General features: G+C 70.6%; 50 protein-coding genes and 3 pseudogenes (1 of these 53 cut by a window edge). 16 read left to right on the top strand and 37 right to left on the bottom strand.

What is annotated here, in order from left to right; genetic code table 11:
- The 12 genes from secG to uvrA form a co-directional block, all read right to left on the bottom strand.
- Window positions 1–91 carry the 5' end (the start) of a preprotein translocase subunit SecG gene (secG, locus tag ACGFSA_RS12385; RefSeq protein ID WP_078839980.1) on the bottom strand. Its footprint begins 146 nt before the window's first position, so only the first 91 of its 237 coding nucleotides appear in the window; it begins with the start codon at window positions 89–91; its stop codon lies beyond the left edge, outside the window.
- Between the two features lie 116 nt (window positions 92–207).
- Window positions 208–984 carry a triose-phosphate isomerase gene (gene tpiA / locus ACGFSA_RS12380; protein ID WP_393303277.1) on the bottom strand — a complete coding sequence of 259 codons (777 nt, stop codon included), beginning with the start codon at window positions 982–984 and terminating at the stop codon, window positions 208–210.
- Window positions 985–990: 6 nt separating this feature from the next.
- Window positions 991–2,202 carry a phosphoglycerate kinase gene (locus ACGFSA_RS12375; RefSeq protein ID WP_393303275.1) on the bottom strand — a complete coding sequence of 404 codons (1,212 nt, stop codon included), beginning with the start codon at window positions 2,200–2,202 and terminating at the stop codon, window positions 991–993.
- A gap of 108 nt (window positions 2,203–2,310) precedes the next feature.
- On the bottom strand, window positions 2,311–3,315 hold the full coding sequence (gene gap / locus ACGFSA_RS12370; RefSeq protein ID WP_393303273.1) for a type I glyceraldehyde-3-phosphate dehydrogenase: 1,005 nt from the start codon (window positions 3,313–3,315) through the stop codon (window positions 2,311–2,313).
- A 188-nt stretch (window positions 3,316–3,503) separates the two neighbouring features.
- The gene (locus ACGFSA_RS12365) at window positions 3,504–6,455 is read right to left on the bottom strand and encodes a M14 family zinc carboxypeptidase (RefSeq protein WP_393303271.1); all 2,952 of its coding nucleotides are present in this window, start codon (window positions 6,453–6,455) and stop codon (window positions 3,504–3,506) included.
- Window positions 6,456–6,610: 155 nt separating this feature from the next.
- Window positions 6,611–7,600, bottom strand: coding sequence for a DNA-binding protein WhiA (gene whiA / locus ACGFSA_RS12360; protein WP_030919772.1), 990 nt, complete (start codon window positions 7,598–7,600; stop codon window positions 6,611–6,613).
- The gene (gene yvcK / locus ACGFSA_RS12355; RefSeq protein WP_393303269.1) at window positions 7,591–8,628 is read right to left on the bottom strand and encodes a uridine diphosphate-N-acetylglucosamine-binding protein YvcK; all 1,038 of its coding nucleotides are present in this window, start codon (window positions 8,626–8,628) and stop codon (window positions 7,591–7,593) included. The genes whiA and yvcK overlap by 10 nt, the downstream gene beginning before the upstream one ends.
- On the bottom strand, window positions 8,625–9,638 hold the full coding sequence (gene rapZ, locus ACGFSA_RS12350; RefSeq protein ID WP_393303267.1) for an RNase adapter RapZ: 1,014 nt from the start codon (window positions 9,636–9,638) through the stop codon (window positions 8,625–8,627). Before rapZ ends, yvcK begins: the two co-directional genes overlap by 4 nt.
- A complete protein-coding gene (uvrC, locus tag ACGFSA_RS12345) occupies window positions 9,635–11,668 on the bottom strand; it encodes an excinuclease ABC subunit UvrC (protein ID WP_393303265.1) in 2,034 nt (677 codons plus the stop codon). The genes rapZ and uvrC overlap by 4 nt, the downstream gene beginning before the upstream one ends.
- A 10-nt stretch (window positions 11,669–11,678) precedes the next feature.
- A complete protein-coding gene (locus tag ACGFSA_RS12340; RefSeq protein ID WP_393303263.1) occupies window positions 11,679–11,927 on the bottom strand; it encodes a hypothetical protein in 249 nt (82 codons plus the stop codon).
- An 88-nt stretch (window positions 11,928–12,015) separates the two neighbouring features.
- A complete protein-coding gene (locus tag ACGFSA_RS12335; protein WP_393303261.1) occupies window positions 12,016–12,444 on the bottom strand; it encodes a Rieske (2Fe-2S) protein in 429 nt (142 codons plus the stop codon).
- A 380-nt stretch (window positions 12,445–12,824) separates the two neighbouring features.
- The gene (gene uvrA, locus ACGFSA_RS12330; protein ID WP_393303259.1) at window positions 12,825–15,860 is read right to left on the bottom strand and encodes an excinuclease ABC subunit UvrA; all 3,036 of its coding nucleotides are present in this window, start codon (window positions 15,858–15,860) and stop codon (window positions 12,825–12,827) included.
- Between the two features lie 177 nt (window positions 15,861–16,037).
- Here uvrA and ACGFSA_RS12325 point away from each other — a divergent pair, with 177 nt between their 5' ends.
- Together ACGFSA_RS12325 and ACGFSA_RS12320 are read left to right on the top strand one after the other, a co-directional pair.
- On the top strand, window positions 16,038–16,727 hold the full coding sequence (locus tag ACGFSA_RS12325; RefSeq protein ID WP_393303257.1) for a maleylpyruvate isomerase family mycothiol-dependent enzyme: 690 nt from the start codon (window positions 16,038–16,040) through the stop codon (window positions 16,725–16,727).
- Window positions 16,728–16,737: 10 nt separating this feature from the next.
- On the top strand, window positions 16,738–17,394 hold the full coding sequence (locus tag ACGFSA_RS12320) for an MBL fold metallo-hydrolase (RefSeq protein WP_393303255.1): 657 nt from the start codon (window positions 16,738–16,740) through the stop codon (window positions 17,392–17,394).
- A gap of 47 nt (window positions 17,395–17,441) precedes the next feature.
- Here ACGFSA_RS12320 and ACGFSA_RS12315 read toward each other — a convergent pair whose 3' ends face one another.
- The 5 genes from ACGFSA_RS12315 to ACGFSA_RS12295 all read right to left on the bottom strand — a co-directional run bounded on the left by ACGFSA_RS12315 (window position 17,442) and on the right by ACGFSA_RS12295 (window position 24,795).
- Window positions 17,442–18,434 (bottom strand): TerC family protein, encoded by a 993-nt coding sequence (locus tag ACGFSA_RS12315; protein WP_393303253.1) that lies wholly within the window; start codon window positions 18,432–18,434, stop codon window positions 17,442–17,444.
- Between the two features lie 245 nt (window positions 18,435–18,679).
- Window positions 18,680–20,749 (bottom strand): TerD family protein, encoded by a 2,070-nt coding sequence (locus ACGFSA_RS12310; RefSeq protein WP_393303251.1) that lies wholly within the window; start codon window positions 20,747–20,749, stop codon window positions 18,680–18,682.
- 157 nt (window positions 20,750–20,906) lie between these two features.
- Window positions 20,907–21,485 carry a TerD family protein gene (locus tag ACGFSA_RS12305; protein WP_030919738.1) on the bottom strand — a complete coding sequence of 193 codons (579 nt, stop codon included), beginning with the start codon at window positions 21,483–21,485 and terminating at the stop codon, window positions 20,907–20,909.
- A gap of 127 nt (window positions 21,486–21,612) precedes the next feature.
- On the bottom strand, window positions 21,613–23,742 hold the full coding sequence (gene uvrB, locus ACGFSA_RS12300) for an excinuclease ABC subunit UvrB (RefSeq protein WP_393303249.1): 2,130 nt from the start codon (window positions 23,740–23,742) through the stop codon (window positions 21,613–21,615).
- Between the two features lie 165 nt (window positions 23,743–23,907).
- Window positions 23,908–24,795: an MHYT domain-containing protein gene (locus ACGFSA_RS12295; protein ID WP_393303247.1), complete on the bottom strand. Its 888-nt coding sequence runs from the start codon at window positions 24,793–24,795 to the stop codon at window positions 23,908–23,910.
- A 214-nt stretch (window positions 24,796–25,009) separates the two neighbouring features.
- Here ACGFSA_RS12295 and ACGFSA_RS12290 point away from each other — a divergent pair, with 214 nt between their 5' ends.
- The 3 genes from ACGFSA_RS12290 to ACGFSA_RS12280 all read left to right on the top strand — a co-directional run bounded on the left by ACGFSA_RS12290 (window position 25,010) and on the right by ACGFSA_RS12280 (window position 27,964).
- Entirely contained in the window at window positions 25,010–25,954 is a 945-nt protein-coding gene (locus tag ACGFSA_RS12290) for a glycerophosphodiester phosphodiesterase (RefSeq protein ID WP_393303245.1), read from the top strand.
- Window positions 25,955–26,011: 57 nt separating this feature from the next.
- On the top strand, window positions 26,012–26,581 hold the full coding sequence (locus ACGFSA_RS12285) for a methylated-DNA--[protein]-cysteine S-methyltransferase (protein ID WP_393303243.1): 570 nt from the start codon (window positions 26,012–26,014) through the stop codon (window positions 26,579–26,581).
- Window positions 26,582–26,647: 66 nt separating this feature from the next.
- Window positions 26,648–27,964, top strand: coding sequence for an MFS transporter (locus tag ACGFSA_RS12280; RefSeq protein ID WP_393303241.1), 1,317 nt, complete (start codon window positions 26,648–26,650; stop codon window positions 27,962–27,964).
- Window positions 27,965–28,049: 85 nt separating this feature from the next.
- On the opposite strand, the gene ACGFSA_RS12275 is transcribed toward ACGFSA_RS12280, so the two are convergent.
- Window positions 28,050–28,412, bottom strand: a complete 363-nt coding sequence (locus ACGFSA_RS12275; RefSeq protein ID WP_358860822.1) for a cupin domain-containing protein — start codon at window positions 28,410–28,412, stop codon at window positions 28,050–28,052.
- Between the two features lie 238 nt (window positions 28,413–28,650).
- Here ACGFSA_RS12275 and ACGFSA_RS12270 point away from each other — a divergent pair, with 238 nt between their 5' ends.
- A complete protein-coding gene (locus ACGFSA_RS12270) occupies window positions 28,651–29,631 on the top strand; it encodes a pseudouridine-5'-phosphate glycosidase (RefSeq protein ID WP_393303239.1) in 981 nt (326 codons plus the stop codon).
- Window positions 29,628–30,524, top strand: a complete 897-nt coding sequence (locus tag ACGFSA_RS12265) for a carbohydrate kinase family protein (protein WP_393303237.1) — start codon at window positions 29,628–29,630, stop codon at window positions 30,522–30,524. The genes ACGFSA_RS12270 and ACGFSA_RS12265 overlap by 4 nt, the downstream gene beginning before the upstream one ends.
- A gap of 1 nt (window position 30,525) precedes the next feature.
- Here ACGFSA_RS12265 and ACGFSA_RS12260 read toward each other — a convergent pair.
- The 3 genes and pseudogenes from ACGFSA_RS12260 to ACGFSA_RS12250 form a co-directional block, all read right to left on the bottom strand.
- Window positions 30,526–30,732 (bottom strand): annotated as a pseudogene (locus tag ACGFSA_RS12260) (uridine kinase); the annotation flags it as partial.
- A gap of 37 nt (window positions 30,733–30,769) precedes the next feature.
- Window positions 30,770–31,084: pseudogene (locus ACGFSA_RS12255) on the bottom strand (cupin domain-containing protein); the annotation flags it as partial.
- A 185-nt stretch (window positions 31,085–31,269) separates the two neighbouring features.
- Window positions 31,270–31,947, bottom strand: a complete 678-nt coding sequence (locus ACGFSA_RS12250) for a winged helix-turn-helix transcriptional regulator (RefSeq protein ID WP_393303235.1) — start codon at window positions 31,945–31,947, stop codon at window positions 31,270–31,272.
- Between the two features lie 85 nt (window positions 31,948–32,032).
- On the opposite strand from ACGFSA_RS12250, the gene ACGFSA_RS12245 reads away from it, so the two are divergent.
- Complete coding sequence (locus ACGFSA_RS12245; protein WP_393303233.1) at window positions 32,033–33,244, top strand: pyridoxal phosphate-dependent aminotransferase; 1,212 nt, start codon at window positions 32,033–32,035, stop codon at window positions 33,242–33,244.
- 13 nt (window positions 33,245–33,257) lie between these two features.
- The gene (locus ACGFSA_RS12240; protein WP_393303472.1) at window positions 33,258–33,875 is read left to right on the top strand and encodes a peptidase; all 618 of its coding nucleotides are present in this window, start codon (window positions 33,258–33,260) and stop codon (window positions 33,873–33,875) included.
- Between the two features lie 87 nt (window positions 33,876–33,962).
- Here the strand turns inward: ACGFSA_RS12240 and ACGFSA_RS12235 are convergent, their stop codons facing one another.
- A complete protein-coding gene (locus ACGFSA_RS12235) occupies window positions 33,963–34,373 on the bottom strand; it encodes a Rid family hydrolase (RefSeq protein ID WP_393303231.1) in 411 nt (136 codons plus the stop codon).
- A gap of 63 nt (window positions 34,374–34,436) precedes the next feature.
- Window positions 34,437–34,769, bottom strand: coding sequence for an HXXEE domain-containing protein (locus tag ACGFSA_RS12230; protein WP_393303229.1), 333 nt, complete (start codon window positions 34,767–34,769; stop codon window positions 34,437–34,439).
- A 12-nt stretch (window positions 34,770–34,781) separates the two neighbouring features.
- On the opposite strand from ACGFSA_RS12230, the gene ACGFSA_RS12225 reads away from it, so the two are divergent.
- Both ACGFSA_RS12225 and ACGFSA_RS12220 read left to right on the top strand, forming a co-directional pair.
- On the top strand, window positions 34,782–35,363 hold the full coding sequence (locus tag ACGFSA_RS12225; protein WP_393303227.1) for a TetR/AcrR family transcriptional regulator: 582 nt from the start codon (window positions 34,782–34,784) through the stop codon (window positions 35,361–35,363).
- Window positions 35,364–35,432: 69 nt separating this feature from the next.
- Entirely contained in the window at window positions 35,433–35,609 is a 177-nt protein-coding gene (locus ACGFSA_RS12220) for a hypothetical protein (RefSeq protein WP_393303225.1), read from the top strand.
- 32 nt (window positions 35,610–35,641) lie between these two features.
- On the opposite strand, the gene ACGFSA_RS12215 is transcribed toward ACGFSA_RS12220, so the two are convergent.
- The 3 genes from ACGFSA_RS12215 to ACGFSA_RS12205 all read right to left on the bottom strand — a co-directional run bounded on the left by ACGFSA_RS12215 (window position 35,642) and on the right by ACGFSA_RS12205 (window position 40,899).
- Window positions 35,642–36,934 carry an SWIM zinc finger family protein gene (locus ACGFSA_RS12215; RefSeq protein WP_393303223.1) on the bottom strand — a complete coding sequence of 431 codons (1,293 nt, stop codon included), beginning with the start codon at window positions 36,932–36,934 and terminating at the stop codon, window positions 35,642–35,644.
- Window positions 36,931–39,852: a DEAD/DEAH box helicase gene (locus ACGFSA_RS12210; protein ID WP_393303221.1), complete on the bottom strand. Its 2,922-nt coding sequence runs from the start codon at window positions 39,850–39,852 to the stop codon at window positions 36,931–36,933. The genes ACGFSA_RS12215 and ACGFSA_RS12210 overlap by 4 nt, the downstream gene beginning before the upstream one ends.
- A gap of 99 nt (window positions 39,853–39,951) precedes the next feature.
- A complete protein-coding gene (locus ACGFSA_RS12205; protein ID WP_393303219.1) occupies window positions 39,952–40,899 on the bottom strand; it encodes a slipin family protein in 948 nt (315 codons plus the stop codon).
- A gap of 205 nt (window positions 40,900–41,104) precedes the next feature.
- On the opposite strand from ACGFSA_RS12205, the gene ACGFSA_RS12200 reads away from it, so the two are divergent.
- Window positions 41,105–41,449, top strand: coding sequence for a hypothetical protein (locus ACGFSA_RS12200; protein ID WP_393303217.1), 345 nt, complete (start codon window positions 41,105–41,107; stop codon window positions 41,447–41,449).
- A 101-nt stretch (window positions 41,450–41,550) separates the two neighbouring features.
- Here ACGFSA_RS12200 and ACGFSA_RS12195 read toward each other — a convergent pair whose 3' ends face one another.
- The 3 genes and pseudogenes from ACGFSA_RS12195 to ACGFSA_RS12185 all read right to left on the bottom strand — a co-directional run bounded on the left by ACGFSA_RS12195 (window position 41,551) and on the right by ACGFSA_RS12185 (window position 43,703).
- A complete protein-coding gene (locus tag ACGFSA_RS12195) occupies window positions 41,551–41,994 on the bottom strand; it encodes a DoxX family protein (RefSeq protein WP_393303215.1) in 444 nt (147 codons plus the stop codon).
- A 156-nt stretch (window positions 41,995–42,150) separates the two neighbouring features.
- A pseudogene (locus ACGFSA_RS12190) lies at window positions 42,151–42,489 on the bottom strand (SAM-dependent methyltransferase); the annotation flags it as partial.
- Between the two features lie 95 nt (window positions 42,490–42,584).
- A complete protein-coding gene (locus tag ACGFSA_RS12185; protein ID WP_393303213.1) occupies window positions 42,585–43,703 on the bottom strand; it encodes an ADP-ribosylglycohydrolase family protein in 1,119 nt (372 codons plus the stop codon).
- Between the two features lie 75 nt (window positions 43,704–43,778).
- Between ACGFSA_RS12185 and ACGFSA_RS12180 the strand changes: the two genes are divergently transcribed.
- The gene (locus ACGFSA_RS12180; RefSeq protein WP_393303211.1) at window positions 43,779–44,057 is read left to right on the top strand and encodes a DUF6343 family protein; all 279 of its coding nucleotides are present in this window, start codon (window positions 43,779–43,781) and stop codon (window positions 44,055–44,057) included.
- A gap of 202 nt (window positions 44,058–44,259) precedes the next feature.
- Here ACGFSA_RS12180 and ACGFSA_RS12175 read toward each other — a convergent pair whose 3' ends face one another.
- From ACGFSA_RS12175 to rpsA, 5 genes are all read right to left on the bottom strand, one after another.
- Window positions 44,260–44,628 carry a tetratricopeptide repeat protein gene (locus ACGFSA_RS12175; RefSeq protein ID WP_393303209.1) on the bottom strand — a complete coding sequence of 123 codons (369 nt, stop codon included), beginning with the start codon at window positions 44,626–44,628 and terminating at the stop codon, window positions 44,260–44,262.
- A gap of 91 nt (window positions 44,629–44,719) precedes the next feature.
- The gene (coaE, locus tag ACGFSA_RS12170; protein WP_393303207.1) at window positions 44,720–45,334 is read right to left on the bottom strand and encodes a dephospho-CoA kinase; all 615 of its coding nucleotides are present in this window, start codon (window positions 45,332–45,334) and stop codon (window positions 44,720–44,722) included.
- Between the two features lie 64 nt (window positions 45,335–45,398).
- Window positions 45,399–46,337 carry a PAC2 family protein gene (locus ACGFSA_RS12165; protein ID WP_393303205.1) on the bottom strand — a complete coding sequence of 313 codons (939 nt, stop codon included), beginning with the start codon at window positions 46,335–46,337 and terminating at the stop codon, window positions 45,399–45,401.
- Window positions 46,338–46,420: 83 nt separating this feature from the next.
- On the bottom strand, window positions 46,421–46,543 hold the full coding sequence (locus ACGFSA_RS12160; RefSeq protein ID WP_393303203.1) for a hypothetical protein: 123 nt from the start codon (window positions 46,541–46,543) through the stop codon (window positions 46,421–46,423).
- Window positions 46,544–46,621: 78 nt separating this feature from the next.
- On the bottom strand, window positions 46,622–48,130 hold the full coding sequence (gene rpsA, locus ACGFSA_RS12155) for a 30S ribosomal protein S1 (RefSeq protein ID WP_266986848.1): 1,509 nt from the start codon (window positions 48,128–48,130) through the stop codon (window positions 46,622–46,624).
- Between the two features lie 397 nt (window positions 48,131–48,527).
- Between rpsA and ACGFSA_RS12150 the strand changes: the two genes are divergently transcribed.
- Together ACGFSA_RS12150 and hrpB are read left to right on the top strand one after the other, a co-directional pair.
- Window positions 48,528–49,340 (top strand): class I SAM-dependent methyltransferase, encoded by an 813-nt coding sequence (locus ACGFSA_RS12150; RefSeq protein ID WP_393303200.1) that lies wholly within the window; start codon window positions 48,528–48,530, stop codon window positions 49,338–49,340.
- Window positions 49,341–49,798: 458 nt separating this feature from the next.
- Window positions 49,799–52,297 carry an ATP-dependent helicase HrpB gene (hrpB, locus tag ACGFSA_RS12145; protein ID WP_393303198.1) on the top strand — a complete coding sequence of 833 codons (2,499 nt, stop codon included), beginning with the start codon at window positions 49,799–49,801 and terminating at the stop codon, window positions 52,295–52,297.
- On the opposite strand, the gene ACGFSA_RS12140 is transcribed toward hrpB, so the two are convergent.
- From ACGFSA_RS12140 to ACGFSA_RS12130, 3 genes are all read right to left on the bottom strand, one after another.
- Window positions 52,284–53,294 (bottom strand): DUF3068 domain-containing protein, encoded by a 1,011-nt coding sequence (locus tag ACGFSA_RS12140; protein ID WP_393303196.1) that lies wholly within the window; start codon window positions 53,292–53,294, stop codon window positions 52,284–52,286. The two genes, hrpB and ACGFSA_RS12140, sit on opposite strands and share 14 nt — an antisense overlap.
- Window positions 53,295–53,306: 12 nt before the next feature.
- Window positions 53,307–53,444 carry an SPW_0924 family protein gene (locus tag ACGFSA_RS12135; RefSeq protein WP_266986840.1) on the bottom strand — a complete coding sequence of 46 codons (138 nt, stop codon included), beginning with the start codon at window positions 53,442–53,444 and terminating at the stop codon, window positions 53,307–53,309.
- A gap of 151 nt (window positions 53,445–53,595) precedes the next feature.
- Window positions 53,596–55,287, bottom strand: a complete 1,692-nt coding sequence (locus ACGFSA_RS12130; protein WP_393303194.1) for a lytic transglycosylase domain-containing protein — start codon at window positions 55,285–55,287, stop codon at window positions 53,596–53,598.
- A gap of 209 nt (window positions 55,288–55,496) precedes the next feature.
- Here ACGFSA_RS12130 and ACGFSA_RS12125 point away from each other — a divergent pair.
- The coding region (locus tag ACGFSA_RS12125; protein ID WP_393303192.1) for a DUF4184 family protein at window positions 55,497–56,440 on the top strand (944 nt) is incomplete at its 3' end.

Genomic DNA, 56,440 nt, shown 5'->3' with positions numbered 1-56,440 from the left:
AGAGGCCGCCGCCCTTTCCCTTGTGCATCAGCACCAGCAGCATCAGCAGCAGGCTGAAGACGATCAGGGCGATCGAGAACCCCATAACCACGGCTGGTCCCTACTTTCCGGAATTCCCTTGGACTGCTCTAACGGACAACGGGGGCCGGGAGGACAATGCCCCCCACGGCCCCCGCAAGGGTACGACGGATCGGCGCTACCGCATACTCACTGGTCGCGGAAGCGGACGATCTTGACGAACTCGTCGGCATCCAGTGCGGCGCCGCCGATCAGGGCGCCGTCCACGTCGGGCTGCGCCATGATCGCCGCGACGTTCCCGGACTTCACCGAGCCGCCGTACTGGATACGGACGGCGTCGGCCAGCTCCTGCGAGTACAGCTCGGCGAGCCGGCGGCGGATCGCACCGCAGACCTCCTGCGCGTCCTCGGGCGTGGCGACCTCACCGGTACCGATGGCCCAGACCGGCTCGTAGGCGATCACGATCGACTCGGCCTGCTCGGCCGGGATGTCCTTCAGGCCGCCGTCGAGCTGCGCGAGGGTGTACGCGACCTGGTCACCGGCCTTGCGGACGTCCAGGCCCTCACCGACGCAGAGGATCGGAGTCATGCCGTACCGGTACGCGGCCTTCACCTTGGCGTTGCAGATCTCGTCGTTCTCGCCGTGGTACTGGCGGCGCTCGCTGTGGCCGACCGCGACATAGGTGCACTTCAGCTTGGCGAGCATGGAGCCGGAGATCTCACCGGTGTACGCGCCGGAGTCGTGCGCCGAGACGTCCTGGGCGCCGTACTTGATCTTCAGTTTGTCGCCGTCGACCAGCGTCTGCACCGAGCGCAGGTCGGTGAAGGGTGGCAGGACGGCGACCTCGACGGCGTCGTAGTCCTTGTCGGCCAGGGCGAAGGCGAGCTTCTGGACGTGTGCGATGGCCTCCAGGTGGTTGAGGTTCATCTTCCAGTTGCCCGCCATCAGCGGGGTACGGGTGCTCATGAAAGGTCAGTCCTCCAGTGCGGCAAGGCCGGGAAGCGTCTTGCCCTCGAGGTATTCGAGGCTGGCGCCGCCACCGGTCGAGATGTGGCCGAATGCGTTCTCGTCGAAGCCCAGGATGCGGACGGCAGCGGCGGAGTCGCCACCGCCGACGACACTGAAGCCCGATGAGTCGACGAGGGCCTGGGCGACCGCCCGGGTGCCCTCGGCGTAGTCGGGGTGCTCGAAGACGCCCATCGGGCCGTTCCAGAAGACGGTGACGGCGTCGGCGAGCTTCGAGGCGTACAGCTTGTTGGTCTCGGGTCCGTTGTCCAGACCCATCACGCCGGCCGGGATGGCGTGCGCGGGCACGGTGCTGTGCTGGGTCGGCGCCTTGGTCCTGAGGTCCGGGAACTGCTCGGAGACCACGACGTCGACGGGGAGCACGAACTCCACGCCCTTCTCCTCGGCGCGCTTCAGATACTCCAGCACCGCCGGGATCTGGTCCTCCTGCAGGAGGGAGCTGCCGACCTCGTGGCCCTGGGCCTTGAGGAAGGTGTACGCCATGCCACCGCCGATGAGGATGCGGTCGGCCCGCTCCAGGAGGTGGTCGATGACGCCGAGCTTGTCGGAGACCTTGGAGCCGCCGAGCACGACGGCGTACGGACGCGCGACGTCCTCGGTGAGCTTCTTCAGGACACCGACCTCGGTGGCGATCAGGTCGCCCGCGGCGTGCGGCAGCCGGGCCGGGAGGTCGAAGACCGAGGCGTGCTTGCGGTGGACGGCTCCGAAGCCGTCGCCCACGTACACATCGGCGAGCTCGGCGAGCTGGTCGGCGAACGCTCCGCGCTCGGCGTCGTCCTTCGACGTCTCGCCGGGGTTGAAGCGGAGGTTCTCGATGACGGCGACCCGGCCGTCGGCGAGGGCTGCGACCGTGCCGCGGGCGGACTCGCCGACCGTGTCGGTCGCGAAGGCGACGTCGGCGCCGATCAGCTCGCCGAGCCGGGCGGCGGCGGGGGCCAGGGAGAAGGCCGGGTCCGGGGCGCCCTTGGGGCGGCCCAGGTGCGAGGCGACGACGACCTTCGCACCGGCCGCGGCGAGCTTCTCCACGGTCGGCGCGACGGCGCGGATGCGGCCGTCGTCGGTGATGGTGGTGCCGCTCAGCGGCACATTGAGGTCGGCGCGGACGAATACGCGCTTGCCGGTGACCCCTTCGGTGAGAAGTTGGTCGATCGTCTTCATCTTGCTGGACTCCTTGGAGGGCGGGAGAGCATGCAACGGGGCTCGAACGGCGCTGCGTTGCGCTGTCCGAGCCCCGTGCTCACATCGAGGTGCCTGCCGATTCGACGGTCAGAGCTGGCTGCCGACGAACACGGTCAGGTCGACGAGGCGGTTGGAGTAGCCCCACTCATTGTCGTACCAGCCGATGACCTTGACCTGCGTGCCCTCTGCCATGGTCAGCAGGGAGTCGAAGGTGCAGGACGCCGGGTCCGAGACGATGTCCGAGGACACGATCGGGTCCTGGGTGTAGACGAGCTTGCCCTTGAGCGGGCCTTCGGCGGCCTTCTGGAAGGCGGCGTTGACCTCGTCGCGGGTGACCTCGCGCTCCAGCGTGATGACCAGGTCGGTGACCGAGCCGGTCGGGACCGGAACGCGCATCGCGATGCCGTCGAGCTTGCCCTTGAGCTGAGGGAGCACCAGAGCGGTGGCCTTGGCGGCACCGGTCGTGGTCGGGATGATGTTCTCTGCGGCGGCGCGGGCGCGGCGCAGGTCGGAGTGCGGGAAGTCCAGGATGCGCTGGTCGTTCGTGTACGCGTGAACCGTCGTCATGAGGCCCTTGACAATGCCGAAGTTCTCGTCCAAAACCTTGGCCATCGGCGCAACACAGTTGGTGGTGCAGGAGGCGTTGGAGATGACGTGGTGGTTGGCCGCGTCGTACTTGTCCTCGTTGACACCCATCACGATGGTGATGTCCTCGCCCTTGGCCGGAGCCGAGATGAGGACCTTCTTGGCACCACCGGCGATGTGCTTCTCGGCGTCGGCCTTCTTGGTGAAGATGCCGGTCGACTCGACGACGATGTCGACGCCCAGCTCACCCCAGGGAATATCGGCCGGGTTGCGCTCGGAGAGCACCTTGATGGTGTGGCCGTCGACGGTGATGCTGTCGGCGGTGTGGCCGACCTCGGCCTTCAGACGACCCAGAATGGTGTCGTACTTCAGAAGGTGCGCCGTGGTCGCAGTGTCACCCAGGTCGTTGACAGCCACGATCTCGATGTCCGCACCCTGCTCCAGCAGCGCGCGGAAGTAGTTACGACCGATGCGGCCAAAGCCGTTGATGCCTACGCGGATCGTCACGAAACCGATCTCCTCGTTAGGTACGCCGGTTTTCGACGCCGGCGTGTTGTATAGGGATGTCCCCGACCGCCTACGACCCTACCTCCCCCAATGCCCAGGCATGACATCAAGCGGCCGTATACACGGCGCGGCGGCCCGTACCCCCCGGTTAGGGGCACGGACCGCCGCAATCCTGTGGCTGCTCGGCGTCAACGACGCAGGGCGGCGAGTGCCTTTCCGACGAGCCGCGTGCGCTCGTCCGGGTTCACGAGGTGCTCGAGCCCGAAGCCCAGCAGCACGGTGTCGCGGGTGGCGACCGACGCGTACGACTTGAAGAGCTCACCCGCGCGGGCCCAGTCTCCGTCGACGGCCGGGCTGCCGGCCGGCGCGCCCTGCACGGTCCAGGCGCCGAGGGAGGTCTCGAAGCCCTCGGACTCCTTCTCCGTCCCTCCGACGAACAGGGCGACGTTGTCCGCGAACACACCGCGGCCGCCGGAGCCGGGGTCGGTGATGTAGCTCAGGGACAGTTCGACCTTCTTACCCGCGTATCCGCTGAGGTCGAAGGCGACCTGCTTCCAGCCGGCGGAGGAGCCGGTGAAGCTGTTCCAGGCTCCGCTGGTGCCGTTGGCCACGCAGCCGGCCGCGGTGAGGGTCAGGTAGTGCCGAAGGAACGGGTGGCCGTTGATGAAGTACCCGGCGTCGCACTCCTCGGGCACCGCGGTCCTGGTGGCACCGCCGGCCTCGGGCAGCGTGGTCCAGTCCTCGGCCCCGGTGGTGTGCGCCTCCAGCACGGCGTGGTCGTAGCCGGGCTCGGTGTTCCAGTTGACCGCGAAGCGCAGCTCGGGCTTGTCGGCCGCGCTGACTCCCGTCAGATCGACGGTACGGGTCAGCCGCTTCCAGTCGTTGTCGGTGTGCGTGGCGGCGGCCATCCACTGGCCGGCGTAGGGGGCGTACGGATTGACGACTCCGGCGTACCGGCCTGCCTCGGCGCTCTTGAACTGCGGGAACTCCGTCGCGGGCAGGCTGTCCGAGGTGACCGTGTACGCGCCGGCCGCATTCAGCTGACCGCCGGCGCTGCCGCCGAGTCCGCCGGTGGCGCCGGCGAGGACTCCGCTGCCGTTGAACCCGGTGGCGCCGTTGGCGTTCGTACGGCCGTACGCCCCCAGGTAGTACTGGCTGAAGTCGTCCGTCACGGCCCGGCCGATCTGGACGTTGCCACCGGCCCGGGTGCCGGCCTCGATCAGCTTGCCGCCTCCGTTGAGGAAGTCACGGAGCGCCATCTGCGTGGGTCCGCCGGGCGTCCTGGTTCCGGCGTAGTGCACGACGGTGGAGAAGTGGCTGAGGGCTCCGAGCGGGTGCGGTACACCCTGGGTGGCGACGTCCCAGACGACCGCGCTGCGGCCGTTGGCCTTCAGGGCGTCGGCGTACAGCTGGGCGTTCTGGGCGGCGGCACCCTCCTCGGCGATCACCAGGGTGTTCGCCTTGGCGCGCTCGGCGACGGTGTAGGTGAAGGGCTCGCTGGAGGTGCGCTGGCCGCCCTTCGTGCGGCCGGTGAACCAGACCTCGACCCGGTCACCCGGTTCCGCGTCCTCGACCTCGGCCCGGTAGTCGTCGAAGTGGAGGTTGTCCTTGCCGCCGTAGAACTTGCCGCCCTTCCAGGCTTCGAGGTCCTCCTTGTGCGTGCGGCCTCCGTTGACGCGGTAGTTCAGCTCCTTGTCGCGCAGCGACTTGCGGGCCACGACGGAGATCTCCTGGTCGCCGCCGCGGGCGTAGGAGGTGGTAAAGGTGTCGGGGGTGAAGTCGGGGGCGGTCAGGCCGACCGAGGAGGAGGGCTGGTCGGGGTGGGCGGCGGTCTCGGCGACCGAGAGGGCGAACGGGATGTTCTTGGCGAACTCCTGCTGGATCAGCTTCTCGTCGTCCGGGAAGTTGAACCCGGACTGGCAGTCCTCGGCGCGCCAGGCGTCATCGGGGTCGATGGCGGAAGCCGTCTGGCAGGTGGTCATCTCCGGGGTGAACATCATCATCCCGTTGACATTCGCCGCGTGTCCGTCGGCCTCGCCGTTGGTGGTGTAGAGCTCGGAGGAGACCTGCGGGTAGTAGCCGGGGACGGCGGAGTTCTCGGGCGTACCGGCGAGGGCCTTGTACAGGACGTCGTCGGGGGTCGGGGTGGCGACCTGCCATCCCACGCCGTAGAGGAGCAGCTCGGCGGCGGAGTGGTAGTTGATGCCGTACTCGAAGCCGATCCGCTTCTCGAAGCGGTCCAGGGCGACGGTCTCCGGCTCGGAGTTCGGGCCCGCGCCGCGGAAGGTCTGACTCGCCGGGTTGGCGGACGAACCCTCGTTGTCGTAGCCCCACTTGTAGGCGAAGTTACGGTTGAGGTCGACGCCGTCGGTGGCGGTGTAGGCGCCGTCGCCGTTGTTGTCGCGCATGTTCTTGCGCCACAGCCGATCGCCGTCGGGGTTGTGGGTGAAGTCGTAGCCGTCCGGGTTGGCGGAGAGCACGAACCACAGCTCGGTGGAGTCCACGATCTTGGTGATCCGCGGGTCCTTGCCGTAGTTGTCGAGGTAGTAGTGCATCAGCCGCCGGGTCATCTCGGGCGTGATCCACTCGCGGGCGTGCTGGTTGGACATGTACAGCACCGCGGGCTTGGAGCCGTCCCCGGAGGTCTTGGCGCCCTTGGTGAGCTTGAGGGCGAGGATGTCCTGGCCCTGGAGCGTCTTGCCGATCGAGATGACCTTGGTGAGGCCCGGGTGGGCCTTTCCGGTCGCGATGATCTCTTCCTGGATGTTGCCCTTGCCGCTGTACGGGCGGAAGACGCCGTCCCCAGCGGCGGCCAGCCCTCGCTGCGTCCGAGCCGAGACCTTGCGCTCGGTGAGTTCGACGCCCTTCGCCTTCAGACCGGCCGCCTCGGCGTCGGTGAGGAAGAGCTCGACCTTCGCGGTGCCCTTGTCCGGCGCGCGCTCGCCCAGTTCGTGTGCGTCCTGGCCGGCCGCGAGGAGCAGCGGGATCTGCTCCTTGGTGACATCGGCGTTGTAGACCTTCACGGCGTCGGCGCCCGCGTTGGATGCCTGTCCGTCCTGCGCCTGGGCGACGGGTGCCGCCGCCAGACCCGCTATCAGCAGTGAAGCCGCTGCGAGCATCGATCTCGCCCTGCGTCTCATAAGCCCCCCTTGCTGTTGGCTGCCACATGAGTGAAACGACGCAAGACTCATGACAACCCCATGATCAAGTCAAGGGTCGTGACAGGGTCCGTAAAAACCGCTGCCGGTACCCCGTCGGGGCACCGGCAGCGGCCAGTTGTCCTGGAACGTCACATTCAGCCCACCAGGCCGTCCGCGAGCTCTTCACTGAGGGTGGATTCCGTCCCCGGGATACCGAGATCCTGGGCCCGCTTGTCGGCCATGGCCAGGAGCCGGCGGATCCGACCGGCGACCGCGTCCTTCGTCAGCGGCGGGTCGGCGAGCGCGCCCAGCTCCTCCAGGGACGCCTGCTTGTGCTCCATGCGCAGCCGTCCGGCCGCCGCGAGGTGCTCGGGCACCTCTTCGCCCAGGATCTCCAGGGCACGCCCCACGCGGGCACCCGCGGCCACCGCGGCCCGCGCGGAGCGGCGCAGATTGGCGTCGTCGAAGTTGGCCAGCCGGTTGGCGGTGGCGCGGACCTCGCGGCGCATCCGCCGCTCCTCCCAGGCCAGCACCGACTCATGGGCGCCGAGCCGGGTGAGCAGGGCACCGATCGCGTCGCCGTCGCGGACGACGACCCGGTCGACGCCGCGCACCTCGCGTGCCTTCGCCGCGATGGAGAGCCTGCGGGCCGCGCCGACCAGCGCGAGCGCCGCCTCCGGGCCCGGGCAGGTCACCTCCAGCGAGGAGGAGCGGCCCGGCTCGGTGAGCGAGCCGTGGGCCAGGAAGGCCCCGCGCCAGGCGGCCTCGGCATCGCAGGTGGCCCCCGAGACCACCTGCGGCGGCAGACCGCGGATCGGACGGCCGCGGCCGTCCACCAGGCCGGTCTGGCGGGCCAGCTGGTCGCCGCCCGCCACCACCCGTACGACATAGCGGGAGCCGCGCCGCAGACCGCCGGGGGCCATCACGATCAGCTCCGAGCTGTGCCCGAAGATCTCGAGAATGTCCCGCTTCAGCCGGCGTGCCGCCATAGCGGTGTCCAGCTCCGCCTCGATCACAATCCGGCCACTCACCAGGTGCAGCCCGCCCGCGAACCGAAGAATCGCCGAAACCTCTGCCTTCCTGCAGCAGGTCCGGGTCACGGGAAGCCGAGAGATTTCGTCCTTCACCGCTGGCGTCATCGCCATGGGCCGATCCTTCCATGCATCCGAAAAATACGGTCGTACGCGGCGGCCAACAGCTCCGGATCATGGATCGGAACGCCGTCGGGTGAGGCCACCGGCGCCAGCTCGACCGCGGCACCGAGCCGCTTGGCGGCTTCGGCGAGTGGCTCGCGATCGGGCACGGCGGCTTCGTCGGCCAGCACCACGTCCAGGGCGAGTTTAGGGGCGTGTCGTCCCAAAACCTCCAAATGACGCTGCGGAGAGAAGCCATCAGTTTCACCGGGTTGCGGTGCGAGGTTGAGCGAGAGGACCTTGCGGGCCTTCGTCACGACGAGCGCGTCGAGCAGTTCCGGTACGAGCAGATGCGGGATCACCGAGGAGAACCACGATCCCGGGCCGAGCACCACCCAGTCCGCGTCCAGGACCGCCTCGACCGCCTCCGGGACGGCCGGCGGGTCGTTCGGGACGAGGTGCACGGACTGCACCTCACCGGGGGTGAGCGCCACCGTCGCCTGGCCGCGCACCGTGTCCACGTCGTCCGGCCGGGCCGGGTCGTGGCCCCGTACGAGCGCCTGGAGCTCCAGCGGCACGGCGGACATGGGCAGCACCCGGCCGTGCGCGCCGAGGAGCTTGCCGACCAGGTCCAGGGCCTGCACATGATCGCCGAGCTGCTCCCACAGGGCGACGATCAGCAGATTGCCGACCGCGTGCTCGTGCAGATCGCCCTTGGACTGGAAGCGGTGCTGGATGACCTGGGCCCAGGTCTGGCCCCAGTCGTCGTCGCCGCAGAGCGCGGCGAGCGCCTTCCGGAGGTCGCCGGGCGGCAGGACGCCGAGCTCCTCGCGGAGCCGGCCGCTGGAGCCGCCGTCGTCGGCGACCGTGACCACGGCGGTGAGATCACCGGTGATCCGGCGCAGCGCCGCGAGCGACGCGGACAGGCCCATGCCGCCGCCGAGGGCGACGACCTTGGGTTGCTGGGCGCCGCGCTTGCGGGCGGAGAGCGCGGAGGTGGCTCTGCGCAGCCGCCGCAGGCGCAGATTACGACTGGTCACTCGCGCCCCATGTCCCGGTGGACGAGGACGGTCTCGATCCCTTCGGTGGCGAGCCGCGCGGCGAGCTTCTCCGACATCGCGACGGAGCGGTGCTTGCCGCCCGTGCAGCCGACGGCGATCGTCACATAGCGCTTGCCCTCGCGGCGGTAGCCCGCGGCGACGAGCTGCAGCAGCTCGGTGTACTGGTTGAGGAACTCCTTGGCGCCCGGTTGGTCGAAGACGTACGCCGACACCTCCTCGTTGAGCCCGGTGAACGGGCGCAGCTCCGGGACCCAGTGCGGGTTGGGCAGGAAGCGGCAGTCCACCACCAGGTCGGCGTCGACCGGCAGGCCGTACTTGAAGCCGAACGACATCACCGTGGCGCGCAGCTCCGGCTCCTCGTCGCCGGCGAACTGGGCGTCCATCTTGGCGCGCAGCTCGTGCACGTTGAGGCTGGAGGTGTCGATCACCAGGTCGGCGTCGCCGCGCAGCTCGCGCAGCAGGTCGCGCTCGGCCGCGATGCCGTCGACGATGCGGCCGTCACCCTGGAGGGGGTGCGGGCGGCGGACCGATTCGAAGCGGCGGACCAGCGCGTCGTCGGAGGACTCCAGGAAGACGATCCGCCGAGTGACGTGCTTGGCCTCGAGGTCGGCGAGGGATTCCCGGAGGTTGTCGAAGAAGCGGCGACCGCGCACGTCGACGACGACGGCGATCCGGGCCACATTGCCCTGCGACCGGGCGCCCAGCTCCACCATGGTGGGGATCAGCGCGGGCGGCAGGTTGTCGACGACGAACCAGCCGAGGTCCTCCAGACATTTGGCGGCGGTGGACCGCCCGGCGCCCGACATACCGGAGATGATCACCAGCTCGGGGATGGCCGCAGTGGCATCGCCCATCTCGATCGTGGTGCCCGTACTCACGTGTCCTGCTCCGTCTGCTCGGTCTGTGCGGTCGTGCGCGCGCTCTTGCTCGTACTGCTGCTCGTGCTGGTTCTGCTGATTGTGCTCTTGTTCCTGCTCGTGCTCAGTCATGTTGCGCTGCCCCCGTCGTCCTCTTCAATGATCTCTCCTGTCGCCGTGTTCACGGCGGGCGCGGCCGGGGCGGCCGAGGCGAGGGCGGCAGCCACTGATTCCGCCGTCCTGCGGCCTATTCCCGGAACCTCGCAGATCTCGTCGATTGTCGCGTGCTTCAGCTTCTTCACGGAGCCGAAATGCTTGATCAACGCCTGCTTCCTGGTCTCGCCGAGTCCGGCGACCGCATCGAGAGGGCTGGAGCGGATGCGCTTGGCCCGCTTGGCGCGCTGGTAGGTGATGGCGAAGCGGTGGGCCTCGTCGCGGACGCGCTGCAGGAGGTAGAGGCCCTCACTGGAGCGGGGCAGGACCACGGGGTCGTCGTCGTCGTCGGGCAGCCAGACCTCTTCGAGACGCTTGGCGAGGCCGCAGACGGCGATGTCGTCGATCCCCAGCTCGTCGAGGGCCCGTTTGGCCGCGGCGACCTGCGGCTGGCCGCCGTCGACCACCACGAGCTGCGGCGGGTAGGCGAACCGCTTGGGGCGGCCGTCGTCCTCACGGGACTCGTTCTCGAAGGGGCCGGCATCGGAGGCTTCCGGGGCCGGGACGGCTCCGGTGGGAGCGGGGATCTCCTCCCACTCCCCGGTCCGTTCCTTCTCCTGCAGGTACCGCTTGAAGCGGCGGCCGATCACCTCGTGCATCGAGCGGACGTCGTCCTGGCCCTCGAAGCCCTTGATCTGGAAGCGGCGGTACTCGCTCTTGCGAGCCAGACCGTCCTCGAAGACGACCATGGAGGCGACCACGTCGTCGCCCTGGAGATGGGAGATGTCGAAGCACTCGATGCGCAGCGGAGCCGTATCGAGGCCGAGCGCCTCGGTGATCTCCTCCAGGGCGCGGGAGCGGGTCGTCAGATCGGAGGCGCGCTTGGTCTTGTGCAGCCCCAGGGCCTGCTGGGCGTTGCGCTGGACCGTCACCATCAGGTCCTTCTTGTCGCCGCGCTGCGGGATGCGCAGGCTGACCTGGGAGCCCCGGCGGCCGGCGAGCCACTGGGAGACCGCTTCCGGGTCCTCCGGAAGGGCTGGGACGAGGACCTCCTTGGGGACGGAGTCGCCCGTCTCCTCCCCGTACAGCTGCTGCAGGGCGTGCTCGACGAGGCTCGAGGTGTCGACCGCCTCGACCTTGTCGGTGACCCAGCCGCGCTGTCCGCGCACCCGGCCGCCGCGGACGTGGAAGATCTGCACGGCGGCCTCCAGCTCGTCCTCTGCGAGAGCGATCAGGTCGGCGTCGGTGGCGTCGGCGAGGACGACGGCGCTCTTCTCCATGGCCCGCTTGAGGGCCTCCACGTCGTCGCGGAGCCGGGCCGCCCGCTCGTACTCCATCTCCTCGGCCGCCGCCATCATGTCCTTCTCCAGGCGGCGGATGTACGTGCCCGTGCGGCCGGCCATGAAGTCGCAGAAATCGTCCGCAAGTTCGCGGTGTTCCTCGGGGGTGACCCGGCCGACGCAGGGCGCCGAGCACTTGCCGATGTAGCCGAGGAGGCAGGGGCGGCCGGTCCGCGCGGCGTTCCTGAAGACACCTGCGGAGCACGTGCGTACGGGAAAGACCCGGAGCATCAGGTCGACGGTCTCGCGGATCGCCCAGGCGTGCCCGTACGGACCGAAGTAGCGCACGCCCTTCTTCTTGGCACCGCGCATGACCTGCACGCGCGGGAACTCCTCGTTGAGCGTGACCGCGAGGTACGGATAGCTCTTGTCGTCCCGGTACTTGACGTTGAACCGGGGGTCGTACTCCTTGATCCAGGAGTACTCCAGCTGGAGCGCCTCGACCTCGGTGGCGACGACGGTCCACTCGACGGAGGCGGCCGTGGTGACCATCGTGCGCGTACGGGGGTGGAGGTTGGCCAGGTCCTGGAAGTAGTTGGCCAGGCGCTGGCGCAGGCTCTTCGCTTTCCCGACGTAGATCACCCGGCGGTGCTCGTCGCGGAATCTGTAGACCCCCGGGGAGTCGGGGATCTGTCCCGGCTTGGGGCGGTAGCTGGAGGGGTCTGCCATGGCTCCCACCCTACTTGCGGGCAGTGACAGTGCGGTGACGTCCGGGGTGATGCGGTGCTCCGGGGCACGGGTTGAGGGAGCGCGCCGCGGGGCACGGGGGCAGCGGGTGCCCGTGGCGGTGGTGTTGCCGGTGGCGGCGGCTGTGCGGCGCGTCCTCGCCGCACAGGACCAGCACCGCGAGGTCGCCCGTGCCGTCGGGGAGCTTGCGGGCTCCCTCGGTGGCGTACCGCGTCCCGTCGTCGCCGGTGGCGATGTTCACCACCTGCCGGGCGCCGGACGTCCCCGCCTCGGGGACGGTCCGGAGGACGCCTTGGGGGCGACCCGGCCCGGGCGTCGGGCGTCAGGCGTCAGGCGTCAGGACCGGCGATCAGCTTTCCGCCCTCGACCCTGACCGGGACGGAGGGCAGCGGCACGGTCGCCGGACCCTGCACCGCCTTGCCGGTGGTCGTGTCGAAGCGGCTGCCGTGGCACGGGCAGTTCCCCTCGTTGTCCTCCACCTTGTCCAGCAGGCAGCCCGCGTGGGTGCACTGAGCGCTGAACGCCTTGAACTCACCCTTGGCCGGGCAGCTGACGACGACCCGCTGCTCGCGGTAGAGCTTGGACCCGCCGACCGGCACCTCGTCCGGGGAGCCGAGCTCGACAGGAGCGGTGGGGGTCGGCGTCTGAGCGTGCCCGAGCTTCGATTCGGTCGAACAGGCGGCCACTCCCAGCCCGGCGACACCGGCGAGAGCGGCACCCTTCAGCACGGTACGGCGGGCGGCGGGCTGGCCGGACATGCGGACTCCACGAGGTGAGAGGGGTGGGACGAAAAGGGGGCGTCGGACAGACGCCGGGTGCACCAGGGGTACCGAAAGGCACCCGGGGCACCACCGGCATCAGTGGCAGAACCGACGATACCGGCGGAGACGGGCGGCCCTGCGGCCGGGCCGGTCGTGGACGGTCATGCCTGGTTCAGGGCTGGTCGCGACCACGCCTGAGCAGGCATGACCGACCCACAGCGGCCGGCGCGGGCCGGGTCGGCGATAGTGGGCCGGGCCACCCGCGCCGAGCGGCAGCAGGCGGCCAAGCGGTAGCAAACCGTCGCCGGCTGTGGCCGCCCGCGAGGTGACGGCTGCCCGCCTGTCGGCCGGGAGCCGTCACCTCGACGCGCCGCGCGTCAGGCCTTGCGCGCCCGGGTCGTCTTCTTCGCCACCGTCGTCTTGGCCGACTTGGCCGCCGCGCTCCCGTCGGCATCCGTCTTGGCCGTCGCCGTCTTCCGCGCAGGGGACGACTTCGCGGCCACCGTCTTCTTCGCGGCCGTCCTCCGCACCGGCTTCCGCGCCGCGGGCACCGCCGCCTCGCTCACCCGGTCCGCGTCCAGGATGCCCTGGAGGAACTTGCCCGTGTGGCTCGCCGGAACCGTCGCGACCAGTTCCGGCGTGCCCTCGGCGATCACCAGGCCACCGCCGCTGCCGCCCTCGGGACCCATGTCGATGACCCAGTCCGCGGTCTTGATGACATCGAGGTTGTGCTCGATGACGATCACCGAGTTGCCCTTGTCGACCAGTCCGGACAACACCTTGATGAGCTTGCTGATGTCCTCGAAGTGCAGTCCGGTGGTCGGCTCGTCCAGGACGTAGACCGTGCGGCCGGTGGAGCGCTTCTGGAGTTCGCTCGCGAGCTTCACGCGCTGCGCCTCACCGCCGGAGAGCGTCGGCGCGGACTGGCCGAGCCTGACGTATCCGAGGCCCACCTCGTGGAGCGTACGGAGATGGCGGGCGATCGTCGGGACGGCCTCGAAGAACTCCAGGCCCTCCTCGATCGGCATGTCCAGCACCTCGGCGATCGACTTGCCCTTGTAGTGGACCTCCAGCGTCTCCCGGTTGTACCGCGCCCCGTGGCAGACCTCGCACGGGACGTACACGTCCGGCAGGAAGTTCATCTCGATCTTGATCGTGCCGTCGCCGGAGCAGTTCTCGCAGCGGCCGCCCTTGACATTGAAGGAGAAGCGGCCCGGCAGATAGCCGCGCACCTTCGCCTCCATCGTCTCGGCGAACAGCTTGCGGACGTGGTCGAAGACGCCGGTGTACGTCGCCGGGTTGGACCGGGGCGTACGGCCGATCGGCGACTGGTCGACGTGTACCACCTTGTCGACCAGGTCGTCGCCGTCGACCCGGGTGTGCCGCCCGGGGACCGACTTGGCGCCGTTCAGCTCGCGCGCCAGGTGGGTGTAGAGGATGTCGTTGACCAGGGTCGACTTCCCCGACCCCGAGACTCCGGTGACGGCCGTGAGCACCCCGAGCGGGAAGGAGACGTCGATGTCCTGGAGGTTGTTCTCCCGGGCTCCGTGCACCGTGAGCCTGCGCGTCGGGTCGACCGGGCGCCGGATGTCGGGCATCGCGATGGCCTTCTTGCCGACCAGATACTGGCCGGTGATCGACTCGTCGTTGCCGAGCAGCTCCTTGAGCGAGCCGGAGTGGACCACCTTGCCGCCGTGCTCACCGGCGCCGGGGCCGATGTCGACGACCCAGTCGGCGACCTTGATGGTGTCCTCGTCGTGCTCGACGACGATGAGCGTGTTGCCCATGTCACGGAGCCGGACCAGCGTCTCGATCAGCCGGTGGTTGTCGCGCTGATGCAGGCCGATGGACGGCTCGTCCAGCACGTACAGCACGCCGACGAGTCCGGAGCCGATCTGGGTGGCGAGCCGGATGCGCTGCGCCTCGCCTCCGGACAGAGTGCCTGCCGCGCGGTTCAGCGAGAGATAGTCGAGGCCGACGTCGACGAGGAACTTCAGCCGCTCGTTGACCTCCTTGAGCACCCGCTCGGCGATCTTCTTGTCGCGGGCGTTCAGCTTCATCCGGCCGAGGAATTCGGCGCACTCGCTGATGGACATCGCGGCGACCTGGGCGATGGACTTCTCCATCACCGTGACCGCGAGGACGATCGGCTTCAGCCTGGTGCCCTCACAGGTCGGGCAGGGCACCTCGCGCATATAGCCCTCGAAGCGCTCCCTGCTGGAGTCGCTCTCGGCGTCGGAGTGCCGCCGCTTGACGAACTGCACCGCGCCCTCGAAGGCCGGGGTGGTGTACGCGCGCTCACGCCCGTACCGGTTGCGGTAGCGGACCTCGGTCTGGATCTTGTGGCCGAAGAGCAGGGCCTTCCTGGCCCGCTGAGGCAGCCCGGCCCACGGGATGTCCGTACGGAATCCGAGGGCTGTGGCGAGCGCGTCGATCTGCCGCCCGAAGTACTCCTTGGTGTGGCCGTGCGACCAGGGGTGGATCGCGCCCTCGTCGAGGGACTTCTCCTCGTCGGGGACGATCAGCTCCGGGTCGACCTCCATCCGTGTACCGATGCCCGTGCAGTCGGGGCAGGCGCCGAAGGGGGAGTTGAAGGAGAAGGAGCGCGGCTCCAGCTCTTCGAAGGAGAGGTCGTCGTAAGGGCAGTAGAGGTGCTCGGAGTACATCCGCTCACGCTCGGGGTCGTCCTCGGGGAGGTCGACGAAGTCGAGCACGATCATGCCGCCGGAGAGCCCGAGCGCGGTCTCGACCGAGTCGGTCAGCCGGCGCTTGGCGCTGTCCTTCACCGTGAGACGGTCGATGACCACCTCGATGGTGTGCTTCTCCTGCTTCTTCAGCGCGGGCGGCTCGGAGAGGTGGATGGTCTCGCCGTCGACCCGGGCCCTGCTGTAGCCCTTGGTCTGCAGATCTGCGAAGAGGTCGACGAACTCGCCCTTGCGCTCGCGCACCAGCGGCGACAGAACCTGGAAGCGGCTGCCCTCGGGCAGGCCGAGCACCTTGTCGACGATGGCCTGCGGCGACTGGCGGGAGATGGGGCGGGAGCACTCGGGGCAGTGCGGCTTGCCGATCCGGGCGAAGAGCAGCCGGAGGTAGTCGTACACCTCGGTGATCGTGCCGACCGTCGAGCGCGGGTTGCGCGAGGTCGACTTCTGGTCGATGGAGACGGCGGGCGACAGACCCTCGATGAAATCGACGTCCGGCTTGTCCATCTGGCCGAGAAACTGCCGGGCGTACGAGGAGAGCGACTCCACGTACCGGCGCTGGCCCTCGGCGAAGATCGTGTCGAACGCGAGAGACGACTTGCCCGACCCGGAGAGCCCGGTGAAGACGATGAGGGAGTCGCGGGGAAGGTCGAGCGAGACGTTCTTGAGGTTGTGCTCGCGAGCGCCACGGACGATGAGACGGTCGGTCACGCCGGTCCGCACCTTTCTAGAGAGAAATGGGGGAACTGAGCCCCTGTCCCAGGGTATGGGGGGCGCCACAGCGGTGTACGAAGCTTTTTCGACTCCGAGCGTATAGCACGCGCATTCGATTTACGGACGGTCGACGACTCCTTCACCCGAACGAGTGCCGAGGCTAGGCTCGGCCGCATGATTGATCACGCACACGACCTGGCAGCCGTACGTGAAGCGACGGATCGGTTCCTCGGCGCGACGGTGAAACTGGACGACGTCACCGCCGCCGAACCGTCACGGCTGCCCGGCTGGAGCCGGGGCCATGTCCTTGCACACCTTTCCCGTAACGCCGACGCGCTCGTAAATGTTCTCCAGGGCCGTCCCATGTACGCAGACAGCGAAACCCGCGAGCGGGACATCGAGCGCGACGCAACGCGGCCGCTCACCGAACAGCTGGCCGACCTGCGCGAGAGCGCGGCCCGCTTGCTGGCCGCCGCCGAGGAGCCGGCCGACTGGTCCCGCACCATCACGATGCGCAACGGCGTCACCGACTCCGCCTCCCGGGTCCCCTTCCGCCGCTGGGTCGAGGTCGAGCTGCACCATGTCGACCTGGGAATCGGCTACGAGCTCGAGGACCTTCCGGACGAATTCGTGGCCCGTGAGATCGACTTCCTCGCGGAGCGGTTCGGCCGTCACCCGGAGGTCGTCTCCACGGGTCTGGCCACCGACGACGGCCGGATCTGGGCCACGGGTGGCGGCGCCGAGGGCCCGGCCGTCGCGGTCCGCGGCCCGGCGCCGGAGCTGCTCGGCTGGCTCGCCGGCCGCCGCGACGGCTCGGTGCTGAAGGTCGACGGCGGCCCCCTCCCCGTACTGCCGCCGCTATAGGCTGAGACGTATGACGTACAGCGGAGCGGTCAAGGTCGGCGGACGTGCGGATGTACACGAGTTGACGGACCTGATGATCTCCAAGGTCGCCGTCGGCCCGATGAACAACAACGCGTATCTGCTGCGCTGCCGGGCCACCGGCGAGCAGCTCCTGATCGACGCGGCCGCCGAGGCCCCCACCCTGCTGCGGCTGATCGGTGACGACTCCATCGCGTCCGTCGTCACCACCCATCGGCACGGCGACCACTGGCAGGCGCTGGGCGAGGTGGTGGCGGCCACCGGTGCGCTCACCTATGCGGGGCGGTACGACGCCGAGGGCATCCCGGTCCCGACCGATGTGCTGGTCGACGACGACGACACGATCCGGGTGGGGCAGGTCGCCCTGACCGCGCGCCATCTGGTCGGTCACACCCCGGGCTCCATCGCGCTGGTCTACGACGACCCGCACGGCGCCCCGCATCTGTTCACCGGGGACTGCCTCTTCCCCGGCGGGGTCGGCAATACCCACAAGGACCCTGAGGCGTTCGCGAGCCTGCTCCACGACGTGGAGACCAAGCTCTTCGACGTGCTGCCCGACGAGACCTGGGTCTATCCGGGCCACGGCCACGACACGACGCTCGGCGACGAACGTCCGCGGCTGCCCGAGTGGCGCGCCCGCGGCTGGTGACACGAGAGTGCGGGTGAGCGGTCGCACCGCCCACCCGCACCGCCGCATCAGGCCTCGGTGCGGGAACTCTTCTCCGTCTCACGGTCGGCCTCGGCCGCGGCCTGCTTCTTGTTGGCGAGGAGGCTGGTGATCGTGGCGATCACCAGCACGCCGCAGATGACGCCGAGCGAGACCGGGATCGAGATCTCGGGGACATGCACCCCGGACTCGTGCAGGGCGTGCAGCACCAGCTTGACGCCGATGAAGCCGAGGATGACCGAGAGCCCGTAGCTGAGGTGGACCAGCTTCTTCAGCAGACCGCCGATGAGGAAGTACAACTGCCGCAGCCCCATCAGGGCGAAGGCGTTGGCGGTGAAGACGATGTACGGGTCCTGGGTCAGCCCGAAGATCGCGGGGATGGAGTCCAGCGCGAACAGCACATCGGTGGTGCCGATGGCGAGCATGACGACCATCAGCGGGGTCAGGACGCGCTTGCCGTTGTTCCTGATGAAGAGCTTGGTGCCGTGGTACCTGTCGGCGACACCGAAGCGGCGTTCGATCGACTTGAGGAGACGGTTCTCCTCGAAGTCGTCCTCCTCCTCACCGGCCCGCGCCTCCTGGATGAGCTTCCAGGCGGTGTAGATCAGGAACGCGCCGAAGATGTAGAAGGCCCACGAGAAGTTGGCGATGACCGCGGCGCCCGCGGCGATGAAGATCGCTCGCAGAACCAGCGCGATCAGCACGCCGACCAGCAGCACGCGCTGCTGGAGATGGGACGGCACCGAGAACTTCGCCATGATCAGGACGAAGACGAAGAGGTTGTCCACGCTGAGCGACTTCTCGGTGATGAAGCCGGCGAAGAACTCGCCCGATGCCTGGCTCTCGCCGAACGCGAGCAGGCCGAGTCCGAAGAGCACGGCCAGCGCGATCCAGACGATCGTCCAGATTCCGGCTTCCTTCGTCGTCACGTCATGAGACTTGCGCCCGATGAAGAAGTCGACGGCGACAAGGGCTGACAGACCAAGAATGGTCAGCACCCAGAGGGTCCATGAAACGTCCACTGCGCCTCCGGCAGTTCGCTACGGCTACTGATCAGCGTCGTCGCTGCCGGAGGTCTCTTCCACCCGGGTGCACGGGGTGCGCACCACGGGCCGACGCCCCGGGACCGGTCACGGTCCGTACTGACGGGCACGTCACGTATGGGAGTACTCCCCTCCGTTCAAGGAACAGTACAGGGAACACCAAGAAAAGGTAAAGGTCAGGGAAAAGATCTTTCAAAAATGCAGGTCAGAAGTGGTTCGATGAGTCAAGGCCGCCCGCTACGGCGGGCGGCGGCCACCTGGGCGAGCACGTTCTGCAGCACCCGGCTGCCGGGTGGAGTCCTCAGCGGCTCGTATGTCCAGGCATGACCGACCCAGGGATCGGCCAGGTGGTCGTCGGCGACCGGGGTGATCCGCAGCAGGGAGCGCCACAGCGGGTCGAGCACCGGCCCGTACGCGCTCGCGTCCTCCCGGTCCGCGACCATCAGCAGGTGGACGCCGACCGAGGGGCCCTCGTCCGCGAGGTAGCGCAGCTGGGTGACGGCCCGGTCGTCGAAGCCGTGCGGGAAGTCGTTGACGATCAACAACTGCTCGGCGGTGTCCAGGTCCGGCGGGAGCGCATCGGCGGCGCCGGCCCGGATCGCCATCTGTACGAGGTCGACGCGCCGGGTGAGGTGGGCGAGGACCGAGGCCACTCCCCCGGCGCCGGTGGCAACCGGGTACGGGGCGGACGCAGCCGGGGGGCGTGGGTGGTTGACGTCCGTGGGTGGTTTCCACGAGGCGCCGGCGGCGGGGGGCGCGGCGAGCACTCCGGAGTCGACCAGGGGCGCGAGCGCCGCTGTGGCCGAGCCCGCGGGGTCGATGACATGGACGGAGAACTCGTCCGCCGGGTAGACGGCGAGCAGCCGGGCCGCGTGCGCGACGGCGTTCTCCATGGCGAGGCGGCGGAGCTGGTCCGGACCGGTCAGGGCCGCCGCCTCGGAGGCCGTACGCCCGCTGTCGACCCAGATTCCGCGCTCCAGCGGCAGCCGTACGAGCAGCGGGATGCGCAGGTCGGCGCTCTCGGGCAGATGGAGGTCGCCGATCCGCAGGGCCATGGGGATCTCCATGGGGACGCGGTAGGCGTGCCAGACGGGGTTGTCCCAGCCCGCGTACGCGGCGGGGAGCGCGGGTTCGACGACGGCGGACTCGGCGGCGAGCTGGGCGAGATCGCGGTCGAGCGCCTCGCGGGCCCGGTCGGTGAGCTGGTCGCGCTTGGTGCGGGCCTCCTCGCGGGCCCGGTCGCCCGCTCCACCGATCCGGTTGCGCGGGTCGGACAGGGCCCGGTCGAGCTCCTGGTCCATGCGGGACTCGGCGAAGTCGACGGCGCTGCGGTACGCGGCGGTGGTGCGGGCCAGGTCCTCGAACATGCCCCAGACCTGGTTGTAGAGACGCTCCTCCATGGACCAGCCGGTCGCGTCCCCGGCGACGGGCCGGGCGGGCCGGCCCGGTTCGGCGGGCGGTGCGGTGGGCGGGGGCGGCGGGGGCGCCGCGGACCGGCGGCGCGGGTGTGCGTAGTTGATGGGGCCACTCGTGGCGGGACCCTGGGCGGGCCCCGCGGTGGGGACCGCGCCGCCTGCCGGCCGGGGCTGTGCGGGGCCGGGCAGCGGGGTGGCTGCCGGGGCCGGGTCGCCGATCGGTGCGGCGGAAGGTGGCGCGGGCGCCTGCTGGCCGGAGGCCGCGCCGGCGCGGCGGACCCGGTCGCCTTCCGGGGTGCGGGGCGGGGGCGGCGCCACCGAGCGGTCCATGCCCCGGGCGACCGCCTCATGGACCGACCGGGCCAGCTCCTGCGCACCAGGCACCCCCTGGTCGGCGAGCATCGCGGCGAGACCGTCCGCATAGCCCTGGCCGACCGCGCGGACCTTCCAGGCGCCCTGGCGGCGGTAGAGCTCCAGAGCGGCGACCGCGGACTCGCTGTCGAGACCGGTGAGGGTGAAGGTGGCGATCTCGGTGCCTTCGAGGCCCGTGACAGCGACGAAGGGTGCGGCGGCCGCACCGAACCTGACCGGGCCGCCGACGCCCATGGGCAGCGCCAGCAGCACGGTGACGCGGTGCACCGAGGCGGGCAGGGCGTCGAGGTCGACGGCGAGCCGGTGCTCGGCGGCGGCCTGCTTGGACACTTCGAGTCCGGGCAGCTGGGGCGAGCCCGGGTGGGCGATCCACTCGACGCCGTGCACCGTGCCCTGCTCGTCGCCGAGCGTGGCACCGGCCACGACGGGCGTACCGGCCGATACCCGGATCTCCAGACGGGTCTGGGGCAAGGTGTGGTTCTGCCCCCGGACCAGCTCGGCCGTCATTGCCCTGTCCCCTCGACGAGTTGATGCTGCGCGGTGCGGCGCGGTGCGCTGTCTGTCGGCGTGATGCCGTGGTGCGGTGCCATGCGGGGCAGCTCCCGGCGGCCGTTGCCTCCGGGAGCTGCCCCTACCGATACGGACCCGAGCGGTCCGGCTGTGCCTACAGGTGCGGCAGGATCGCCGGCATCAGGTCCTGGAAGGTGCGGCCGTTGGCCGGGTTGCCGAGGGCGGTCATCTGCCACCCGGCGCCCACGCGGTGCACCTTGGCCATGATCTGGGCGGTGTACTGGCCGCCGCCGTCCAGCGTGTACCGGGCGAGCTCCTGGCCGTTGGTCTCGTCGACGATGCGGCAGAAGGCGTTCTGCACCTCCTGGAACGTCTGGCCGGTGAAGGAGTTCACCGTGAAGACGATCTGGTCGATGTGGACCGGCACCCGCTGCAGGTCGACGAGGATCGCCTCGTCGTCGCCACCGGAACCGGCGCCGCCCACCAGGTTGTCGCCGGTGTGCTTCACCGAGCCGTCGTCGCTGACGAGGTGACGGAAGAAGACCACGTCGACCGGCTGCTTGTCAGCGAACAGCACCGCCGAGGCGTCCAGGTCGATCTCCCGTGTGCGCGACCCGAACAGACCGCGGCGCGGCGCCGCCTGCCAGCCGAGCCCCATCCGTACCGCGGTCAGGGTCCCCCCGTCGCTCTTCTGCAGGCTGATGGCCTGACCCTTGGTCATGTTGACCGTCACGCGCTGTCCCCTCTCCGCTGCCCCGCACCCGTCCGTGCGGCTGTCCAGCACCCTACGCAGTCACGCCGAAGGCGCAGCAGCTTCGGGCGTTTTTGTGTCGGTCTTGCAACACACCGGCCGCGATGGGTCAGGCGAGGCCCGCCTCCCGCATCTGGCGCAGCTCCTTCTTCAACTCGCCCACCTCGTCGCGCAGTCGGGCGGCCACCTCGAACTGCAGGTCCGCGGCTGCTGCCCGCATCCGGTCGGTCATCTCCTCGATGATCCCGGCGAGCTCGGTGGCGGGCCGGTCCGTGACCACCGCGCCGGCCTTCTTGGCTCCGGCCGCCTTTCCCGCCTTGCCCGCCTTGCCGCTGAGCGCGGGAACGGGCGCCTTGACGGCCTTCCCCTGCCGGTAGCCGCTGCCGAGCAGCTCCTCGGTGTCGATCTCCTCGCGGGCGATCGTCGCGACGATGTCGTTGATCTTCTTGCGCAGCGGCTGCGGATCGATCCCGCGCTCGGTGTTGTACGCGATCTGCTTCTCCCGGCGCCGGTTGGTCTCGTCGATGGCCTTCTCCATCGCCGGGGTGATCTTGTCCGCGTACATATGGACCTGGCCGGACACATTGCGGGCCGCGCGGCCGATCGTCTGGATGAGGGATGTTCCGGAGCGCAGGAAGCCCTCCTTGTCGGCGTCGAGGATGGCCACCAGGGACACCTCGGGCAGGTCGAGACCCTCGCGGAGGAGGTTGATGCCGACCAGGACGTCGTACTCCCCGGCCCGCAGTTCGCGGAGCAGCTCGACGCGGCGGAGCGTGTCGACGTCGCTGTGGAGATAACGGACCTGGATGCCCAGCTCCAGGAAGTAGTCCGTGAGGTCCTCGGACATCTTCTTGGTGAGGGTGGTGACCAGGACCCGCTCGTCCTTCTCGGTGCGCTTGCGGATCTCGTGCACCAGGTCGTCGATCTGGCCCTCGGTGGGCTTGACGACGACCTCCGGGTCGACGAGCCCGGTGGGGCGGATGATCTGCTCCACGAACCCGTCGCCGCGGGACAGCTCGTACTTGCCCGGGGTGGCGGAGAGATAGACGGTCTGACCGATCCGCTCCGTGAACTCCTCCCACCTCAGGGGGCGGTTGTCGAGGGCGGACGGCAGCCGGAAGCCGTGGTCGACGAGGCTGCGCTTGCGGGAGGCGTCGCCCTCGTACATCGCGCCGATCTGCGGCACGGTGACATGCGACTCGTCGATGACGAGCAGGAAGTCCTCGGGGAAGTAGTCGAGGAGGGTGTTGGGGGCGGTGCCGGGCTCGCGCCCGTCCATGTGCATCGAGTAGTTCTCGATGCCGGAGCAGGTGCCGATCTGGCGCATCATCTCGATGTCGTACGTGGTGCGCATCCGCAGCCGCTGGGCCTCCAGCAGCTTGCCCTGCTTCTCCAGCTCGTCGAGGCGCTCCTGCAGCTCCTGCTCGATGCCGTTGACCGCCTTCTCCATGCGCTCCGGGCCCGCCACGTAGTGGCTGGCGGGGAAGACGTAGAGCTCGCGGTCCTCGCTGATCACCTCGCCGGTGAGCGGATGGAGGGTGGAGAGCGCCTCGATCTCGTCGCCGAACATCTCGATGCGGACGGCGAGCTCCTCGTAGACCGGGAAGATCTCGATGGTGTCGCCGCGCACCCGGAAGGTGCCACGGGTGAACGCGACGTCGTTGCGCGTGTACTGGATCTCGACGAAGCGGCGCAGCAGCTGGTCGCGGTCGATCTCCTCCCCCACCGTGAGCGGAACCATGCGGTCCACGTACTCCTGCGGCGTACCGAGGCCGTAGATGCAGGAGACCGAGGCGACCACGACGACGTCGCGGCGGGTGAGCAGCGAGTTCGTCGCGGAGTGGCGCAGCCGCTCGACCTCGTCGTTGATCGACGAGTCCTTCTCGATGTAGGTGTCCGACTGCGGGATGTACGCCTCGGGCTGGTAGTAGTCGTAGTACGAGACGAAGTACTCGACGGCGTTGTTGGGGAGCAGCTCGCGGAACTCGTTCGCCAGCTGGGCGGCGAGCGTCTTGTTCGGCGCCATCACCAGGGTGGGGCGCTGCAGCTTCTCGATCATCCAGGCGGTGGTCGCCGACTTACCGGTGCCGGTCGCGCCGAGCAGCACGACATCCTTCTCACCTGCCCGGATACGCCGCTCCAGCTCGGCGATGGCAGCGGGCTGGTCGCCGCTGGGCTGGTAGGGACTGACGACCTCGAAAGGCGCCACCGAACGTTCGATCTTCGAAACGGGCCGCATGGAACCACGGTACGACCCCCCACTGACATTGATACTCGTAGCCGGGTTCCGGTGGTCGTGGCTCCACCACTGACTGACGCCCTGCTGGGCTGTCCTCCGGTTGTTCTGTCCGGCTGCCGGGACCCGTTCTTCATGGCTCCGGCCAGGTGGAACAACCGGGCCCGGTCACCGGTCCCGGGGCGGTGAGGAGGCCCGGTGCTGCGAGTGGAACGACGCCGGGTCGGCGTGGGTACCGAAGCGCGGGACCTGGCGCTGGACGGGGATGCCGGGAGGCCGACCGGCGCCGACTCCGTTCCGGGGGTCGTCCCAGTCCGGGGAACCCATCACCACCAGGGGATCGAACATGACGACCACCGCGGCGAGCAGGAGGAAGCAGGCCGGACCGATCATCAGCGGGATCAGGGCCGAGACCGGCCCGCTGTCGGTCACGGAATCCGCGACGGCCGCGGGGTGCAGATGGACGCTGAGCGCGGCCATGCCCGTGTAGTGCATCCCACTCACGGCCACGCCCATCACCACGCCGGCGCCGAGGCTGGGCAGGAAGCCGTGGATGGAGACGGCCGACCACAGTGCGGTCGTGGAGGCGACCACGGCGATGACGACGGAGAGCGAAACGGTGAGCGTGTCGTAGTCGAGCGTTCCCTGGAGGCGCATGCCGGCCATACCGAGATAGTGCATGGTGGCCACGCCGAGTCCGGTGATGGTGCCGCCGGTGACCAGGGCCATGGAGGTGGCGCCGCGGTAGCCGACGATGAAGATGCCGATACCGACCATGACGATCGCGATGGCCAGGCTGGCGAACGTGATCGGGGTGTCGTAGCCGATCGGGATGCCGTCGACGCTGAAGCCCATCATCGCGATAAAGTGCATCGTCCATATGCCGGAGCCGATGGAGGTGGCCCCGAGGGCGAGCCAGCCGGCCTTGAAGGAACGCTCGGTGCGCAGCGACCGCGTCGTGCAGCGCAGTCCGAGGGTCGCGCCGAGGAACGCCATGAGGAACGCCGCAACGGGCGTCACCACTCCATAGCTGAAACCGTCGATTGTGCCCTGCATGCTCGTACGCCCTTCGAGGAGGCCCGGGTTCGGGGTGACCCTAAGGCGCAAGTCCCGGCAAACAAACAGAAGAGCTGCACTTTATCGACCGGGAAACCGGCTTGTGACTCCGTCAGGCCTGCCGCGTTCACATGATGGCCACCCTTCACCCGCCCCTCGTCGGGTGGCGGCTGTCACGCTCGGCCCGTTCGCCGCTCTGCCGCGAGGAGTACACGTGCACGCACGCACCGCAGCCGTCTCCCTCACTGCCGCCGCCCTGCTGGGCGTCGGCGCGCTGCTGCTTCCCACCCTCCGTTCATCGGCCACGGACACCGGCTCGGCCACGGTAACGGAGACAGTGACCGGCAGCCGGACGGTCGGCGCGCGGGCCACCGGGGCGCCCGCCGCGGCCCCGGTCGTCTTCGCCCACCGGGGCGCCTCGGCGTACGCGCCGGAGAACACCCTGGCCGCCGTCGACAGGGCCGACCGCCTCGGCTTCGACTGGGTGGAGAACGATGTCCAGCTCACCAGGGACGGTGTGCCGGTCGTCATCCATGACACCGGTCTGAAGCGGACCACCGACGTCGCGAACGTCTTCCCGGACCGTGCGCCGTGGGCGGTCAAGGACTTCACGGCCGCGGAGATCGCCCGGCTGGACGCGGGCAGCTGGTTCGGTGCGCGGTACACCGGGACCCGGATCCCCACGCTCACGCAGTACCTGGACCGGATCGGGCGCAACCGGCAGAAGCTGCTGCTGGAGATCAAGAGCCCCGAGCTCTATCCGGGCATCGAGAAGGACACCCTGCGGGTGCTGCGCCGGGCGGGGTGGCTCGACCGCGATCACGTCAGGAGCCGACTCGTGATCCAGAGCTTCTCCGCGGGCAGTCTGAAGAAGGTCCATCAGCAGCGTCCGGACGTCACCACCGGCCTCCTCGGCACCCCTGCGATCGCCGATCTGCCGTCGTACGCGGCGTTCACCGACCAGATCAACCCGTCGTACAGGTCGATCGGCGCCGACTACGTAGCCGCTGTGCACGCGCTGAAGGGCGCGCACGGCAAGAAGCTCAGGGTCAACACCTGGACGGTCAACGATGCGGCGACCGCCGCGAAGGTGGACCTCCTCGGCGTGGACGGGATCATCACCAGCACCCCTGATGTGGTGCGCGAGGCGACCGGCTGACGACCGGAGGGAGCATTCCGCCCCCCGTTGTCAGTGGCCGGCCGTACGGTGGATTCCATGAACAGCAACGGGGGTGCCGGCGGAGGCGATGTCGGCGGCAGGGTCGAGTGGGCCGTCGTCGGGAGCGACATCGGGCCGCTGCTGCTTGCCGCGACCGACGCGGGGCTGGTGAGCGTGGTCTTCCACGCCGGGCCCGCCGTGCGGGACAGGGCGGTCGGGCAGTTGCGCACCCGTCTCGGGACGGAGCCGGTGGAGGCGCCCGGTTCGGGGCGCCTGGCCGAGCCGATACGCCAGCTCGCGGAGTACTTCGCCGGCTCGTTGCGGGAGTTCTCGCTCGACCTGGACTGGTCGCTGACCACAGGCTTCAACCGCCAGGTGCTCCGCGAGCTGGCGACGGGTGTGCCGTACGGAACGGTCGTCGGGTACGGGGACCTCGCCGAGCGGGCTGGGCAGCCGGGCGCGGCGCAGGCGGTCGGAGCGGCCATGGGGTCCAACCCACTGCCCGTGGTGGTGCCCTGCCACCGGGTGGTGGAGAGCGACGGCGGACTCGGCGGGTTCGGCGGCGGCCTGGAGACCAAGCGGCAGCTGCTGGCGCTGGAAGGGGTTCTTCCGCAACCGCTGTTCTGAGCCCGCGTGCCCCGACCGGCCCGGAACCCGTTTTCGTACCCCCGTGCAAGCTGGCACACTCCGTCAGTGACCAACACCCTCGATGCACCTGACTCCCCCACCGGACCCGGCGGACCAGGCGGACCCACCGCGGCCACACCCGTCACCGCGGCGGAGCTGCCCGCTCTTCGGCGCAGGACGTCCGCGGTGCTGATCGCCTCTCAGATCCTCGGCGGCCTCGGTGTGCCCATCGGTATCGCCCTGGCCCCCGTGCTGGCAACACAAGTGAGCGGCTCCGAGGCGCTGTCCGGTCTCGCGCCGACCGCGTCGGTGACCGGCACGGCGCTGCTGTCGTTGCCGCTGGCCGCCCTGATGACCTCGCGGGGCCGACGCCCCGGCCTCGTTCTCGCGTATCTGATCGGTGCGCTGGGCGCGGGGCTGGTGGTCGTGGCCTCCGTCGTGGGCAGTTTCCCGTTGCTGCTGCTCGGCATGGCCGGGTTCGGTGCCGGTTCGTCGGCCAATCTGCAGGCGCGGTTCGCCGCCGCCGACCTGGCCGAGCCGGACCGTCGCGGCCGGGCGATCTCCACCGTCATCTGGGCCACCACGATCGGTTCGGTCCTCGGCCCCAACATTGCGGCTCCGGCGGGCCGGGTCTTCCGGTCCACGTCCATACCCGAGACGGCCGGACCGTTCCTCTGGGCCGCCGGGATCTTCCTGCTCGCCGCGGTGGTGGTCGCGGTGCTGCTGCGGCCCGATCCGCTGCTCACCGCGCGTGCGCTGGCCCCGCAGGACAGCCGGTCCGCGGGCGGCCGTTCGCTGCGGGCGGGCATCGCGGCGGTGCGGGCCTCGCCGATGGCCCGGCTGGCGCTGGTGACGGTGGCCGGATCGCACACCGCGATGGTGTCGATCATGGTGATGACCCCGGTCGATCTGGGCCACCACGGCGCGGACCTGCAGCTGATCGGCCTGGTCATCAGCGGCCACATCGCGGGCATGTACGCGTTCTCACCCGTGATGGGCTGGCTCTCCGACCGCTTCGGACGGCTCGCCGTGATCGGTCTGGCCGTCGGGCTGCTGTCCTGCGCCGCGCTGCTGGCCGGCACCGCCGGTCCCAGTCATGGCCAGACGGCCGCCGGTCTGTTCGTGCTCGGGCTCGGCTGGTCGGCGGGCCTGGTGGCCGGTTCGGCGCTCCTCACCGACTCCGTGCCGCAGCCCGCCCGCGCCGCCGTGCAGGGTCTGTCGGACCTGACCATGAACACGGCGGCGGGCATCGGCGGCGCGGTCGCCGGGGTGATCGTCTCCCAGGCGGGTTACGGCTGGCTGAACGCGGCCGGCGCCTGCCTGTTGCTGCCGATGGCGGCACTGGCGCTGCGCCGGGCGCTGTCCCGGCCCGCCACCACCTGACCGGGGCGGGACCGGAACGTGACCGGATCGGGCGAACGGGGAGCGGCACCGGACCGCAGGCGCCCGCCGGACAGGCGCCGGGTGCTCAGAGGCTGATGTGGTACGCCTTGCGCAGCGTCTCGTGCACGGTCCACGTCGTACGGTCGCCCTCGCGCAGGACGCAGGCGTCACCCGGGCCGATCTCCAGCGTCTCGCCGTCCTCGACCACGACGGTCGCGCGCCCGCTGACGACCACGAACAGCTCGTTGGCCTCGGTGTCGGTGACCACGCCGGGCGTGATCTGCCAGATGCCCCGCAGCTGCTTGCCGTCCGGCGACTCCCAGAGCACCTTGCCGGTCACCACGGGCTCGCCCGAGACGATCTGAGCGGGGTCGAGCGGTTCCGGTTCGAGGTCGGCGTCCGGGATGTGCACAACGAAGGAAGCGGGAACTTGATCAATTGTCGTCATGGTCGGTCACCCTAGCGATCGCGTCGGGACGTCGTGCCACCAGGACCGGCTGAAAATGCCGGGTCCGTCGTTCTCGTGCGGGTGCGCCGTCCGGTTGCCGCGGTGGTGTCGACGTGGTGCTCATGGCGCGGACGACGGCGTCGAGCGACGCGTCGCGGAGGGGAAGGGCCCACACTCGGCGACTGTTCGGCTCCCGGGACACGTTTGAGGCCGGACCGCCCGCGACAGGGATGTGGACATGTCACCGAACGCGCCGCAGCGCGCCCACCCGTACGCACCGGCCCTCTCCACCGAGGTACAGGAAGCCCTCGCCGCGCACCGCCCCGTCGTGGCACTGGAGTCGACGATCATCGCGCACGGCCTGCCGCGACCCCGGAATCTACAGGTCGCGGAAGAGCTGGAAGAGCTCGTACGGTCGGCGGGGGCCGTCCCCGCGACCATCGCCGTACTGGACGGAAGGGCCCATGTCGGCCTGGACAAGTCCGAGTTGGAGCGGGTCGCCGGAGATCCGACGATGCGGAAGCTCGGGCACCGGGACCTCGCTCCGGCACTGGCGGCGGGAGCGAGCGGAGCGACGACCGTGTCCGCGACGGCGTTCCTCGCGGCCCGCGCCGGGCTGCGCGTCTTCGCGACGGGCGGCCTCGGCGGTGTACACCGGGGGTGGACCGAGACCCAGGACGAGTCCGCGGATCTCCGGCTGCTCGCACGGACCGACATCACCGTGGTGTGCGCGGGCGTGAAGTCGATCCTGGACGTCCCCGCGACGCTGCAGCGCCTGGAGACACTCGGGGTCGGAGTACTCGGCTACCGCACGGAGCACTTCCCCGGCTTCTATCTCAGCAGTTCGGGGGAACCGGTGGACTGGACCGTGCGCACGCCCGAGGAGGTCGCGGAAGTGATGCGGGCCGGGGACACGCTCGGCGGTCCCGCCGCGGCGCTGATCGTCGCCAACCCCGTACCGCAGAAGGACCAGCTGGATCCCGCGCTGCACGACCGCGTACTGGCGGAGGCACTGGACTCGTGCCGGGAGCGCGGCATCGTGGGCCAGGCCGTCACACCCTTCCTGCTCAACCATCTGATGCGGCAGACCGAAGGGGCGTCGCTGGAGGCCAACGTGGCGGCGGTGCGCGGAAACGTATCGCTTGCGGCGCGGATCGCCGTCGCCTGGGCCACGATCCACGAGGGACCGCTGGAGCGGGACCCGGCAGGATCCCAGTGACCGGCGGCGGCCTTCTCGTCGTCGGGGACGTGGTCACGGACGTGGTGGCCCGGCATGTCTCGCCACTCGTCCACGGCACGGACACGGCGGCCCGGATCAGCACGCTGCCGGGCGGGGCCGGCGCCAATGCCGCCTGCTGGGCGGCGCGTTCGGGCTGCCAGGACGTGCGACTGGTGGCGCGGGTGGGCGCGGACTCCGCGGCCTGGCACGAGGATGTGCTGCGGCGGGCGGGAGTGCGTCCTCTGCTGGTGGTGGACGACGGGGCGCCGACCGCCACCGTCGTCGCGCTCGTCGACTCCGCGGCCGAACGCACCTTCCTCACCGACAGCGGCGCCGTACTGCGCCTCTCCCCCGCCGACTGGTCACCGTCCCTGCTCGACGGCATCGCACATCTGCATCTCTCCGGCTATCTCCTCTTCGCCGCGACGAGCCGCGCGACGGCCCTGCTCGCCCTGCGGGAGGCCCGGCGGCGGAACATCCCGGCGAGCGTGGATCCAGCCTCCGCGGGCTTCCTCGCCGAACTCGGCGCCGACACGTTCCTGACGGCCGTGGAGGGAGCGGAGCTGCTGCTGCCGAACGCGGACGAGGCCCGGCTGCTCACCGGACTCCCCGAACCGGCCGACGCCGCCGCCAAGCTGAGCCTGATGTTCCCTCAGGTCGTCGTCACCCTGGGCGAGGAGGGCGCCCTGCTCGCCGCCGGAGGAACGGTAACCGGACGCGTTCCGGCCGTTGCGGGGCGCGCAGCGGTGGACTCCACCGGGGCGGGCGACGCGTTCACCGGAGGGTTCCTCGCGGCGCGGCTGGCGGGGGCGAACGAGGCCACGGCCGCAGCGGCGGGCTGCCGGTCGGGGGCCGAGGCGGTCGCAACGGTCGGCGGCCGGCCCGGCGGGTGACCTACCCGCCCCCGGGCAACCCGGTCCAGGCGGGGTGGAGCGGATCGTCGGCCCGGACGACCGCGTCCGCATGCCCGGCGGGCTCCACCTCCTCCTCGTACCGCGCGAAAGCTGGCAGCGTCCACCGCTCGCTCTCCTCGGTGCGCGGCCGCAGCGCACCCGGCGAGAGCCGCAGATGGAGACTCAGGTCGAACGGGAACCAGTGCCCTTCTATCCGCCGCAGTCCACCGCTTCGGCGTCGTCGGAGAGCAGTCGTCCAGTGTGCGCGTCAGCGTCCCCGACTTGACGACGGCGATCAGCTGGCCGCTGTGGGTGTGCCAGCCGGTGGAGCCTCCCGGCTCCAGGGTGATCGTCCGGAAGGTCACGTCCGTACGGCCCTTCGGCGTCTTCACCTTCAGTTTGCCGACCGATGTGCCCTTCGCGACAACCGTGCCGCTCACCCCGCTCCCGGGGGTGGCGAGTGCCGCCGACGGCACGAAGCCGAGCGCCGCCACACAGCCGCCGATGACCAGGGCCTTACCCACTCGCCCCTGCGGCCCTTGCTGTTCCTCCCATTCCAGCTGTTCCGGCTGCCCCTGCCGTCTGGCGATCCTCACGCGAATTCCCTCCGCCTCGGCGCCCCGGACATCCCAAATAACCCGACGCTACCCGGGAGTTGATCCTCGGAATCACCGGGACGCAGCGGTCTTCGAGAAGGCCGCCACGAAGGTCCTCACCAAGGTCGCCGCGACGGCCCTCGCAATAGTCACGCGCCGCGCAGCTCAGCGGCCAGCGCCCCCTCGCCCGCGACCTCGATGCGTCCGTCCTTCACGGCCTCGGCGAGCGTGAATTCACCTCGCCCGAGCGCGAGACAGACCTCGTCGTCGAGCACGATCCGGGCGTCCGCGTGAGCGGCCGGCCCGTCCCCGTACACCCCCGTACCGTCGGCCGGTCCACTCGATCCGTCCACGCGCACGTGGAACTCCCCCTCGTCGAGGCGGACTTCGACGACTCCCGCGTGGGTCAGCCCGTCCAGCGCGCGCAGCAGCGGCAGCGCGAACCAGTGCGCCCGCACCGCATCCGTCGGCCGCCGCTCGCCGATCGCCGGCGCGCCCCACTCGGCAAGCGCGGCGAGGACCGGCAGCAACCCGTGGCCGCGCTCGGTCAGTTCGTACACCGACGCGGCGCCGGGCGGCGGCAGCCTCCGGCGGGTGGCCAGGCCGCCCAGCTCCATGTCCTTGAGCCGGGACGCGAGGACGTCCGTACTGACGCCGGGAAGGTCGGCGTGCAGATCGGTGTAGCGGCGTGGCCCCGCCAGCAGTTCACGGACGATCAGCAGGGTCCAGCGGTCCCCCACGGAGTCGAGGGCCCGGGCGGTGGCGCAGAACTGGTCGTAACTTCGGCGGCGCGCGGCGCGTGCGGGTGGCTGCTGCTGACGTGGCATGCGACGCAGTCTAGACATGTTGTTGGACTTTCCAAGCTCATACTTGGTAAAACCAAGTATCGCAATCGGGTCGGGGAGGCACCGCATGGAATTCCGGCAGTCCAGCAAGCTCAACGAGGTCTGTTACGAGATCCGGGGCCCGGTCATCGAGCACGCCAACGCCCTGGAGGAGGCGGGCCACAGCGTGCTCCGCCTCAACACGGGCAACCCCGCGCTCTTCGGATTCGAGGCGCCGGAGGAGATCGTCCAGGACATGATCCGGATGCTCCCGCAGGCCCACGGCTACAGCGATTCGCGCGGCGTCCTCTCCGCCCGCCGCGCGGTGGCGCAGCGCTACCAGGCGATGGGACTGACCGATGTCGGGGTGGACGACATCTTCCTCGGCAACGGGGTGTCCGAACTGATCTCCATGTCCGTACAGGCGCTGCTGGAGGACGGCGACGAGGTGCTCATCCCGTCGCCCGACTATCCGCTGTGGACCGCGGTGGTCACCCTCGCGGGCGGCAGGGCCGTGCACTACACCTGCGACGAGGCTTCGGACTGGAATCCGGACCTCGCCGACATGGCATCGAAGATCACCGACCGCACCAGGGCCGTCGTGATCATCAACCCGAACAACCCGACCGGCGCCGTCTATCCGCGCGAGATCCTGGACGGCATCCTCGACCTGGCGCGCAGGCACGGTCTGCTGGTCCTCGCCGATGAGATCTACGACCAGATCCTCTACGACGACGCCGAGCACCACAGCGTGGCAGTCCTCGCCCCCGACCTGGTCTGTCTCACCTTCAGCGGTCTGTCGAAGACGTACCGGGTGGCGGGGTTCCGCTCCGGCTGGATGGTGGTGTCCGGCCCGCAGCAGCACGCCCGCAACTATCTGGAGGGCCTGACGATGCTCGCCTCCATGCGGCTGTGCCCGAACGCCCCGGCGCAGTACGCCATCCAGGCCGCGCTCGGCGGCCGGCAGTCCATCCGGGAACTGGTGGCTCCGGGCGGCAGGCTGTACGAGCAGCGCAACCGGGCCTGGGAGAAGCTCAACGAGATCCCCGGAGTGTCGTGCGTGAAGCCGAAGGGCGCGCTGTACGCGTTCCCGCGCATCGACCCGAAGGTGCATCGAATCGTCGACGACGAGAAGTTCGTCCTGGATCTGCTGCTGCGGGAGAAGATCCAGGTGGTTCAGGGCACGGGCTTCAACTGGCCGCGTCCCGACCACTTCCGGATCCTGACACTCCCGTACGCTGACGATCTCGACGCGGCGATCAGCCGCATCGGCCGCTTCCTGACCGGATACCGCCAGTGATCGGATGCCCCTGGTGACCTGCCCCGCCTGCCGCGCTCCCGTCCTCACTCAGTTCGCCTCGTCCGAGCTTGTCGGTCCGATCGTGGAGGGCGGACTCGATCCGGCCACCGACCCCGCCTGGGCGGAGTCGGGCGCGGCATCACCGGCCGAGTATGCGCGCTGGGCAGGTCATCTGTGCGGTATGACCTGCCTGCGCATGGCGCTCGGCGCCGGGGCCCCGTCCCTGTTCGTGCTGCGCGACGGTGCGCTCAAGTACGGCGCGTACACGGAGGATGCGGACGGGGTGATCCGGGGCCTGATCTACGCCCCCTTCGCGGAGTACGTACAGGACGCGCACGGCCTCGACGCCACGGTCCACCGCCATCTCTCGACGCAGGAGATCCTCGGTCTGCTCGACGGCGGCCGGACGGTCATGGCCTCGGTGCACCACGGCATCCGCCATCCACAGCGGCCCGCTCCGGGGCGGGGCGGCCATCTGGTGCTGCTGACGTCCCAAACGGCCGACGGCACCGGCGTCCACTTCCACAACCCGTCCGGTACGACGGCCACAACGCGTGCCGCGGAGCTTCCGCTGCCCGCCTTCGAGCGCTTCTTCGCGGGGCGCGGGGTGTCACTGCCCGCGGGCGTGTGACGGGACGTCCCGGGAAGCGGGAGCGGGCCCGCGGGCGCAGTCGGCCCACGGCTCATCCGTGACCACGGGGGCTCGCGGGGTCAGCGTTCAGCCGGGCAGTGCCGCGGTGAGGTCGACCTCGATCAGCTGTCCTGGGAAACCGAGCCGCGCGACGCCGAGCAGCGTGCTCGCGGTGGTGAACGCGGGCCCGATGGCCGAGCCGGTGAGCCGGCGCCAGGCGGCTCCAAGGTCCGTGACGTCGTCGCTGACCACGTAGACGACCGACCGGACGACCCGGGAGGGCTCGGCGCCCACGGCCGCCAGGGCGACGGGCGCATTGGCCGCCACCTGATCGATCTGGGCGTCGAGGTCGCCCGGTCCCACCAGCGCGCCGGAACGGTCGAGCGGACACTGCCCGGCCAGGTACGCGGTCCGGCCCGCCTCCACCACAGTGATGTGGTGATAGGCGGGTGTGGGGTGCGGCTGGTCCGGATCGATCCGGCTGTTCTCCGCAGTCATGCGGATGAGTCTGACGGCCCGGGCCACGGGGCGCACCGGGATTTCGGCGGGCCCGCAGGCCGCTCATGCAGCCGTACGGGCCCCGCGCCCGTGCGGCCGGTTGAGCCGGCGCGCCAGCCCGTGCGCTCCCGCGACGGCCACCGGGAGGAACGCCAGCGTCGCAGCCGCCGCGCCGACGCCGCCGCTCTCGATACCGGCCGCCTTCAACCGCCGCACGGCCCACAGCGAGTACGGGATGACAACGGTCGGCGCCGTGGCGACCCCCGGTGTGTAGCCGCGGTACGCCAGTGCCTGCGCCATGTGCACGATGCCGTGCAGCCCGAATCCGACCAGTACGGTCCGGAAGAACGGGCTGCGACCGCCGGAGCGCGCCCCGTCCGCCGACGCCGCCGCCATGACTCCGCGCCCATGGCCGCCGATCAGACCGTGAACCGCCGCCCGGGCAAGGGCCCTCGTGCCGCCGAGGCGATCTTCGACACCACGCTGCGCCATCTCGCGGAACGCGGGTACGCCCGTCTCACCATTGAGGCCGTCGCTCAGGACTCCGGGGTCAACAAGACGACGATCTACCGTTGGTGGCCCTCGAAACCGGCGCTGCTGCGGGCGGCCATGCTCCATGCCCGGGTCCTCGACATCGACATCCCCGATACGGGCAGTCTCCGCGGCGACCTGATCGCCCTCACCGAACAGATCGTCGGCCTGCTCACCGACGAGCGTACGGAACCGGTCGCCCGCGCCATGACCGCGGGCACCGGCCTGCCGGACGACGAACTCGCCGCGCTCACCCGCGACTTCTTCGCCGACCGGTTCTCCCGCGAGCAGCCGGTCTTCGCCCGCGCCATCGCCCGTGGTGAACTCCCGAAGGACGCCGACCCGATGCTGCTGCTGGACCTGATCGCGGGGGCGGTCTGGATGCGTGTGCTGCTCCGCCGCGAACCGGTACCGCCGGACTTCGCCCGCGATGTCGTCGATGCCGTGCTGCCTCGCTGAGTGCGGCCCCGGCACGGTCCGGCGGGTCTTCCGGTACGACCCGTACCGCGACTTCCTGGTCTGTGCGCATTGCGGCTGGTCGCCTTCGCTCCTGACGATGGAGAAGATCGTCGACGGGCGTCGGCACACGGCGCCGGCCGGGGGCTGTCCCAGCAGCAGAACGAGTCGTTCCGGAAGGCGGGACTGATCGTGCTGCCGGTCGTCGTCGTGCTGCTGATCGCTGTCTTCGCCTGCCTGCGGAGCTGACAAGCAGCCAGGGAGTCCGGGCGGAGCCGGTGTCAGCGGCCGAGCAGAGCCATGAGTGCGCCCACCGGGTCGGTGTCCGGCATCGCGCGGGGCCACCAGTCGTCCTTGTCCCGGTCCGATTCGTAGCCGTACCAACGGCCGTCGCGCCCGAAGCGGAGCTGAAGGGTGCCGGTGGGGTGGGTGAGGTGGTTGCGCCAGGGGTGGAAGCGGGGGAAGTCGGTGGCTGCGAGCGCGGGGCGGGCCCGGTCGAAGGGACCGGCCGGGGGGTCCCAGGGAGTTTCCAGGACGTCCAGCCCTTCGGCGCCGCCCTGGCGCCAGGCGGCGACGGCGCGAGCCAGGTCGGTGGTGGTGCGGCCGGTGGCGTAGGCGAGCTCGCGGTAGAGGGCGCGGGTGGTGGCGGTGAGCCCGGCGGTGGGGCGGGCGGCGGCCAGCCGGACGGCGTCCTGCCAGGGGGTGAGTCCGGCGAGCGGATCGTGTCCGGTGGTGAGGAGCGTGAGCGCGCGGACCGCCGCGTCGGTGGCGAGGTGGTCGAGGGCGAGCGGGTCGCGGGCGCCGGGCAGTTCGGGGTACGAGGGCGGCTGGCCGGGATGCGCGGGTTCCGGGAGCGGGGAGGGCAGCGGCGGCAGGAATCGGTCGGCGAACGCTTCACGCGCCGGCACGGAGGGGGTGGCGACGGCCGTGGGCCGTTCCCGGGCAGAGTGCGCGGCGTTGCGCCGGCCCAGTTCCTCGACGAGTTCGCGCTCGCCCCGGCCGCGCAGCAGCAGGAGGACGAACGGGTCGGTGTCGAGCAGGCGGGCCATCTGGTAGCAGAGGGCGGCGACGTGCTTGCAGGGCCAGCCGTGGTCGGGGCAGGAACAGCTCGGGTCGAGGTCGTCCGCGGCGGGCAGCAGTCCGATGCCGGTCTCGGCCGCCGTGTCGACCAGTCCGTGCGGCATCTCCTTGGCGAGCAGCGCGGAGAGATGGCCGGGCCGCTCGGCGACGGCGTCGAGGAAGGTGTCCCAGCCGGTGTCGGTGAGGGTCCGCAGCCGCAGTTCGGTCCGGTACGGGCGGGGGCGACTGCCCTGGACGTAGGCGACGACGCGGCCGGGAGTCACGGTGATCGCGGCGACATGGCCGCTGTCGGCGTACGTACGGCCGCGGGCGAGGCGCCCCTCGTCCATCGACAGGGACTCCAGCGCCGCCACCCAGGACCGGCCCCACCAGCTGTCCGCGAACGGTGCGCCGCCCTCGGACGTGCGGGGCGGCACGGCGTCGAAGGTGCGCCGCAGGTCGTCGGGGCCCGGGCGGGCGCGGACATACGACGCGGACCGGGAGCGGGGGCTCATGACGGCCTCCGGAGCGAGACGAGATCGGCGAGGTCACGGTCGCTGAGTTCGGTCAGCGCGGTCTCTCCGGCGCCGAGCACCGCGTCGGCCAGGGCCTGTTTGGCCGCCAGCATGTCGCCGATCCGGTCCTCGACGGTGCCTTCCGCGATCAGCCGGTGCACCTGGACGGGCTGGGTCTGGCCGATGCGGTACGCGCGGTCGGTGGCCTGCTCCTCGACCGCAGGGTTCCACCAGCGGTCGTAGTGGATGACATGGGCGGCGCGGGTGAGGTTCAGTCCGGTGCCCGCCGCCTTGAGGGAGAGCAGGAAGACGGGTACCTCGCCGGACTGGAAGCGGTCCACCATCCGTTCCCGTTCGGCCACCGGTGTACCGCCGTGCAGGAGCTGGGACGGGACGGCGCGCGACGCGAGGTGGGCGGAGAGGATCCGGGCCATCGTCACGTACTGGGTGAAGATCAGCACGGAGCCGTCCTCGGCGAGGATCGTGTCGAGGAGTTCGTCGAGCAGGGCGAGCTTGCCGGACCGGCCGATGAGGCGGGTCGGCTCCTCCTTCAGGTACTGCGCGGGATGGTTGCAGATCTGCTTGAGCGAGGCCAGCAGCTTCATGATCAGTCCGCGGCGGGCGATGCCTTCGGAGGCCTCGATGAACGCCATGGTCTCGCGTACCGCCGCCTCGTACAGCGTGGCCTGTTCGCGGGTGAGGAAGACGGGGTGGTCGGTCTCCGTCTTGGGCGGCAGCTCCGGGGCGATGCCCGGATCTGACTTCTTGCGGCGCAGCAGGAACGGCCTGACCAGCCGGGAGAGACGCTCGATCGCTTCCTCGTTCCCGAGTCCTGCCGCGGTGCCGGTGTTCTCGACGATCCGGGCGTGCCGGGCGCGGAACGCCTTGAGGGGGCCGAGCAGCCCGGGGGTGGTCCAGTCGAGCAGGGCCCAGAGCTCGGAGAGGTTGTTCTCCACGGGGGTGCCGGTGAGCGCGATCCTGGCCGGGGCCGGGATGGTGCGCAGCGCCTTCGCGGTGGACGAGTGCGGATTCTTCACGTGCTGCGCCTCGTCGGCGACGACAAGTCCCCAGCTGTGCCGGGCGAGTTCGGCGGCGCTGGACCGCATCGTTCCGTACGTGGTGAGGACGAAGCCGTCGTCGGGGTCGTCGAGCGTGCGGTCGGTGCCGTGGAAGCGGCGGACGGGAACACCCGGCGCGAAGCGGTTGATCTCCCGGTGCCAGTTGCCCAGGAGGGAGGCGGGGCAGATCACCAGGGTGGGTGCGGGGTGCGCGCGGCGCAGATGCAGGGCGATGACGGTGATGGTCTTGCCGAGTCCCATGTCGTCGGCGAGGCAGCCGCCGAGGCCGAGCGATGTCATCCGGTCGAGCCAGGCCAGGCCGCGCAGTTGGTAGTCGCGGAGCGTGGCGTCCAGCCCGGGCGGCGACTCGATGGTGGCGTCGTCGGCGAGGATCCGGGTGCGGAGTTCGGCGAGGGCACCGGCGGGCACCGCCTCGACCTGTTCACCGTCCACCTCCGCGCTGCCGGTCAGCGCGACGGCGAGGGCGTCCACCGGGTCGAGCAGGCCGAGCTCACGCTTGCGTGCCTTGCGTACGAGCGCGGGGTCGACGACGACCCACTGGTCCCGCAGGCGCACCACCGGGCGGTGGGCCTCCGCGAGGATGTCCATCTCCCGCTCGGTGAGCTGCTCGGCGCCCAGCGACAGCTGCCAGTTGAAGGAGAAGAGCTGCTCGGCGTCGAAGAACGAGGTGCCGTCGGTGGCTGAGCCGGGCGCGGGCCGTACGACGGCGGCGGCCGTGAGGGAGCGGACGAGTTCGCGCGGCCAGTGGACGCTCACGCCGGCCGCCGCCAGCCGCGCCCCGGCGTCGCTCAGCAGCTCGTACAGCTCGTCCTCGGTGAGGGCGAGCACGTCGGGGACCGGCTGGTCAAGCAGCCGTTCCAGCGGCGTCCAGACGCGGGCGGCGCGGCGCAGTGCGAGCACGGCGTCGATCCTGGCCCGCGGCCCGAACGGTTCTCCGCCACCGCCGTTCCACAGTGCGGCGGCGTCGATGACGTACGTCGGGTCGGCCAGGCTGTGCACCTGCGTGATCGCTGCGGCGGCATGCCGCGCGGCGCCGCGGTGGATGTCCGCGGTGTCTTCGGTGGAATCGCCGGCGTCGGGGCCGCCGTAGGTGTCGGCGGTGTCGAAGAGTTCGTACGCCGACAGGTCGAGCCGGAGCGACACCCGCACCCCCGCGTCCAGACCGGCAGCGACCTCGGCGGCCCAGTCGCGGGCGCGGGGCAGATGCTGGGCCTCGCGGGCCGCGAAGGGGGCCCCCATCGCGTACGCCGCCGCGGGTGTCCGGGGCAGGGTGTCGGCGACCGCGTCGAGGAACGCACCGACCAGCGACTCGGGGTCCGGGAGCTGAAGCGGTGTGCGGTCCGGGAGCGGGACGGCATGTGCCTCGGGCGGCATGGCTGCGGCGATCGCGCGCAGATGGGCGATGTCCTCGGCGTCGCGCGGACCGGCCCGCCAGGCGTCGTGGTCCTCGGCCGTCAGACCGGGGACCAGCCGGCCGCGCGCCACCAGGTTGAGCCCATGGAGTGCGGCCGCTCCCCAGCAGCGGGCGGCCGGATGAGCGGACTGCCGGTACCGGGCGCGGACCAGCAGGGGCAGGGCGTCGGCGACGGGCAGCAGGACGGCGGGCACGGCGCGGACACGGACCTCACCCTGCTGCCCGTGACGTCGCACGATGGTGATCTCGGCGCCCTCGGCCGACCCGGCCGGCCCGGCCTCCGGAAGCGGACCGTCGTCCGGGGCCCAGAAGGCGACTCGCCCGTCCCGCGGCAGCGAGGCCGGCAGGAAGACGGCAGCGCACCGCAGGAAGCGAGCCGTGGCCGCGTCCTGCGTGTCCTGTTGCACACGCCCTGCCGAGGCCATCGCACCCCTCCCGTCCCGCGCTCGATCGTCTGATCTCACTGACTCCGCGAGTCTAGGCGGGGGGTCTGACAACCGGTCCTCGGCCGGCATTCACTCAGGTCAGTGCCTGGCGAGTGGCTTCGGGCGGGCGACCCGCGTGGGCCCGGAGGCCACCGGCGCGGCGGCAGGCGCAGGCGGAGGCGGAGGCGCTGCCTCAGGCACCACGGGCGGCACCTGTTGCGGCTCCGGCTGCGGTTGTTGCTGCGGCGGCTGCGGTTGTTGTTGCGGTTGCTGCTGCACCTGTCCGGGTTGCTGCGCCCGCTCCAGGAACCGGAGCAGTTCCACCGGGAACGGCAGCACCAGTGTGGAGTTCTTCTCCGCCGCGACCGCGACCACGGTCTGCAGCAGCCGCAGCTGCAGCGCGGCCGGCTGGCGGGACATCTCGCCGGCCGCTTCGGCGAGTTTCTTCGATGCCTGCAGTTCCGCGTCCGCGTTGATGACCCGCGCGCGCCGCTCGCGGTCGGCCTCGGCCTGGCGCGCCATGGAGCGCTTCATCGTCTCCGGCAGCGATACGTCCTTGATCTCCACCCGGTCGATCTGGACGCCCCAGCCCACCGCAGGGCTGTCGATCATGAGCTCCAGTCCCTGGTTCAGCTTCTCCCGGTTGGACAGCAGGTCGTCGAGGTCGCTCTTGCCGATGATCGACCGCAGGGATGTCTGCGCCATCTGCGACACCGCGAAACGGTAGTCCTCGACTTCCACGACCGCGCTCGCCGCGTCGACCACCTTGAAGTAGATGACCGCATCCACCCGCACCGTCACGTTGTCCCTCGTAATGCCGTCCTGTGCGGGCACGGGCATCGTCACGATCTGCATGTTGACCTTCCGCAGCCGCTCGACGCCGGGAAGGATCATGGTGAATCCGGGGCCGCGCACATCGTTGCGCAGCCTGCCGAGCCGCAGCACGACGCCCCGTTCGTACTGCTTCACGATCCGCGCAGCGGCCGCCGCGTAGACCACACCCACGGACGCCGCCGCCGCTATCGCGATCACCAGTTCTTCGACCATGACGGCCCCCTGAAAGCCGGAAATGCCTTATTCACGCCGCTATTACCACGTTATGCCCATTAAGTACATCGGGCGAACCCCGACCCACGCGATGATCACCCGGCAGGCCCCGTACCGGATGCCGGGGCCGCCAGGAGCGGGCAGGGTGACCATCGTCAGCACCTGATGTACGGACGAGCCGGACGAGACAGACGAGGACCCGCCCATGCCCGTGATCGATCAACGACGCCGCCGTCTCGGCATCGCAGCCGGGACCGCGCTCCTGACCCTCACCGTCGCCGGCTGTTCCGGCCTCGGTCGCACCGCGGTCGGGCCGGTCACCTACGTCACCGAGCGGGATGCCGTGATCATGTTGAACAGCCCCTCGGTGAAGGGCTGCCACCGGCTCATTCCGGGCGCCAAAGCAGTGAGGAACGGGACCCTGATCGACATCATCCTGTACCGGACACGGGACTGCACGGGCCCGGGGACGACGTATCTCGCCACCACGTTCACCGATGTGAACGCAGCGACCTCCCTCCCCTGGCGCAGCTTCAGCACGGTCCACTGACCGCGGTGGCGGCGAGCCGCCGCAGCCCGGCACCGAGGCGCATCCGCGGGACGCTGTTCGGTGCCGGGCTGCGGCAGTGGACGTACGGAGGTCCGCTCGGCCTACGCACGCCTGCGGATGAGCGCGACCAGCCGTGCCGTTCTGTCCCGCTGCTCCCGGGCGATCAGGACGACCAGCCCGATGAGCAGTGCGGGCATGATCGCGTTCACCGGGTCGAGCAGCGTCAGTTGGACGATGGAGGCGCCGGCCAGCAGTCCGGCGAAGGCCATCGCCGCGACGCCGGACAGCAGGGGAACCAGCAGGGCGATGGCGCCCGCCATCTCCAGGGCGCCGATGAGGTACATCGCACCATGGCTCCAGCCCATGCGGTCGAAGGAATCGACCGCGGTTTCATGGGCGATCAGCTTGGCGAACGCGCTGAAGGCGAAGAACAGGGCGAGTACGACCCGCGCGACGGTCAGCGCGACCGCGCCGCGGCTGCGTGCCGTGTTCTCCGTCGTGGCGTCAGCGGTCGTCGAGTACGTCGCCGTCTTGATCTCGGACATCGGGGTCTCCTCGAAGAAGCGTCGCGTGGTGTCGCGTACACAGGGGTAGACCCCGCCGCCGTCCGAAACTCATCGCATCTCCCCCGCCCTGGGGTCTTTCGTTTGGATCAGGCCGGATCAGCCCCCGCGAGCCCGGCATGATCCAAACGAAAGGTCCTACGCGGGCAGGGCCCGCACCCACACCCCGTCAGCCGTGAGATACCGGTCCACGGTCAGTCCCGCCGCCTCCAGATGCCCCTCGAACTGTTCCTTCGTCAGCCGGCGCGACAGAAAGGTCTGGGTCCATCGCGCATCGTCGAAGACGTACTCCAGGCGTACCGCCATCACCTCGTCGCCGACGGGGTCCGCCGAGACGATCCGTACGATGCAGCCGGACGCGTCGACACGCTCCCGCGGCAGATCGGTGTGGTAGTCGATGCCCTCACGTTGCAGCAGCACGACGCCACCATCCCTGACGTGCCGTCGGCAGACGCGCAGCATTCCGTCGCGCACCCGTCGTCCGCTCATATCCATCCGAACGAACGGCCGTTGGGCCCGGTTCCCGGCACACGGCGCCCACCCGCGCCGGGCTCCTCGCCGCCCGGTGTCCGTCAGCACACCGGATAGCGCTCCTGCGGCCACGCCACCGCCTGCTCGAACTCCAGGCACAGATCATCCGCCAGCTCGGCGATCACGGCCCGCCCCTCCGTCAGCACGAGCCAGGAAGACGGGAGTTGCACGTCCCCGTGGTGGGCGCCGAGCAGATTGCCGCAGACCGAGCCGGTGGAGTCGCTGTCGCCCGAGTGGTTGACCGAGAGCAACAGCGACTGGGCCACCTCGTCGGCGCCGGGCAGCACCAGTGCGCAGTACACGGCGATGGCGAGGGCCTCCTCGGCCACCCAGCCCGCCCCCAGCGACTCCACCTTCTCGGCGGTCGGCGCCCCCTGCGCGGCCAGGTCGACGGCTGCGCGCAGCGCCGCCGTCGTCTCCTCGTGCCCCGGGTGGCGGGCCAGCAGCTCCATGGCGCGCAGCACGGCGCCCGCCATCGAGTCGCCCTCCAGCAGATGGGCGATGATCGCGGCGAGGGCCCCGGCGGCGAACGCACCGGTCGGGTGCCCATGGGTGATCCGGGCACAGCGGGCGGCGAGCGCGAAGCCGGTCGCCGCTCCCTCGCCGATCAGGCCGAAGGGCGCGGACCGCATCACCGTGCCGCATCCCTTGGACCCGGCGTTGACCGGACCCGGCAGGCCGATCGGTCCCGTCGGGTCCGGGATGTGGCCGGCCGCGAGTCCGGTGAGGCAGGCGTTGCCGGGGGCCCGGCGGGCGTACAGGAAGCGCTGCTGCCGCAGCCACCCGGTCCGTACGGGGTCGTCCCCGCCGCGGGCGGGCGGTGCCGGATGGTTCTGGGTGTCGAGCCAGCGCAGATAGGCGTTGCGGACCATCGCGGTCTCGGCGCCGCCCATCCCCTTCGACATGGCCCGGGAGTGCGCCCTGATCAGCCCTTCCGCGGTGAACAGGGTCATCTGCGTGTCGTCGGTGACCCGGCCGACGACCCCGTCCCCGTCCGCGACAGGTTCCCGGACGCCGCGCTCCCCGTATGCCCGGCGGATACCGGCGAGCGACAGGAATTCCACCGGGTTTCCCAGGGCGTCCCCGATCGCACCGCCGAGCAGCGACCCGCGGACCCGGGCCCGGCGGGTGGCGCTGTGCCCCCATGGTGTGCCGTTCACGGCGGTCCCCCACATTCTGTCGTCGTTACTCAAAACCGCCGCCGCGGGTCCATCCTGGGAGGAGAGGCGATCACCATGCGTACCGGTAATGAACCGATGACCGCACGTAGCCCGCTGCGCCTGCGGCTGTGCCTGAGTCTATGGGGCATGGCCTGGGCGGTCTTCGGCCTGACAGCCTTCAGCCTGGTCGACCGCCCGGGTTGGGCCGCGGCCTGCGGTCTGCTCCTGCTGCTGACACTGGTGGATCTGGCAGTGATCGTCCACCACATCCACCAGGGGCCGCACTACCAGCCGGGCCGCAACATCCCCCCGTACGAACCGGATCACGGTGGACGCGGCCGGTACGGGCACTGAGCTCCGGGTCCCGGCGCGGGGGCTCAGTCATCAGGGACAGGAATCTGGGGCAGGTCGGTAGGGGCAGACGTCGATGCCGCACAGCCCCGGCCCGCGTACGGGCGCGCCTGCATCACCGCTCCACGGAACCGGATCCGGCCCCGATCGAAGCCGCGTAGGGCCCGCCCTGAGAGCCGTGATCCTCATGGACGGGACCGTGGCGTCAGCCGTCCGTGCCGAAGCGGGCCGCCCGCAGATACTCCGGGTTCGGGTCGAGTGCGGCGGCCAGCCGGAAGTGACGCACGGCCTGTTCTGAACGGCCGGAGCGCTGGGAGGTACGGGCCAGCGCGAAGTGCGCGAACGCGTTGTCCGGTTCGCGCTCGAGGACGAGTTCGAATTCCAGCTCGGCCGGGCGCAGTTGGGCGGCGGCGAAGAAGGCGCGTGCGCGCAGCAGACGGGCGGCCGTGTTCTCCGGATGGGCCGCGATCACCGAGTCCAGCAGTTTGACCGCGCCCCGCGGGTCGCGCGCGGCCAGCAGGCCTTCGGCCGCGCGGAAGTCGATGACATGGGTTTCCGGGGTCCTCTCGGGCACGGTCGCATCCTTCCCGTCGTCAACCCGTTTCCAACGTCCGGCCGGGTGCCGGTATTCCGGTCGGTCGACCGGCCCGCGGCGGCCCGCCGTGTCAGTCCCGTCCGGAGGCGGCAGCGGCCCGCTGTGTCAGTTCCTCCCAGACCTTGCGGACCTGTGGCTCCAGCGCCTCCAGCGGTCCGTCGTTGTCGACGATCAGATCGGCGACGGCCCGTCGCTGCTCGCGGGTGGCCTGCGCGGCCATCCGGGCGCGGGCCTCGGTCTCCGTCATGCCGCGCAGCCGGACGAGCCGGTCGAGCTGGGTCCCGGGGGCTGCGTCCACGACGACGACCAGGTCGTAGAGCGGGGCGAGTCCGTTCTCGGTAAGGAGGGGGACGTCGTGGACGACGACGGAGTCGGGGCCCGCAGCCCGCTCCAGTTCGGCGGAGCGGGCGCCGACCAGCGGGTGGACGATCGCGTTGAGCGTGGCGAGCCGGCCGGCGTCGGAGAAGACGATGGAGCCGAGCTTCGGCCGGTCCAGGGTGCCGTCGGCGGTGAGGACGCCGTCACCGAAGGCCTCGACGACGGCCGCGAGTCCGGGGGTTCCGGGCTCGACGACCTCGCGCGCGATCCGGTCGGCGTCGATCAGTACCGCTCCGTACGAGACGAGCAGTCGTGACACTTCGCTCTTGCCGGCGCCGATTCCGCCGGTCAGGCCCACTTTCAGCATGGTCGAGAGATTAGCGCCGCCTGCGGGCGCGGTCATGGCCCGGTCACACCGTCCGGGCCGGCGGTCAGCCGTCGCCCTCCCGCTCGGCGAGGAACCGTTCGAATTCGAGGCCGATCTCGTCGGCGGACGGCAGATCGACCGGTTCCGCGACCAGGTTGCCGCGCGTCTCGGAGCCCGCGAGCGCGTCGTACTGGTGCTCAAGCCCCTCGACGAGCGAGACGAGCTCCTCGTCTCCCTGGTCGATCTGGCGGTCGATCTCCGTCTGCGTGCGGTGGGCCTCCGTGCGCAGGGAGTGCGCGATGGCCGGCAGAACCAGGCCGGTCGCGGCCGTGATCGCCTCCAGTGCGGTCAGCGCGGCGTCCGGGTACGCGGAGCGGGCGACGTAGTGCGGCACATGGGCGGCGACGCCGAGGACGTCGTGTCCGGCCTCCATCAGCCGGTACTCCACCAGTGCCTCGGCGGAGCCGGGGACCTGCGCCTCGTCGAAGGGGCTGCGGTGGCCGGGCATCAGGTCCGTGCGGTTGCCGTGCGGCGTGATGCCGACCGGCCGGGTGTGCGGGACGCCCATCGGGATGCCGTGGAAGTTGACGGCGAGACGCACCCCCAGCCGCTCGACGATCTGCTCGACGGCGGAGGCGAACCTCTCCCACTCCACGTCCGGCTCGGGCCCGGAGAGCAGCAGGAAGGGCGCCCCGGTGGCGTCCTGGACCACCCGGACGTCCAGCGTCGGGGTCTCGTACGCCGCCCAGCGGTCACGCCGGAAGGTCAGCAGCGGGCGCCGTGCGCGGTAGTCGACGAGCCGGTCGTGGTCGAAGCGGGCCACGACCTGGTGCGGCAGTGTCTCGAGGAGGCCGTCCACGATCTGCTCGCCGGTCTCACCCGCGTCGATGTACCCCTCCAAGTGGTAGAGCATGACCAGGCCGGCCGACTCCTGGGCGAGCGCCATGTCGACGACGGCCAGGCCCTTCGGCTCCCATTCGTACAAACTCTGCGGATCAGGCACGGTTACCGCTCCTCCTCGTGTTCCTGGGGAAGAACGCCCGGCGGGGCACAGGCATTCCCGGCCTGTGCCCTTTCACAGGGTGGTCACGCCAGAACACAGGCGTGGAGTGCGGTGACCGCCTGCCGTGCGTAGGTGAACGCTCCGTGCTGCCAGGCACCGGTGTGGCCGAGGCAGTCAGCGGCGAAGTGGAACCGGACCCCGGACACGAGTGAGGCCCGCTCCCCGAAGGGAGCGGGCCTCACCGTCAACTACTGCAGCCGATGACCGGCCGGAGGGTCAGAGCGTCAGCTCTGGCCGCCCGCCAGCTTCTCGCGCAGGGCAGCCAGGGCCTCGTCCGACGCCAGCGCGCCGGACGTGTCCGCGGACTCCGAGGAGTACGAACCGCCGCCGGCACCGGAGGCAGCCGGGGCGCCACCGGCCGGGGCGGCAGCGCCCTCGGCAGCAGCGGCCTCGTCGGCCTCGCGGGACTTGATGACCTGGGCGCGGTGCTGCTCGAAGCGCTCCTGCGCCTCGGCGTACTGCGTCTCCCACGCCTCGCGCTGGGTCTCGTAGCCCTCGAGCCAGTCGTTGGTCTCGGGGTCGAAGCCCTCGGGGTAGATGTAGTTGCCCTGGTCGTCGTAGGACGCGGCCATGCCGTACAGGGTCGGGTCGAACTCGACCGAGGCGGCGTCGGCGCCGAACGCCTCGTTGGCCTGCTTCAGCGAGAGGCTGATGCGACGGCGCTCGAGGTCGATGTCGATGACCTTGACGAAGATCTCGTCGTTGACCTGGACGACCTGCTCCGGGATCTCCACGTGGCGCTCGGCCAGCTCGGAGATGTGGACCAGACCCTCGATGCCCTCGTCGACGCGCACGAACGCACCGAACGGAACGAGCTTCGTGACCTTACCGGGAACGACCTGCCCGATCTGGTGCGTACGGGCGAACTGCTGCCACGGGTCTTCCTGCGTCGCCTTGAGCGACAGCGAGACGCGCTCGCGGTCCATGTCGACGTCGAGAACCTCGACGGTGACTTCCTGGCCGACCTCGACAACCTCGGAGGGGTGGTCGATGTGCTTCCAGGAGAGCTCGGAGACGTGCACGAGACCGTCGACGCCACCGAGGTCCACGAAGGCACCGAAGTTGACGATCGAGGAGACGACGCCGGAGCGGACCTGGCCCTTCTGCAGGGTCGTGAGGAAGGTCTGACGGACCTCGCTCTGGGTCTGCTCGAGCCAGGCACGGCGGGACAGGACCACGTTGTTGCGGTTCTTGTCCAGCTCGATGATCTTGGCCTCGAGCTCCTTGCCCACGTAGGGCTGGAGGTCGCGGACACGACGCATCTCGACGAGCGACGCCGGGAGGAAGCCGCGGAGGCCGATGTCGAGGATGAGACCACCCTTGACGACCTCGATGACGGTACCGGTGACGATGCCGTCTTCTTCCTTGATCTTCTCGATGGTGCCCCAGGCACGCTCGTACTGAGCGCGCTTCTTCGAGAGGATCAGGCGGCCTTCCTTGTCCTCCTTCTGGAGAACCAGGGCCTCGATCTCGTCGCCGACCTTGACGACCTCGTTCGGGTCGACGTCGTGCTTGATCGAGAGCTCGCGGCTCGGGATGACACCTTCGGTCTTGTAACCGATGTCGAGGAGAACCTCGTCCCGGTCAACCTTGACGATGACACCGTCAACGATGTCGCCGTCGTTGAAGTACTTGATCGTCTCGTCGATCGCCGCGAGGAACGCGTCCGCGTCGCCGATGTCGTTGACCGCAACCTGCGGAGTGGTGGCGGTGGTCTCGGTGCTGCTCGTCATGTGGGAAAGGGCTCCGGTACGGACAGTGAGTCGTAGGTACTGCTACGCCGAGAGCCCGTATCGCCTCTGCAGAAGCCGGACAGCCGAGGAAGCGCCCGACCCGGTGAGCGGGAGGCGCCTCGTGAACCGAGGGGACATACAACAGACGCAAGCGCGGCCTGCTAGGTCTGAGGCGCGCAGGCTCGCAGCGCAACTTGTAGCATACGGGGGCAGCCGGGCAGGGTCAATGCGCGAAGGCGCACACGGGGGACACAAGGGCCCATACCCGGCACAATTCATGTTCCCCGAGGCCACATCGGTCCCGGCCGTGTCGCGTGAGTACGGTTCCGTACTCACAGGTATCCCCAGGTACGCACCGCGTGCGGTGGGGTGAAGGCAAACTACAACGACGGACACGATGAGCCAAGAGAGCTACACCACCGAACCGGAAGCGACCCGCCGCAGCGCCGGCGAAGCGGAGAGCAGCCGGGCAAGTCGCGGCTGGTGGGACCGGAACGCCGACGAGTACCAGAGCGACCACGGCGCCTTTCTCGGCGACGACCGTTTCGTCTGGGGCCCGGAGGGTCTCGACGAGGCCGAGGCCGGCCTGCTCGGCCCCGCGGAGTCGCTGAGCGGCCTGGACGTCCTGGAGATCGGTGCGGGCGCGGCGCAGTGCTCGCGCTGGCTGGCCGCCCAGGGTGCCCGTCCCGTCGCCCTCGACCTGTCCCACCGCCAGCTCCAGCACGCGCTGCGGATCGGCGACGAGGTGCCCCTGGTGGAGGCGGACGCCGGGAAGCTGCCGTTCCGGGACGGCTCCTTCGACCTGGCCTGCTCCGCGTATGGCGCGGTGCCGTTCGTCGCCGACCCCGTACAGGTCTTCCGCGAGGTGCACCGGGTCCTGCGCCCGGGGGGCCGCTGGGTCTTCTCGGTGACGCATCCGATCCGCTGGGCGTTCCCGGACGAGCCTGGGCCCGAGGGCCTGTCCGTCGCGGCCTCCTACTTCGACCGCACCCCGTACGTCGAGCAGGACGAGCAGGGCAACGCCGTGTACGTCGAGCACCACCGGACCGTGGGCGACCGGGTGCGGGACGTGGTGGCCGGCGGGTTCCGTCTGGTCGACCTGGTCGAGCCGGAATGGCCCGACTGGAACCACCAGGAGTGGGGCGGCTGGTCCCCGCTGCGCGGAAACCTGATCCCGGGCACGGCGATCTTCGTCTGCGTACGGGACTGACGGCCTCCCCCGCGACAGGGAGTGGATGGGCGAGCGGCGTCATGCGGCTTCGATGGCGAGGCGGAGCAGGGAGTCGACGCGGAGCGTCGGTGACCGACGACACCGCCGAAGGGGGCGCCTCCCTGCTCGAGCGAAGCCGAGAGCTTGGGGGAGCAGTCGCAGGGCGCCGGGAGCCCACTCCCTACCGCGGGGGGAGGCCATGAGCTCCGGCCGGCACGGCTGAGAGCCTGTCGGGTGACCTTCGATCGGAGAGCGGACGCGGCGTGGTGCGTGCGATTCCAAGGCGCCGGGATGGCCTCGTAGCGGAGCTACTAGGGCATTTCGGCAACGCCGGAAGCGTGCGTGCCACGCCGTGACCGCCCGATCAGAGGTCGCCCGACAGGCTCTGAGCCCTGGTCGTACGCGACCGGCCGCTCCCGACGTACGGGTCCGGGCACCCGTCGTACGACACTGGGGGCGTGATCCGTACCGACGCCCTCGAGCGGCTGCCCGTCCGTACCGCCGTGCCCGCGCTCCGGCAGGCGCTCGACGACCGGGGTGTCGCGGTGCTCTGCGCACCGCCCGGCACCGGCAAGACGACGCTGGTCCCGCTGATCCTCGCCGGCCTGGTCGGCGGCGGCCCCGCGCGCCGCGTGGTGGTCGCTGAACCGCGCCGGATCGCGGCCCGCGCGGCGGCCAGGCGCATGGCGTGGCTCCTCGGGGAGCAGACCGGGGAGCGTGTGGGGTTCACGGTCCGCGGGGAGCGTGCGGTGGGGCGCGACACGGTGGTGGAGGTGGTGACCACCGGTGTGCTCCTGCAACGGCTCCAGCGCGACCAGGAGCTCGCCGGGGTCGATGCGGTGATCATCGACGAGTGTCATGAACGGCATCTGGACGCGGACACGGTCGCCGCCTTCCTCCTCGACGTACGGGAGGCGATCCGGCCCGACCTGCGGCTGGTCGCCGCGTCGGCGACGACGGACGCGGAGGGGTGGGCGCGGCTGCTCGGCGATGCGCCGGTGGTCGAGGCGCAGGGCGTGTCGCACCCGGTGGAGGTGGTGTGGGCGCCGCCGGTGAGGCCGGTCGGGCCGCCGCACGGGATGCGGGTCGACCCGGCTCTGCTGACGCATGTCGCCTCGGTGGTGCGCCGGGCGCTCGCCGAGCGGGACGGCGACGTGCTGTGCTTCCTGCCCGGGGTCGGTGAGATCGGCCGCGTGGCGGGACAGCTGGCGGGGGTGCCCGCGGAGGTGCTGCAGGTGCACGGGCGGGCACCGGCGGCGGTGCAGGACGCGGTGCTGGCGGGCTCGTCCGAGCGGCGCCGGGTGGTGCTGGCGACCTCCGTCGCGGAGTCGTCACTGACGGTGCCGGGGGTGCGGATCGTCGTCGACTCGGGCCTGGCCAGGGAGCCGCGTACCGATCATGCCCGCGGGCTGAGTGCGCTGACGACCGTGCGGGCCTCGCAGGCCACCGGGAGGCAGCGGGCGGGCCGGGCGGGGCGTGAGGCGCCGGGCGCGGTGTACCGGTGCTGGGAACAGGCGGCGGACGGGCGGCTCGCCCGGTTCCCGTCACCGGAGATCAAGGTGGCCGATCTGGCGGCGTTCGCCCTGCAGGCGGCCTGCTGGGGCGATCCGGACGCGTCGGGGCTGGCGCTGCTCGACCCGCCGCCCGCCGGTGCGATGGGGGCGGCCCGCGAGGTCCTGACGGCCGTCGGCGCGGTGGACGCGGTCGGCCGGGTGACCGACCGGGGCGTACGGATGTCACGGCTCGGCCTGCACCCTCGGCTCGCCCGCGCGCTGCTGGACGGCGCGGCCGAGGTGGGCGGGCGCCGGGCGGCGGAGGTGGTGGCGCTGCTGAGCGAGGAGCCGCCGCGCGAGTACGGGGACGACCTGGCGGTGGCGCTGCGTACCGCCCGGCGGGGCGGCGACGGCTACGCGGCGCGCTGGCGGCAGGAGGTACGGCGGCTGTCGTCGTCCCTGGAAGGCGCCCGCGAGGGTTCCGGCACGGATGATGCCGCCGTCGGCCTGGTCGCCGCGCTGGCGTTCCCGGAGCGGGTGGCGCGAGCCCGCGGCGAAGGAACGTTCCTGATGGCGTCGGGGACGGGCGCGGAGCTGCGGGACGGCTCGCGGCTGCGCAGCGCACCCTGGCTGGCCGTCGCGGTCGCTGACCGCCCGGCGCACGCGGCGTCCGCACGGGTGCGGCTCGCAGCCGTCATCGACGAGGACACGGCGCGGCCGGCCGCCGGGCATCTGCGGTTCGCGGGCGAGGAGGTCAGGTGGGACGGCCAGGACGTGGTGGCCCGCTCCGTGGAACGCCTGGGCGCTGTCGAACTGTCCGTGCGCGCGCTGAAGCAGCCGGACCCCGCACTGGTGCGGGCAGCGCTCGTCGACGGGTTGCGGCGCGAGGGGCTCGGCCTGCTGCGCTGGACCCGGGAGACCGAGCAGCTGCGCGAGCGGCTCACCTTCCTGCACCGGGAGCTGGGGGTCCCGTGGCCCGATGTGTCGGACGTCGCGCTCCTGTCGCGTACCGAGGAATGGCTGGAGCCCGAGCTGTCACGGGCCCGCCGCCGCTCCGACCTGGCCCGCATCGACGCCGGGCAGGCGTTGCGGCGGCTCCTGCCGTGGGCGACGGGCGAGGCGGCCCGGCTGGACGAACTGGCGCCCGAGCGGATCGAGGTGCCGAGCGGGTCCCGGATCCGGGTCGAGTACGGCGGGGCGCAGCCCGTGCTCGCGGTGAAGCTCCAGGAGCTGTTCGGTCTCACCGAGACACCGGAGGTGGCCGGGGTGCCGGTCCTCGTGCACCTGCTCTCCCCCGCCGGCCGCCCGGCGGCGGTCACCGCCGATCTGGCGTCGTTCTGGCAGGACGGATACCGGGCGGTGCGGGCGGAGCTGCGCGGCCGCTATCCGAAGCATCCGTGGCCGGAGGACCCGACGACGGTCACGGCGACCCGGTACACCTCGGCGCGGCTCAGGCGGGAGTAGGCGCCGGATCCGGGGTGGCTGTGCTCGCCGCCTCCGGCTCCCGGCCGCCCGGCCGCCGGGACCGTGCCTCCAGCCACAGCGCGAGCGCCAGCAGACCGGCGGCAAGGATCAGGAATCCCCGGGGCAGGTACGAGGTGAGCAGCAGGATCAGCACACGCTGGGACGAGACCAGTGCGACGGTGGACTCGATGTAGTCCTCGCGCATCTTCACGTGTCCGGCGAACGCGGTGACCGTGTCCTCGGGCATTCCCATCGCCTTCGCGTTGCGCAACTCCTCCTTGTGGATCTCCTCGCCGTTGACGGGCGCGCCGGTGACCGGGTCGACCCAGAACATCCGCTTGGTGGTGTACCAGCGGGTCATGCCCGTCCTGGCGACCTGCGCGGCGGTCACGCCCTCGATGGGCATCTTCTTCGGCATCGGGACCTGGGTCCACGGAATCGTCTGCTCGAAGTAGTAGACGTCCATGCCGCGGAACGTCCGGGTGCCCCTGTAGTGGATCGGCGAGCTGGTGCGGGTCTGGGCGTCGAAGTACTCGTAGTCGCGTTTCTCGGTGAGGAACGGCCATTTGAACTCGATGCCCCCACGCTCGACGGGGTCGCCGTCGACGCTCTCGCCGGTGGCGTGGACGGGGGCCTGGCTGTGCGCGTCGAAGATGTAGCGCTCGGGGATCTGCGAGACCATCGCGCCGTTCGGGTCGGCCACGTAGCTGAGGGTGTCCCAGACGACGACGTCGCGGCCGGCGCTGCGCTCGATCTTCTCGGACTCCTCCACATTTCCCTTGAGGGTCTGCACGATGGTGACCTTGGGGACCTGCTTGACCTTCATGCCGTCGTTGGAGTCGAGGAGCGTGGCGGGCTTCGCCTCCAGAACCATCTCCTGGTACTGGCTCGGCGGGATCTTCGCCAGCCTCGGGAAGGCGTACCAGCGCAGCAGTGGCGACAGGGCGGCGAAGAAGACGGCGAAGGCCAGGAGTACGAGTCCGGCTCGGCGGCGCATGGCGCCCTCCCTCTACTTCTTGGGTCCGGGGACGGTGGTCAGCAGGGGCTTGGGCGAGGTCTCGCCGGGTGGTGCGCCGATCGCGGTGACCGTGAACACGAGGGCGAGGGCCGCGGCCAGCCCGATGGCGGCGGCGATGACGGCACGCATGCTCGGCCTCCCGGAGAGCAAAGATCTGACGGAGCGTCAGGATTGGGGCACCGTAGCAATGGAGACGCGAGATGAGAACACGTGAAGCAGCCCCTGTGCCGGGTGGTGGCACAGGGGCTGCTTGAGGACGCGGTACGGGTCCGGGGCTGCGTCAGGCGGCGGGCGCCTCGACGTCGAGCTCGATGACGACGGTGGCGCCGCCCTCGGTGGTCAGGCGGAGCCTGTACGTGCCCGTGGCGTCGTCGGCGTAGATCTTCGGGAGCGTCAGCGTGCCGTCGGCGCCGGTCTTCAGGTCCGTCAGGGTGCGGACCGTGTTGCCGTCCGCGTCCTTGAAGTACGGGCCCTTGTCGTTCTCCACCGGCGCGTCACCGTCGGTGATCATCGTCGCGGTGACGGCGACACCGGACGCGACCGCACCCCGGTATGTCGCCTTGACCGCGACGGTGTCGGCGAACTCGGCGCCGGGGGCGGCGGTCAGTGCCTTGCCGTCGGTCCTGGCGATCTCGTCGGCCTGCCGGGCCGTCACGGTCGCGGTGTACAGGACAGCCGGCAGCGAACGTCCGGTGGCGATGGCCCGGACCATGAACCGGCCCGTCTTCTCGCCCGCTTGCAGCACCGGAGCCGTCACCGTGCCGTCGGCACCGGTGGCCAGGGTGACCGAGCTCTTCCCGCCCTCGAAGCGGGCGTCGGTGTCACCGGCGATGGTGAATGTGACGGACACCTTGGCGAGCGGGCCGCCCAGACTGTTCTTCGCCCGCACCTTGATCCGTTCGGCGAACGCGTCGCCCGCGGTGGCGGTCAGCTTGCCGGTTCCCGCGTTCTCCACGGCGCCGAGGGTCTGCCCCGGTGTCGGCTTGGGACTCGGCTCGGGGCTCGTCGAACCGCCCCCCGGCTTCGAAGGCTTCGGGTCCGGCTTCGGATCCGGCTTCGGGTCCGGCTTCGGGTCCGGCTTTCGGCTCGGGGGCGGGGTCGGCGACGGCGACGTGCCGGGGTTCGGGCTCGGGTCCGTACCACCGCCGAGGGGCGGCGGGACGACGCCGCTGCCGTCGGGGACCTCGTGCGTGCCGCGCCTGTAGTAGTCGAACCAGGAACGGACCGTACGGAGGTATTCGTTCGAGTGGTTGTAGCTGAGGACCGCCCGGTCGAGATCGGCCGCCACCGCCAGGTCGCGCGACCCGGCGCAGAGATAGTGCCCGGCGGCGAGCGCCGCGTCGTAGATGTTGTTGGGGTCCTTGCGGCCGTCGCCGTTGCCGTCCTGGCCCCACGTCGCCCACGTCGACGGGATGAACTGCATCGGGCCGACCGCACGATCGTGCGTCGAATCCCCGTCGTACGCCCCGTTGTCGGTGTCCTTGATCATGGCGAAGCCCTGACCGTTGAGGACCGGACCGAGAATCGGGGAGAACGTGGTGCCGTTCGCATCGACCCGGCCGCCGCGGGCCTGGCCGGACTCGACCTTCCCGATCGCGGCGAGGAGCTGCCACGGCAGCCGGCAGGCCGCGTCGGTGTCCGCGAGAGACCGCTCGGCCTTCTTGTACGCGGCCAGAACCGAAGCCGGTATGCCCGATTGCGCACTGCCGGTGATCGGCAGGTTCGTCGACGTACCGGGCTTGTTGGGGCTGACCAGCGGGGGCAGGTCCGTGTAGTACGGCGAGTTACCGGTGGCCACGGGGTCGTCGGACGATGTGGAACCGGCGGCCGGCTGGTCACCACCGGTGTCGCCGCCGGCCGATGCGAGTACCGCACCGGGGCCTTGCGAGGCGGCGAGCGCCGCCACAGCAACTGCGGCCACCGCAGTGGTGGTCGCCCCCCGGCGCAGTCGACGGCCGAATTGCGCTGCCATACGTCTGGTCCCTCCCCGTCGACGGCTGCCCGCGCTCCCCAGCGCAAGGACTCAGGCGACCCTACGGCAACTTGTGCCGCTCGAACACAGTGACCTGACCGCTTCTTACCGGTATTTCACGTTGTGGACCGCAAGTTGTACGACGGGCGTCGCCTGTGCATCGCAAGAACACCGGATCAGCGCCGTCATGCTCACGCATACTTGCCGCCATGCCGTTCACGCTGAGCCACGCTGCCGCCGTCCTCCCGGTGATCCGCCGGAACGGCACCGCGCGCGGACCGCTCCTCGCCTCGGCGCTCGTCGCCGGTTCGTTCGCCCCCGACATGACGTACTACGCGGACACGGCGATCCCGGGGGCGATGGAGTTCGGAGCGGTCACCCACGCGGTATGGGGCGTGTTCACGGTGGATGTCCTGATCACCGCGGCCGTGGTGGCCCTGTGGCTGCTGCTGTGCGAACCACTGGTGGCACTGCTCCCGCAGCGCCGGCAGGGGCGCGTGCACACCTTCGTACGCGGAGAACGGCGCGGCCCGTGGGCGGTGCGCGACGGTGCGTGGTTCGTGCTGTCGGCGGTCCTCGGGGCGGGCAGCCATGTGGTGTGGGACGCGTTCACCCATCACGACCGGTGGGGCACCCGGCTGGTACCGGTACTGGGCGAGAGCGTCGGCGGCTTTCCGGTGTTCCAGCTTGTGCAGTACGGCAGTTCGGCCGTGGCGCTGACCGTCCTCGCCTGGTTCACCGTGTCGGGGCTGCGGCGGACCGGAACCCGGCCCGCCCCGCCGTCCGTACCCGTCCTCGACCACCGGGACCGGTGGTACGCGGGCGCCCTGCTGAGCCTCTGCGCGCTGCTCGGCATCGTCCACCGGTGCGCCCGCTGGTACGCGCACTTCGGGCACATCGACACACCACTGGACATCATCCCCACCGCCTGCTTCGGCGCCGGAGCCGGCCTCGCCGTCGGACTGGTGCTGTACGGGGTGTGGATCCGCCTCCGGGAACGGAGGCAGAACCGGCCGCCCACCGGGGCCGAAAATCCCGGCCGCCGGACGGACCTGGTAGCTAGTAGGGCTTTGTTAGGTTCTGTGGTGGGGTTCGGGTGTCGGGGCAGGTTGGCCGCATATGGAGCAGGCGCCGGTCCAGGTGGCCAGGAGGG

This window comes from Streptomyces sp. NPDC048496, from assembly GCF_043200055.1.
Lineage (GTDB): Bacteria > Actinomycetota > Actinomycetes > Streptomycetales > Streptomycetaceae > Streptomyces.
This window is presented reverse-complemented; position numbering and strand designations above follow the sequence as displayed.

Bases quoted from the DNA above. Each gene is read 5' to 3' on its own strand.
- tpiA (WP_393303277.1), bottom strand. From the start codon at position 984: ATGAGCACCCGTACCCCGCTGATGGCGGGCAACTGGAAGATGAACCTC.
- ACGFSA_RS12375 (WP_393303275.1), bottom strand. From the start codon at position 2,202: ATGAAGACGATCGACCAACTTCTCACCGAAGGGGTCACCGGCAAGCGC.
- ACGFSA_RS12365 (WP_393303271.1), bottom strand. From the start codon at position 6,455: ATGAGACGCAGGGCGAGATCGATGCTCGCAGCGGCTTCACTGCTGATA.
- whiA (WP_030919772.1), bottom strand. From the start codon at position 7,600: ATGGCGATGACGCCAGCGGTGAAGGACGAAATCTCTCGGCTTCCCGTG.
- rapZ (WP_393303267.1), bottom strand. From the start codon at position 9,638: ATGACTGAGCACGAGCAGGAACAAGAGCACAATCAGCAGAACCAGCAC.
- uvrC (WP_393303265.1), bottom strand. From the start codon at position 11,668: ATGGCAGACCCCTCCAGCTACCGCCCCAAGCCGGGACAGATCCCCGAC.
- ACGFSA_RS12335 (WP_393303261.1), bottom strand. From the start codon at position 12,444: ATGTCCGGCCAGCCCGCCGCCCGCCGTACCGTGCTGAAGGGTGCCGCT.
- ACGFSA_RS12325 (WP_393303257.1), top strand. From the start codon at position 16,038: ATGATTGATCACGCACACGACCTGGCAGCCGTACGTGAAGCGACGGAT.
- ACGFSA_RS12320 (WP_393303255.1), top strand. From the start codon at position 16,738: ATGACGTACAGCGGAGCGGTCAAGGTCGGCGGACGTGCGGATGTACAC.
- ACGFSA_RS12310 (WP_393303251.1), bottom strand. From the start codon at position 20,749: ATGACGGCCGAGCTGGTCCGGGGGCAGAACCACACCTTGCCCCAGACC.
- uvrB (WP_393303249.1), bottom strand. From the start codon at position 23,742: ATGCGGCCCGTTTCGAAGATCGAACGTTCGGTGGCGCCTTTCGAGGTC.
- ACGFSA_RS12295 (WP_393303247.1), bottom strand. From the start codon at position 24,795: ATGCAGGGCACAATCGACGGTTTCAGCTATGGAGTGGTGACGCCCGTT.
- ACGFSA_RS12285 (WP_393303243.1), top strand. From the start codon at position 26,012: ATGAACAGCAACGGGGGTGCCGGCGGAGGCGATGTCGGCGGCAGGGTC.
- ACGFSA_RS12275 (WP_358860822.1), bottom strand. From the start codon at position 28,412: ATGACGACAATTGATCAAGTTCCCGCTTCCTTCGTTGTGCACATCCCG.
- ACGFSA_RS12270 (WP_393303239.1), top strand. From the start codon at position 28,651: ATGTCACCGAACGCGCCGCAGCGCGCCCACCCGTACGCACCGGCCCTC.
- ACGFSA_RS12250 (WP_393303235.1), bottom strand. From the start codon at position 31,947: ATGCCACGTCAGCAGCAGCCACCCGCACGCGCCGCGCGCCGCCGAAGT.
- ACGFSA_RS12245 (WP_393303233.1), top strand. From the start codon at position 32,033: ATGGAATTCCGGCAGTCCAGCAAGCTCAACGAGGTCTGTTACGAGATC.
- ACGFSA_RS12235 (WP_393303231.1), bottom strand. From the start codon at position 34,373: ATGACTGCGGAGAACAGCCGGATCGATCCGGACCAGCCGCACCCCACA.
- ACGFSA_RS12230 (WP_393303229.1), bottom strand. From the start codon at position 34,769: ATGGCGGCGGCGTCGGCGGACGGGGCGCGCTCCGGCGGTCGCAGCCCG.
- ACGFSA_RS12225 (WP_393303227.1), top strand. From the start codon at position 34,782: ATGGCCGCCGATCAGACCGTGAACCGCCGCCCGGGCAAGGGCCCTCGT.
- ACGFSA_RS12215 (WP_393303223.1), bottom strand. From the start codon at position 36,934: ATGAGCCCCCGCTCCCGGTCCGCGTCGTATGTCCGCGCCCGCCCGGGC.
- ACGFSA_RS12210 (WP_393303221.1), bottom strand. From the start codon at position 39,852: ATGGCCTCGGCAGGGCGTGTGCAACAGGACACGCAGGACGCGGCCACG.
- ACGFSA_RS12205 (WP_393303219.1), bottom strand. From the start codon at position 40,899: ATGGTCGAAGAACTGGTGATCGCGATAGCGGCGGCGGCGTCCGTGGGT.
- ACGFSA_RS12200 (WP_393303217.1), top strand. From the start codon at position 41,105: ATGCCCGTGATCGATCAACGACGCCGCCGTCTCGGCATCGCAGCCGGG.
- ACGFSA_RS12195 (WP_393303215.1), bottom strand. From the start codon at position 41,994: ATGTCCGAGATCAAGACGGCGACGTACTCGACGACCGCTGACGCCACG.
- ACGFSA_RS12180 (WP_393303211.1), top strand. From the start codon at position 43,779: ATGCGTACCGGTAATGAACCGATGACCGCACGTAGCCCGCTGCGCCTG.
- coaE (WP_393303207.1), bottom strand. From the start codon at position 45,334: ATGCTGAAAGTGGGCCTGACCGGCGGAATCGGCGCCGGCAAGAGCGAA.
- rpsA (WP_266986848.1), bottom strand. From the start codon at position 48,130: ATGACGAGCAGCACCGAGACCACCGCCACCACTCCGCAGGTTGCGGTC.
- ACGFSA_RS12150 (WP_393303200.1), top strand. From the start codon at position 48,528: ATGAGCCAAGAGAGCTACACCACCGAACCGGAAGCGACCCGCCGCAGC.
- ACGFSA_RS12140 (WP_393303196.1), bottom strand. From the start codon at position 53,294: ATGCGCCGCCGAGCCGGACTCGTACTCCTGGCCTTCGCCGTCTTCTTC.
- ACGFSA_RS12135 (WP_266986840.1), bottom strand. From the start codon at position 53,444: ATGCGTGCCGTCATCGCCGCCGCCATCGGGCTGGCCGCGGCCCTCGCC.
- ACGFSA_RS12130 (WP_393303194.1), bottom strand. From the start codon at position 55,287: ATGGCAGCGCAATTCGGCCGTCGACTGCGCCGGGGGGCGACCACCACT.